A 53,283-nucleotide genomic window follows, 5' to 3' on the forward strand; every position below is an offset into this window, starting at 1 on the left:
TAGGGATGGCGGGCCTACGGTCTGCACCACACCGAACCAGGGAGTTGGCGTGGCAGAAGTCGTTCTGACGGGGCTGGGCAAGGCCTACGGTGACGGCACCCGTGCGGTCACCGACCTCAACCTGGAGATCCGCGACGGCGAGTTCCTGGTGCTCGTGGGCCCGTCGGGCTGCGGCAAGACGACGGCGCTGCGGATGATCGCCGGGCTCGAACAGATCACCGAGGGCACGATCCACATCGGTGAGAACGTCGTCAACGACGTGCCGTCACGTGACCGCGACGTGGCGATGGTGTTCCAGTCGTACGCGCTCTACCCGCACCTGAACGTCTACGACAACATCGCGTTCGGCCTCACGCTGCGCAAGCTCCCGAAGAAGGAGATCGACCACCGGGTCCGCGAGGTCGCCGAGGTCCTCGAACTGACCGAGCACCTCGACCGCAAGCCCCGCAACCTCTCCGGCGGGCAACGCCAGCGCGTCGCGATGGGCCGGGCGATCGTGCGGGCACCGCAGGCGTTCCTGATGGACGAGCCGCTGTCCAATCTGGACGCCAAGCTGCGCGTGCAGATGCGGGCGCAGATCGCGCGGATCCAGCGCGAGATCGGCGTGACGACCGTGTACGTCACGCACGACCAGACCGAGGCCATGACGCTGGGCGACCGCGTGGCCGTGATGCGCCGCGGCGTGCTGCAGCAGGTCGGACCGCCGCAGGAGCTCTACGACCGGCCGGTCAACCTGTTCGTCGCCGGGTTCATCGGCTCGCCGGGCATGAACCTCGTGTCCGCGAAGCTCGACGAGGACCCCGACGGCCGCTTCTGGGTCTCGCTGGGCTCCGACGCGCTGCTGCTGCCGGAGTCCGTCCTGCAGCAAAGGCCCGCGCTCAAGCAGTACGTCGGCCACGACGTCGTGGTCGGCATCCGCCCGGAGGACATGGAGGACACGGCTCTGGCCGACGCCCGCGAAGGCGAGATCCTGCACTCCGTCGCAGACCTGGTCGAGGCCATGGGCTCGGACGTCCTCGTGCACTTCCCGGTCGACGTCCCGCCGGTCGTCACCGACGACACCAGGGAGCTGGCGAAGGACGCCGGCACCGACGACCTGCCCAGGGCGAGCAAGGGGACCGTCCTCGTCGGACGGTTCAGCCCGCGCACGCGCATCTACGAAGGACAACCCGTCGCCGCCTGGGTGGACACCTCCCGGCTGCACTTCTTCGACCCGGCCACCGGGTCCTCGATCTGGAAGTAGGAGCTTCAATGAGGAAGCAATGGATCGCGTTGCTCGCGCTCACCGCCGCCGCGTGCTCCGGCGGTGCGGCGGGAACCGGGACCACCGAGGACCTCAAGGGCCAGACCGTCGAGGTCGTCGGCCCCTGGACCGGCGACGAGCAGAAGAGCTTCGAGCAGGTGCTGAAGGTCTTCACCGACAAGACGGGTGCCGAGGTCAAGTACACACCCGCCGGTGACGAGCTGCCGACGGTGGTGCAGACCAGAATCTCGGGCGGCACACCACCGAACGTCGCCCTGATCGCCCAGCCGGGCCTCGTCGCGCAGTTCGCCGAGGCGGGCGCGCTGAAGCCGGTGAACGCCGACGTCGAGAAGGCCGTCACCGACCACAACGCGGCGGTGTGGAAGAAGCTCGGCAGCGTCGACGGCAAGCTCTACGGCTTCACCTTCAAGACCGCCAACAAGTCCGCGTTCTGGTACAGCGAGAAGGCCTTCCAACAGGTCGGTGCCACGCCGCCGGCGACGTGGGACGACCTGATCAAGACCAGCAAGGCGATCTCCGAGACCGGGCTCGCCGCGGTGTCGGTCGGCGGTGCGGACGGCTGGACGCTCACCGACTGGTTCGAGAACGTCTACCTGCGCACCGCGGGCCCGGACAACTACGACAAGCTCGCGAAGCACGAGATCCCGTGGACCGACCCGACCGTGCGCAAGGCGTTGGAGGAACTGGCGAAGCTCTGGGGCGACCCGACGCTGATCGCGGGCGGCGCGCTGCAGACCGAGTTCCCGAAGTCCGTGACCAACGTCTTCGGCGAGCCCTCCACGGCCGCGATGGTGTTCGAGGCGGACTTCGTCGCCAGCATCATCACCACGAACACCAAGGCGAAGGTCGGCGAGGACGCGAAGTTCTTCCCGTTTCCGTCGGTCGCGGGCAGCAAGGACGCCGTGGTCGCCGGTGGTGACATGGCCGTGCAGTTCAAGGACGACAAGGCGACCACCGAGCTGATGAAGTTCCTGGCCTCGCCCGAGTCCGGCAAGGTCTGGGCCGAGCTGGGCGGGTTCCTGTCGCCCAACAAGGACATCCCGGAGTCCGCGTACCCCGACGCCGTGACCCAGGAGCTCGCCAAGCGGATCGTCGACGCGGGCGACAACGTCCGGTTCGACATGTCCGACCTCGCGCCGGCCGCGTTCGGTGGCACGAAGGGCGCGGGGGAGTGGAAGGACCTGCAGGACTTCCTGGCCGACCCGAAGAACGTCGACGGGATCATGCAACGGCTGGAAGCCAACGCGGCGAAGGCCTACGGCAATTGACTTGCTCTCCCTCATCAACGAGGGGGAGTCCCACGGCTCGCGTCGCAGGGTTTCTGCTTCATCACCGACAGCCCGCCCGGAGTGTTCCGTTGAGGTCTTACGTCAGCTCCACAGACTGTCGCCGCCAGCCCAGCGGCCAGAATGTTGCGTGCTGCGTTCACGTCCCGGTCATGGGTCGTCCCGCAGCCACAGGTCCAGGTACGCATGTGCAGAGGCATCTTCGCCGCCTGTGCACCGCAAACCGAGCACAGCTTGGAAGACGGGAACCAACGATTCACGGTGATCACTTCTCGTCCGTACCAACCTGCTTTGTACTCCAGCAGTTGCCGGAACTGCCGCCAGCCCGCGTCACTGATGGTGCGGGCGAGGCGGTGGTGTTTGAGCATGTTCGACACTGCCAGATCCTCAATCACGAGCGTTTGGTTCTCACGCACGAGCCGAGTGCTGATCTTGTGCAGGTGGTCCATGCGCCGGTCGGCGATCCTTGCATGCACGCGGGCGACCTTGATGCGGGCCTTGTCTCGGTTGCTGCTGCCTTTTTGTTTGCGGTACAAAGCCCGCTGTGCCTTGGTGAGCACGGTTCGGTCGCGGCGTTCGTGCCGTGGATTGCTGATCTTCTCGCCGGTCGAGAGAACCAGCAAGTGATCAAGACCGAGATCGATGCCCACGACCGCATTGGTGGCGGGCAAGGATGTCACGCCAGCGTCCTCGCACAGCAGGCACACGAACCAGCGCCCGGCTGGGTCTCGCGACACCGTCACCGTCGAGGGCGCCGCTCCTTTGGGCAAGGGCCGCGACCATCGTATGTCCAACGGCTCAGCCATCTTCGCCAGCGTGAGCATTCCATCACGCCATCGGAACGCCGAGCGTGTGTACTCCGCGCTGGCACGCGACTTCTTCAGAGACTTGAACCGCGGATGTCCGGCACGCTTGGCGAAGAAGTTGGTGAACGCGGCCTGCAGATGGCGCAGCGTCTGTTGCAGCGGTACCGCCGACACCTCGCGCAGAAACGCCAGTTCTTCGGTGCGTTTCCATGCGGTCAGAAAGGCCGAAGTCGCGTCGTAGCCGATCCGTTCGCCACGTTGCGTCCACGCCTCAGCACGGGCCTGCAGTGCAAGGTTGTAGACCTTGCGGACACAACCGAACGTTCGCGACAGCTCTGCGGCCTGCGCTTCGGTGGGATAGAAGCGATACCGGAAGGCCCGCTTCACCTGCTCGTCCATTGCGCCCAAACTACCAAGTCCTGGTTTTGCCTCGTTGGGCCGGATTGCGCGAGCCATGCCGTGTCGGCGGTTGTGACAGGGCCCGCGCCGCGCCGGGCAGGAGCTCGATTCCTTTCCGGCTCGAAGGCCGGGATCATTCCGGAGGACTGCAGATGGTGAGGCTTCGGGTGAACGTGGACGCCGCGCCGGGGCGCTCGCCCCGGCAGGCGATCCCGTTCCTGCTCCCCGCGCTGGTGCTGCTCGCGGCGCTGGTGCTCTACCCGCTGGTGTTCTCGCTGATCCGCAGCTTCTTCGACGCGAGCGGGGACGAGTTCGTCGGCCTGCGCAACTACGTCGACACCTTCACCGACACGCGGACGCTGACCGCGTTCCGCAACAACGTGATCTGGGTGGTGGTCGCCCCGGCGGCCGTCACCGGCATCGGCCTGGTCCTCGCGGTGCTGACCGAGCGCATCAGGTGGGCGACCGCGTTCCGGCTGGTGCTGTTCATGCCGATGGCGATCTCGTTGTTCGCCTCGGGCATCATCTTCCGGCTCGTGTACGACGAGGCGCCGAACCAGGGCGTCGTGAACGCGGTCGTCGTCGGTGTGCACGACATGTTCAGCCCTGCGTCGCAGTATCCCGGCGCGCGGCCGCGTGACGGTTATGCCGCAACGGAAGCGGGTTTCGCCTCGATCCGGCCGGCAAAGGCGGGTGACACGATCTCGTTGCCGCTCATCGGGTACTCGCGGCAGGACGTGCCCCCGCAGGCGCTTCCGGCCTCGCCGCCGACCGCGGGCACCGGTGAGCTGCGCGGTGTGCTGTGGCTCGACGTGTCGGTCGGCGGCAGGGCCGGCGCGGTCGACCCGACCGAGCGCGGCCTGCCCGGCGTCGCGGTGGAGGCCGTGCGGGACGGCCAGGTCGTCGCCCGCACGACGACCGGGGACGACGGCAGGTTCACGTTCCCCGACCTCGGTGCGGGCGACGTGACCGTGCGGCTGCCCGCGGAGAACTTCACGCTGCCGTTCCGCGGCCTCACCTGGCTCGGGGCGTCGCTGATCACCCCGGTGATCATCTCGTCCTGGATCTGGATCATGACCGGGTTCGCGATCACGTTCATCGCGGCGGGCCTCTCGGCGATCCCGCGGGACGCGCTGGAGGCCGCGCGGGTCGACGGCGCGACCGAGTGGCAGGTGTTCAAGCGCGTCACCATCCCGCTGCTCTCGCCGGTGCTGCTGGTGGTGTTCGTGACGCTCGTGATCAACGTGCTGAAGATCTTCGAGCTGGTGTTCGTCATCGCGCCGGGCTCGGTGCAGTCCGAGGCCAACGTGCTGGCCCTGCAGATGTGGCAGGTGTCCTTCGGCACGGGCGGCGACCAGGGGGCGGGCAGCGCGCTCGCGGTGATCCTGTTCCTGCTGGTGGCCCCGGCGATGCTGTTCAACATCCGCCGATTCCGACGGGAGCGGTCATGACCCTGGTGGCCGAAGAGGTCCGCATCGACGTGCCGGTGTCCGGCGCGCCGAAGCGGAGTGTGCTGACGCGGCTCGTCGCCCGGCTCGGCAACGGTTTCGTGCAGGTCGTGCTCGCCCTGGTGGCGGTGTTCTGGCTGGTGCCGGTGTTCGGCCTGCTGATCGCGTCGTTGCGCGACGAGTCGGCCAACACCGCGAACGGCTGGTGGACGGTGTTCACCAAGCCCGCCGAGCTGACGCTGGCCAACTACGCCGATCTCGTCGCGAACCAGGCGGTGTGGCAGTCGTTCCTGAACACCTTCTACATCGCCGTCCCCGCCACGGTGCTGGTCGTCGTGATGGCGTCGCTGGCCTCGTACGCCCTGGCGTGGATCGAGTTCCCCGGCCGCGAGACGCTGACCGTGGTCGTCGTCGGGTTGCTGGTCATGCCGATCCAGGTCGCGCTGATCCCGGTGGCGAAGCTGTTCGGCGCGCTGGGGCTGTTCGGCACGATCACCGGCGTGGTGCTGTTCCACGTCGCGTTCGGGCTGCCGTTCGCCATCTTCCTGCTGCGCAACTTCTTCACCGGCATCCCGCGCGACCTCATCGAGGCCGCGCGGATGGACGGCGCGACGGAGTGGGTGATCTTCAAGCGGGTGATCCTGCCGGTGGCCAAGCCGGCGATCGCCTCCCTGACGATCTTCCAGTTCCTCTGGGTGTGGAACGACCTCCTGGTGGCCCTGGTGTTCGCGGACCAGGACTCGGCGCCGATCACGGTGGCGCTACGGGCCCAGCTGCGCCAGTTCGGCACGAACATCGACATGCTCTCGACGGGCGCGTTCCTGTCGATGGTCGTGCCGCTCGGCGTGTTCCTGGTGTTCCAGAAGTACTTCGTGCAGGGCGTGCTGGCCGGATCGACGAAATAGCCGCTAGCGCGTCCAGAAGCGGGTGCCGCCGGGGCCGTAGAGCGCGAGGCCGGAGTCGTTCTGCACGAGCAGGCGGTCGGCCGCCGTGTTCCAGGTGTGGGTGCTCCACTTCGGCACGTTGTTCGGGGCGTACAGGACGAGGTTGCCGTCGTGCTGCAACGTGACGCGGGTGGCGCCTGAGCCGTGGGTGTGGGTGGCCCACAACGCCTGGTTGGTCGCCGCGACGTAGAGCACCAGGTTGCCGTCGGCCTGCATGAGCAGCCGGTACTTGCCGTCCGGCGAGGTCCTGGACTGGTACGCGGTGAGGCTCTCGCCGCGTACCAGCCGGTCGGGACCGGGCTCGTTCACGCTGGAGATGTCGGTGACCGAGACGTAGTAGGCCTGCAGCGCGTAGGCCTCGAAGCCGTTCGGCGTGATGGCCACGGATCGCGGGTACCAGCCGCCCGGCCTGGTCTGGATGATCGTGTTGGTGTTCACGCTCAACGTCATGAGGGTGTGCGCCTGGTGCCCGGTGAGGTAGATCTGGCCGCCGTTCGGTGCGGCGGCCACGCCCAGAGGGCCTCCTGGCACGTCCACGGTGGCGCCGATCTGGTTGTCCGCGGTGGTGATCAGGTAGACCTTGTTGCTCGAGTAGCTGGTGACGTACGCGCGCGTGCCGTTCGGCGTGATGGCGATGTGGTTGGGCGCGGTGGGCAGCGGCACGGTGGCGATCACGCTCTCGGTCGCGGTGCTCACCACCACGACGCGACTGTTGTAGAAGTCCGCGACGTAGAGGCGGGAACCGTCCGGGGTGATCTGCACGTCCGTCGCGTTGCCGCCGACGTAGACCGGGTGGGAGACACCGGTGGCCGTGTTGATCACCGCCAGGTGGTTGGACCCGACGGCGTACGCCTTGCTGCCGTCCGGCGCCACGGCGATGGCCTTCGGAGCCTTCAGCGGATCGACCGACACGGTCCTGGTGACCGTGCTGGTCGCGGTGTCGATCACCGAGACCGAGCCCCAGTCGGTGTTGTGGTCGCCGGCGTTCGTGACGTAGGCGGTGCGGCTGTCCGGGCTGAAGGCGATGCCCTCCGGCTGTGTGCCGACGTTGACGGTGGCGGTGACCGTCCGGCTCGCGGTGCTGATGACCGACACCGTGCGATCGGCCGCGTTGCTGACGTACGCGCGGGTTCCGTCGGGGCTGATCTCGATCGCGATCGGGTTGTCCCCGACGCTGATGCCGGTGGGCTGGGCGGCCGCCGAGGTGGAGGCCGACGCGATCAGGCCCGCCGTCAGCAGGAGGCCGATCGCGGCTCTTCGTGTTCGTGCGTGCATGGCGGGAGTCCCCCTGGTCGTTCGGCGCTGCTCGCCGCGGCGCTGAGTCGCGGATTGTGCCAGACGGATGCGCTGGTCAGTGCCGGATTCACCGATCTCGCGACGGCGGGGACGCGCGTCGACCGGCCGCCTTCGACGGTGCCGATCGACAAGGAAGTCCTCAATGGACAGTGCTGAGACCGATTGAGACGCGATCTGGCGGGAGAGCGCTTTCATGCTAGGTTCGGGTGAGAGTGAATCACTCGAAACGGAGCAGCCTATGCCGGCTCTTTGGGGTGTCTCGTTCGATGCCACGGCCATGTCCGGCGTGGTGGTCGAGTTTCTCAAGTCCGCCAGATCCTTCGCTGACCAGGGCTATCGCGTTCATCTCGACCTCGGTTACGACATCAAGGCCGACAAAGGCCGTTTTTTCCAGGATTACCGGCACGAACGCGTGCCGGACTGGGTGGAACTCGACCGCGTCGACGGCATTGCGCACATCGCCGGATACGACAGCGAATTCGTGGCGGCGACGTTGGAATCCGTGCGCCGCGACGAGGTGCCGGACACGGATCGCGTCACCGAGGCTCTCGCCGATGCGATCGTGCGCACCTGGGAAGACCGCGAGGTCGCGCTCGTCATGGTCGAGAACGGCACACTGCCGGAGAACGTCGCCTACACGAAAGCGCTCTACCGGGCGATCGCCCGATATGGCGCCGCGCACGACCTCGGCCGCTACGTGCTGTGGCGCGACCACGACCTGATGTGGCAGAGCGAGCCGGCCAAGTACGGCAGCTTCCCCTATCCCGCAACGCCTCCGATGGTCAACTCGCCGCACATCCACTACTTCGCGCTGCACGACGAGGCGAGACGGCGCACGCTGGAGTGGATGCCGCAGCTGCGCAACCTCGACCTGCTGCCGAACACCTTCACCGAGCCGGACCGCCCCGGCAGGCCCGACTTCCTCCAGCACCACGGCATCGCACCGGGCACGAAGATCATCGCCAGGTTCACGAGGATCATCCCGCAGAAGCGCATCGACCGCGACCTGCACCTGGTGGCCCGGCTGCCGGGCACCTGCCTGTTCGTCGCCGGCGACACCGAGGAGGACCCGGCCGAGACCAGGAAGCTCCGTGAGCTTGCGGAAGAGCTTCGGGTGCCGGTCGTCTTCGGCGGCGTCCTGGAACCGTGCGAGTCGGCGGGTCCGGGGTTCTCGGTGCGCGACCTGCTTGCGCACGCCGATGTCGTGTCGTTCCTGACGTCGTACGACTACGAGAGCTTCGGCAACCCCGTCGGCGAGGCGATCGCGGCCGGTGTGCCGTACATCGCGAGCCGCTACGCCCTGTACGACACGGTGTACGCGGGCTACGAGGCGCCGGTGCTCGACATCCTGGAGCACGACCTGCCGACCCCGGAGTTCGCCCGGCAGGTCCACGAACTCATGACGAACGCGGAGAGGCGGGCGGAAGTGGTGGCGCACAACAGCAAGCTCGGCACGCACACCCGCGAGGCCGCGACCGATCTGGTGAGCACGTTGTTCCCGCCCGCGATGGGGCCGCAGGTCCGGCTCAGCGTGGTGCTGCCGGTGTTCGACGAAGCCGCGAACATCGAGACCGTGCTGCGGTCTCTGCGCGACCAGGAGGACATCGACCCCGCCACCTACGAGATCGTGCTGGTGGACAACAACTCCACGGACGACACGGTCGAGATCGCCCGCCGGTTCGCCGGGACCTCGCCGGTCGAGATCCACGTGATCAGCGAACGCGAGCAGGGCGTGGCCTGTGCGCGCAGTGCCGGCATGGAGTTCGCGGCGCGCCGCAGTCGCAACCGCAAGGACCCCGGCGTGCGCTTCTACCTCGTGTCGGCCGACGCGGACTGCCGGGTCGACCGCCGCTGGCTCGTCGAACTGCTCGCGGTGATGGACAAGGACAAGGCCGCGATCGGGGTGTGCGACTACTACTACAACGCCGAGCACTTCGTCGGCAGGCCACGGCTCTGGGACGCCATCCAGCGCACGTTGCGGTGCCGCGCGGTGACGTTCTCGTTGTTCGGCGGGTTTCCCGACGGCAAGGGCTTCGCGGTCGAGCGCGAGGCCTACGAGGACGTCGGCGGCATCGAGATCTTCTACCAGCTGCAGCACGGGAAGTTCGTCAACCACCTGTCCGACGACTGGGACTTCGGCATCAAGGTCGCGGGCTCCGGTCACGACATCGCCTACGCCCCGAAGTCTCGGGTCGAGATCAACCCGCGGCGCGTCGACCACGCCATCGACGAGGTCATCTCCGGCCGCGCGTACGGCAGCGACGGCATCATCGTCATGCGGGACATCCGGCCGGAGGCGCCGCCGAAGACCACCGACCTCACCGAAGCCGAGGCCTTGCAGGCCTGGGAGTTCTCGATCAAGGACTTCACCCCGAAGAACACCGTCCTGCCCGTCCTGCTGACGCCGTCCTTCCTGGACGAGGACGCCGTGATCGCGTTCTTCGGCGAGGAACTGGCCGCCAGGCTCGCCACGCGCATCGCGGAGATCAAGGCCGAGACGAGCGTCGTCGACTTCCTCCCCATCCACTCGTACAAGACGCCGTCCTACCGGCTCTACCTCGAGTTCCGGGACGAGATCTTCGCCCGGCTGCGCGCTGCGGCCGGCGAGGACATCGGCTACCCGCCGCCGCTGCCGGAGTGCTTCGACGCGGTGCCGGAGGACCGGTTCGCGGAGTTCGTGAAGTACTACTGCGAGGACCGCGAGTCGGGGGAGGCGCACAACTACTTCGGCAATGGAGGCGTGTTCTGATGAACCGTGTTCTGACCGGCTCCGAGCCCAGGGTGTGGGCGGCGCTGCAGGACCCCGCCAACGCGCACCTGCTCGACTACGTCACCGAAGACCCGTTCGGCGCACACGTGTTCCCCGGCAACGTTCCCGGCTACGGCGTCGACGACTTCCTCGCCGACCTGAGCGACCAGCTCACCGGCACGGCACCGATCCACCTCTGGTCCTACATCCCCACGTGCGCCTACAAGTGCCGCTTCTGCCAGTACCCGGTCGTGCTCGTCAAAGGCGGCCGCAACGAGGAGAAGCTGTCGCAGTGGGTGGACTGGAACATCAGGGAGGCCGAGATCTGGCTGCAACGGGTGCCGGAGCTCGCGAACGCGCCCGTCGGCGAGTTCAACGTCTTCGGCGGCACCCCGTCGTTGTTGCCGGAGAAGGACATCCGCCGGCTCCTCGGCTTCTACCGCGAGAACTTCGGGCTCACCGAGGAGACGACGATCCGCTTCGAGGGCGACCCGAGCACGTTCACCCCGGCGAAGCTCGAGACCCTGCGGGAGCTGGGCTGCACCAAGCTCTCCAGCGGAGTCCAGTCGTTCGACGACGACGTGCTGCGCGAGTGCGGCCGTGAGCACAGCGCGCAGATGTGCGTCAACTTCGTGCGCAACGCCCAGGCCGCCGGCTTCGAGTGGGTCAGCATCGACCTGATGTACGGCCTGCTGGACCAGACCGTCGACAGCGTCAAACGAGACCTCGACGTGGTGCTGGAGAACGAGGTCACCGCCGTGGTGTGCACCAAGCTGCACCTGAAGTCCTACGCCGAGACCAGGACGGGAGTGGCGGGGGAGCAGCCCGCGCCGTGGCAGCTGCCGCAGTACCGCGAGAAGCTGGTGCGCGACGGGCACTTCTGGCCTGCGTTGCAGGAGCAGTACCGGATGCGCGAGGTGCTGACGGACGGCCTGCGCGCCGCCGGCTACACCGAGCACCCCACGATGTACTTCGCCCGCGACGGCCTCGGCCCGGAGAAGTGGAAGTCCATCATGGTGGACCAGGACAAGCAGGAGGCCGAGGTCGCGATCGGCCTGGGCGGCAGTTCCAGCTGCCGCGCCTCCGAGGCGATCACCGACGTGAACTGGAAGAACTACGCCCAGGCCGTCGAGGCGGGCCGCGTACCGCTCGGCTCCGCCACCGGGTTCGACGCGGGAGCGCAGGAGGCGAGGGCGGTCAAGATGGCGCTGTCGACCCTGCGACCGGTGCGCTCGGACCTGCACCGCGCCCGGTACTGCAGGTCGCTGCACGACAGCCCGTGGCGGGAGAAGTTCGGCTCCCTGGCCGAGCGCGGCCTCGTCTCCGTCGACGCCGGGGGAGTCTCGCTGACCGAGGACGGAGAGGTGCTCGTGGAGGCCATCATCAACACGGAGCTCTGACCACCCGGTCCTCCGAGGGGCAGATCAGGTGGGGATCAGGGGAAACCCTGATGGCAGGACGTCCGGTCGCGGGCAGGCTGGAGTCGTCAGGAAGATCCGCGGTTCTAGGAGAGTCATGAGCGAATCCACGTCCGAGTCCGCCCGCAACGCCGTCGACTCGATGGTCGACGCCGTGCGTGGCCTGGTCAGCGAGGGCATCAACCGTCGCGTTGTCGTGCGTGACAGCAAGGACGACGTGGTGCTCGAGGTGCCGGTCGCTCTCGGGCTGGTCGCGGCGTTCGCCGCTCCGGTGGCCACGACGATCGGCGCCGGTCTCGCGCTGGTCGGCAAGTGCGGGATCAAGCTGGAGAACCGCCAGGCGCCCGCCGGTCAGCCCGCGGCGACGACCGAGGCCGAGCAGGCGTAGTGAGCGGGGGCGGGTGCCGTCATCAGTGGTGGTGACGGCACCGCGCTCACGAGGCGTCTTCCAGAAGCGTCAGGAACTCCGCGCGCGTGCTGTCGATGCGTGCGCTCAGTTCCACCATCGGCTTGCTCGTGCCCGACGACAGCTCCGCGCGGGCGACGGTGCGCGCCTCCTCGAACTGGGTGCGCAGCAACGCCGTCAACTGCTGGTCGAACGCGGTGCCCTCGGCGTACCCGACGGCAGCGAGTTCGGCGGCCGTGATCATGCCGGGCATGTCGTGCCCGTCGTGCTGGTCGCTCTCCTGCCTGCCGGTCTGGGCGAGCAGCTCCCGCACCTGCGCCAGTTCGGCCCGGTAGAGGGCCTGCAGCTGAGCGGCCACCGGGCGCAGCGCGGAGCCGGGCCGGCTCGCCGTGAGATCGAGTGCGGCGAGCGTCGACTCGTTCTGGGGGATCACCAGATCCATGAACGCCAGGTCCGTGGCGCTGAGACCGGCCGGCGGAGCACCGGCCGGCGGGGAGTCGCCGGCCGGTGCTCCGCATCCCGTCGCCACCAGGACGGCCGCGATGAGGACGAGGGCTCGCCAGGGTCTGTATCGCAGTCTGGTTCGATGAGAGTCGCGCTTGAGGTGGTTTCTGGTGGTGCGGCCGGACGGCCCGCATACCGGTGTTGTATGTGGGTCGTCCGGCCGTGCCGCCAGGGGCCGTCTCGGGCCCGGCTGTCGCGGACCAGACTGCGATACAGACCCTATGGGCGGCCGTCCGGTCCGCACTTGACGATCCGGTTGATGCAGTCGCGCACGCGCTGCGCCATCTCGGCTTCGGGCCAGACGTTGAAGAAGTCGCCGTGCATCGTGAACCCGGGACCGGACGACAGCTTGAAGCGCGCCGGGTCGCCGCTCGCGGGGTAGCGCAGCACCTGGCGCAGCTTCGGCACGGGCACGGGGTGCGTCGCCGGGCAGTCGCCCGCGACCGGGTAGGACATGTGGCTCTTGTGGTCCGCGGAGTCGAGGTCCTTGCCGTTCCAGCACTGCGGGAAGTCCAGGTAGGACTCGATCATCGTGCCCGCCGGGCAGTTCACGAAGTCCTTGGACGCTCCGACATGCCCGGCGTGCAGGCACGACCAGCGCGACATCGTGGTGTTGTCCGGAGCGGTGGCCTTGGCGTTGCCCGCGACGATGCGCAGTCCGTACGGCAGCGGCTGGATCCGCGCGGTCACGTCGTCGCGCACCCCCTCGCCGAGGTAGTAGAACGTCGTGCCGGTCGGCTCGACGGGCTGGCCGTCGACCAGCAGCGTCGGCACCCAGTACGACGACAGGTCGACCTTCGGGCTGCACGTGCTGGTCGCCTTGCTCAGACTCGTGACGTCCGAACGGGCGTTGGTGGAGGCGTTGCCGAAGAAGCTGTGCATGTGCGAGGCGCCGGGGAGGTTCGGCATGACGATCGGGTCGTCCGGGAGCCGGTGCGTGAACGGGCACTCGGCGACGAACTCCGCGACGCGCACCGCGTTCGGCGGGATCGGCTCCTGAGGCTTGGGCGGAGCGACCACGGCGGCCTTCGTCGTCTCGGCCGCCTGCGTGGTCGTGCCGGCCGGCGGTGGCGTCGTGGTGTCCGCGATCACCGGCGCCGCGGCCGCGGGCGAGGACGTCTGGCTCGCCCGGGGCGGCGCGGGCGGGTGGAAGAACATCGCGTTCGCGGTCACCGCGGACGCCGCGACGCCCGCCACGGCGAGGGCGGCGATCCACACGCGCCGCCGCAACCGTGAACTGAGGACGTGAGGCATGGAGGTCCTTTCGGGCAGAACTGGCACAGGGAGCGGAGGACTCCGGACCGCGTTCACTTCACCGGCCGGTCCAGGGGGCCTCTGACCAGGAGATGCCCGGGGCGTCCGGCGATAACGGAAACTCCGCCGGACTTTTCCCGATGCGCGGAACAGACTCCGCGGCTGGCCGGACGACCAGCGAGAACGCCGCCGGTAGGCTGCGCCCGCATGAGCAGAAAACTGTTGGTCGGACTCGGCGTCGTGCTGCTCCTGCTCGGTGGGGTGTGGACGGCGCAGGGCCTCGGCTACCTCAAGGGCAGCTTCATGACGGGGCAGCAGCTGTGGACGACCATCGGGCTGCTGTGCGCCGGAGCGGGCGTCATGCTGCTGATCCCCTGGCCGAAGAGGCGATGACACGGCCCAGACCGCTCATCCCAGTGCGGCCACCAGTTTCGCCGCCGTGACGCGCACCGCCGGTGTGTCGTAGCGGTCGCACTCCGCCAGCGCCCGCACCCGGTACTCGCGGGCATGCGCCGCATCCCCGGCGGCGTCGGCGAGTTCGGCCAGCCGGGCCATGATCTCGACCCGGTGATCGGACAGCCGCGCTTCGTCGAGGGCCGCCAGCAGTTGCTCCTGTGCCTCGCCGAACCGGCCAGCGTCCATCAGCACCAGCCCGCGGTTGTGCTGCACACGGGCGGTTCCGGCGATGTTGGAGTGTGTGCGGAACAGCGACTCCGCCTCGTCGAGCAGGTCCATCGCGGCGATCACCTGACCCGCGGCCGCGAGCGTCGTCGCCAGCCGGATCAGCAGCATCGACAGCAGTTCGTCGTCGCCACCGGCCTCGCGGTGCTGATCGACGCTGCGTTGCTGCACCTCGACGGCCTCGGCGAGGTCACCGGCTGTGTGCAGCACGACGCCCAGCAGGGAGAGCGCGAGGTTCTCGCCGATCCGGTAGCCCGCCTGCTCGAACAGGCCGACGGAACGGCGGCCCAGCCGCACCGCCTTGTCCGGCTCGCCGATCCGCCGCCGGATCGCCGAGCCGTAGTAGCAGGTCCAAGCCTCGGTGACGGTGTCGTCGACCGGTACCGCCGCGGCCTCCTCGTGCACGGACAGTGCTTCGTGCGGCTGGCCGCACAACGCGTACAGCGCCCACGACAGGTAGTTCAGCTGCTCCGCCGCGTCCTTGGCGTTGCCCAGCCGACGTGCCGAATGAGCCCCTGCGGAGAAGACCTCACGCCACAGCTCGCCGACACCGTGCATGTCCGAGTACCAGTGCATCGCCCGTGCCAGTGCCAGAACGCGTTCGTGCTCGCCGGCGTCCACGCCTGCCTTCACCGCGGTGCGCCAGCTGTCGAGTTCGAGTTCGAGCCACCGGGACGCGGATTCCTTGTCCTGCACCGGACCCGACCGCTCGGCCGGCACGTCGTGGTCGAAGAACAGCGCGGCCCTGGTCGCGGTGTCCAGGAGCCAGTGGCGCAAACGTGTGCGTGCTGCGAGCACGGCGGCCGGGTCGTCGTCCAGTTCCAGTCGTTCGGCGGCGAAGACGTGCAGCAGGTCGTGGCGGGTGTAGCGGCCGGGCGTGTCGCTGATGCCGAGCAGGCTCGCGTCCGCCAGTTCGTCCAGCGCCTCCTCGGCGTCGTCGACGAGGACACCGGCCAGCGCCACGCTCGTGTCCGGGCTCGGCAGGAGAGCCAGCCTGCGGAACAGGGTGGCGGCGCCCGCGCTGAGCTGGTCGTAGGAGATCTCGAACGCCGCCCGCACCTGCAGGTCGCCCGCCCGCAGCACGGACAGGCGGCGCCCCTCGTCCTCCAGCTGCTCGGCGAGGTGGCCGATCGTCCACTGCGGTCTGCTCGTGAGGCGGTTGCCCGCGATCAGCAACGCCAGCGGCGTGCCACCGCACAGCTCGGCGACCCGCTCGGCCGCCTCGGGTTCGGCGTCGAGCCGTTCGGGGCCCGTCACGGCCCGCAGCAGTGCGACGGAACGGTCCAGCGGCAGCAACGCGAGGGCGAGGCGGTGCCGGACGTCGAGGCCGCTCAGGGTGCGGCGGCTGGTCAGCAGCACGAGCGTGCCGGGACTGGACGCCAGCAACGGACGCACCTGCGCCTCGTTCGCCGCGTTGTCGAGCACCAGCAGCACCGTGCGGTCGCGCAGCTGCGACCGGTACAGCGACAGCTTGTCGTCCGGGTCGGCGGGGATCTGCCGTTCGTCCACGCCGAACGAACGCAGCAGCCGGTGCGCGGCCTTCTCCGGTGTCAGCGGTTCGGCGTCGGTGCCGCGCAGGTCGAGGAACACGCAGCCGTCGGCGAACCGCGCGCCCAGCCGATGGCCCGCGTCCACGGCCAGTGCGGTCTTGCCCGAACCAGGTGAGCCGTGGACCACCGCGATCTGCAGCCGGGACGACGACGCGGCGTCCGCGGCGAACCCGTCCAGGAGCTCCTTCTCGGCCTCCCGGCCGGTGAGCTCGATGAGCACCGGCGGCAGCGAGGAGGACGCCACGACGAACGGCGCGTCCGGCCGTTCCCGCACCGCGACGACCCGGCTGGCGCGGGCGAGCGCGGTGAACTCCGCCGCCTCCTCGTCGCGCAGCCCGAGTCCCCCGACGAGCAGCTGCACGGTGCGGAACTGCGGGCTGAGCGTGCGGCCGCGTTCCATGTCGCTGATCGCCCGCGTGCTCAAGCCCGTCCGTTCCGCGAGTTCTTCCTGCGTCAGCGGAACACGCGATCGGTAAAAGCGGAGAAAGTCCCCGAACGCTGTTGTGCTCACTGCGCACCCCCTTCGCTCTTGCGCATCATGCTTCCTTATGGACGTCCAGGTGCGCTCGTCGTTGCTGGCAAGAGCACTTCTGCTGGTGGTTCTGCCGGTTGTTCAGCAAGGTGAACAACATCGGCCGTCGCTAATTTCGAATAGGTGTCAACAGCTTCCCTGACGCGGAAAACCGATCTGGTTCCGCGAAGATTTCTTTCTCGACTGGCCGCTGTCCTCTGGCTCGCCGCTTTGGCGTGGCTGCTGGTGACGTGGTCCGGTCATTACCCGATCGACCTGGACGTGTACCGGCTCGGCGGCCTCGCCTGGTTCGAGGGCCGGCCCCTGTACGTCGGGTTCACCGGCCCGCCGCTCGACCCCCGGTTGCCGTTCACCTACCCGCCGATCGCGGCGATGCTGTTCAGCGGCCTGAGCTTCGTACCGGGCACGTTGCTGAACCCGCTGATGGTCGTCTCCGGCTTCGTCGCGCTCACCGCGGTGTGCGTCGCCGTGGCCGGCGAGGTCCGTCCCGATCTCCGGTGGACGGCCGGGCTGCTCGCGGCGATCGGCGCGCTGGCGCTGGACCCGGTGTGGACGACGTACGGCTACGGCCAGATCAACCTGTACCTGCTGGCGCTGGTCGTGATCGACGTGGTGCTGGTGACGGACAAGCGCTGGCGCGGCGTGCTGATCGGTGTCGCCGCGGCGATCAAGCTGACGCCCGCGATCTTCGTGCTCTACTTCATCGCCCGGCGCGACTGGCGGGCGGCGATCACGACGACGGCCACGTTCGCGGGCCTGGCGGTCGCGGGATTCCTGTTCGCACCAAGGGATTCGCTGCAGTACTGGCTGCACTCGCTGCTGAACCCGGACCGCATCGGCGACATGTCGCTGTCGACCAACCAGTCGATCCGGGGCTTCCTGCGCGGTTTCGGCCTCGCACCCGGCGCCGAAACGCTGCTGTGGGCGGGGCTCGCCGCGGTCGTCGTGGCTGTCGCGGTGCTCGTGGCCCGGCGGACCCGCGACGACCTCGGCGCACTGTTCGTCATCGCGGGTGCCGGGCTGCTGGCCTCACCGGTCTCCTGGCTGCACCACTGGGTGTGGTGCGTGCCGGTGCTGGTGTTCCTCGCCCTGCGCGGCAACGCCTGGCCGGCCTTCGCCGCCGTGTTCCTGGTGTTCGTGACCCGTCTGCACGAGTTCGACACGTACGTCTGGCTGGCGGTCGTCGCGTTGGGAGCGCTGGCGTTCAGGTCGGTTGACCGCGGACAGCACGGTCACGAGGTGCGCGTCAGAGCTCCATCTCCTCGTGCCAGTCGGTGAACGGGTCCGCGAAGTCGAGCTCGCTGACCAGCGCGAGTTCCTCGTCGGTGACCAGCGCCGACCGCAGCGCCGCGGTGATCTCGGCGGCGTCGGCGAACCTGGTGATCACGACGAGCTCCTGGTCGCGTTCGCCCTCCCACGGTCCCAGGTTGCCCACGCGCAACCCGCCGCCCGCGGACTCCAGCCACAGCGCCTCGTCGGGCTGGCTCGCCACCCACACCCGGCCGCGCACACGCACCACGCCGTCGAGCAGCACGTCGATGCAGTCGTGCAGCCGCATGGGGTGGAACGGGCGCCGGTCGGTGAAGTGGACGACGGACACGCCGTGTGCCGGTTCCAGCGACGGCCGCCCGAACAGCAGCGAGCCGAACCCGTCATCGATCTCGCCACGGCGCGCGCCGGCGGGAATCGCCGCCAGCAGGTCGACGACGTCGAGCGAGTCCAGCTGCCGGCGTGGCGCGCCGGGCGTGAGCCGGTCCAGCACGGCGGTGAGCACCGGGTCGGCCGGCCCGGTCAGCACCAGCGCGTCCGCGAACTCCGCCTGCCCCACCACGACCTGCGCGACGGTCCGCTCGTCGCCCTCGGCCGCGCGCATCCCGCGGTCGGCGAGCGAGTCGGCGCCGGTCGCGTCGTCGAGCCAGGTGGCGGTGTCGATCACCGTCACCACGGCCTCGATCTCCACCTCCGTCTCGCTCAGCGCGAAGCAGACGGCCTCCGGCTCGAGCATCGGGTCGAGCTGCACGATCACCCGTCCGTCCAGCCCTTCGAGCAGTGGGACGAGATCGAGTCGCAACGTGCACGAGACGCACCCGTGCGCGAGCTCCAGCACCGTGAGCCGGCCGTCGGCCCAGCGCCGCACCACCCCTTCGGCCAGGCTGCTCAGATCATGCCTGACCAGTGACGATTCCGGTGATGCCCGCCAGAGTTCGTCGGCCACGTCGTGGTGGGTGAACCCGGCTACCAATACGACCCGTGCTGCCATGCCCCGCACCCTACATGACAACGATTATCGTTTCTGAACGGACGGGGTGGCGCGGGCGTGACATGATCGAACGATGCAGGTCGAGTTCTGGGCTGACGTCATCTGTCCGTGGTGCTACATCGGCAAGGCGCGCTTCGAGAAGGCGCTGGCCGGGTTCGAGCACCGCGCCGAGGTCACCGTGGTGCACCGCGCGTTCGAGCTGGATCCGCGCAAGGAGGGCGTCGAGTCCGTGCAGGCCATGCTCGCCACCAAGTTCGGCCCGCGCGCCGCCGAGATGGAGGACTCCGTCGCCCAGCTCGCGCGCGACGAGGGACTTGAATACCGCCTGGACCGCGAGGTCGGCAACACCTTCGACGTGCACCGGCTGCTGCACCTGGCGGGGGAGCGCGGCGTCCAGGCCGAGGTCCTCAACGCCGTGCTGCACGCCAACTTCGGGCAGGCGCGGTCGCTGTTCACGCCCGAGTCGCTGACCGAGATCGCGACCGAGGCCGGCCTCGACGCCGCCGACGTGAAGACCGTTCTCGAAGACCCCGCGGTGTACGCCGACGAGGTGCGCGCCGACGAGCAGCGCGCTCGTGAGATCGGTGTCTCCGGCGTCCCGTTCGTGGTCGTCGCCGGACGTCTCGCGGTGGCCGGTGCGCAGCCGGCCGAACTGTTCGGGCGAGCGTTGACTCAGGCTTGGGAGGCGTGAGGTGGAAGAGACGCCGTTGAAGGTCGAGTCCGAGAACCTCTCCGGCGCGGTCGTGTTGCGCGCTGAGGGCGAGGTCGACTCCTACTCCGCGGAACTGTTGCGCGACAAGCTTTCCGAGGCGTTCGGCGCGGGGCTCCCCGTCGTGCTGGACCTCAGCGCGGTCGAGTTCTTCGCGTCCGCAGGCCTCTCGGTGCTCGTGGAGTACCACCTGCTCGGCGAGGACCGCGGCGTCCCGTTGCGCCTGGTGTCGCCCAGGGGCAGCGTGCTGCGCGCACTGCGGGCCACCACGCTGAACGAGACCCTCGACCTGTACCTCGACGTGGACGCGGCGCTGCGTGCCGGCTGACCTGCCGTCCCGCCCGATGCCGGACGGCTTCGTGCTGGACCGCACCAAGGTCGTGGTGGCGCTCGCGGCGGGCCTCGTCTGCGGCCTCGCCGTCACCCTGACCGGGCACGGCGAGTTCGGCCTGCTGGTCGGCTGGGACGTCGCGACCCTGGTGTACCTCGTGCGGGCGTGGCTGGTCGTCTGGCCCATGGACGCCGAGGAGACCGCCCAGCACGCCGTCCGCAACGACCCCGCCCGGCGGGTGACCGAAGTCCTGCTGATCGTGGCGGCGTTGGCGAGCCTTGTGTCCGTGGGCTTCGTACTGGCTCGCGCATCACACACGACCGGTGCGTCCGAACTGCTGCACGTCGGTCTCGGCGTGCTGTCCGTGGTGCTGTCGTGGACCGTCGTGCACACGATCTTCACCCTGCGCTATGCCCGCCTCTACTACTACGGCGCCGACGGCGGCATCGACTTCAACCAGCCCGAACCGCCGGACTACGGCGACTTCGCGTACGTGGCGTTCAGCATCGGCATGACGTTCCAGGTGTCCGACACGAGCCTGTCCGGCCGCGAGATGCGCCGCACGGCACTGAAGCACGCCCTGCTGTCGTACCTGTTCGGCACCGGCGTGCTGGCCACGACGATCAACCTGGTCGCGAGCATCAGCAGCCAGTGATCACGCCGGGTGCTCCGCGATGAGCACCAGCGCGTCGAGCACCCGCCACCAGTCGTGCTCGCCCGCCTCGTGCCCGAGCGCCTCCGTGAGCAGGACGCACGCGCTGATCAGCCGCGCGGCCACGTCCTGGGGATCCTGCCCCGACTTCTCGGCGAGAGCGGCGGCGGTCGCCCGGAAACGCTTGCTCCTGCTCAACTTCACCACGCTCTGAGGCGTGGGCCCGGTCGTCGCCGGCGGGTCTGACGAGAACCCGATCGACAGCTCGGTGCCGAGCGCGGAAGCGAGCCTGCCCAACGCGTTCGCCGTCGGGTTCCCCCGGCCGTTCTCCAGGTTCGCGATGTAGGGCACGGACAGCCCGGCGTCGGCGGCGACCGAGGCGACGGTGCGGCCCGACGCCTGCCGCAGCGCGCGCAGTCTCGGCCCGATGGGCTCGTTCGGCACGACCGCTCCTATCTTGACAGAACACTTCGATCGACGCTCTTATTCTGTCAGACTACTACCTGGGGGTGGGCGGTGCTCGAAGCGCTGAAGGTGCGCGATTTCCGGCTGCTGTGGACCGGACGAACGGTGAGCCTGCTCGGCTCGTGGCTGCTGGTGATCGCGATCCCGGCCCACGTGTACGCGCTCACCGGCTCCCTGCTCGCGACCGGTCTCACGCTGGTCGCCGAGTACCTGCCGCCGCTGCTGCTCGGCCCGATCGCGGGCGTGGTGGCCGACCGCTGGGACCGCAGGCGGGTGATGATCACCGCGGACCTGTTCCGCGCCGCCGCGGTCGCGCTGATGCTGTGCGCGACGGCCGGACACTCGCTCTGGCTGGTCTACGCCGCACTGATCGCGGAGAGCACCGGCGCCGTGCTGTTCCGCCCGGCCGCGCAGGCCCACATCCCGGCCATCGTCGGCACCGGCAGCGGCTTGAGCAGCGCGAACTCGCTGAACGCCGCCGTCGACGGCACGGTCCGCCTCGTCGCGCCACCACTGGGCGCGGTGATCCTGACCTTCGCCGGCTTCCCGGCGCTCATCTGGATCGACGTCGCGAGCTACCTCGTCTCGGCGGCCGTGATCGCGGCCACGCGCACCACGGCGCAGGCGGTGGACAAGCGGGTGCCGGCCGACCTCGCCGGTGGCTGGAAAGTGTTGCGGGGCTTGCCCATCGCGATGGCACTGCTGCCGTTGACGGCGGTGTTCCTCGCGGCGAACGCCTCGCTCAGCGCGTTGCTCGTGCCGTTCGGCATCCGGCAACTCGGTGGCAGCGAACAGATCGGGCTCGTGGTGTCCGCGCTCGGCATCGGGTTCCTGCTCGGCGCGGTGGCGATCCGCGGACTGGTCGACCGGGTGCGGCCGAGGTTCCTGCTCGCGGCGAGCCAGCTGGCCACCGCCGTGGCGTTCCTCGTGCTCTTCGGCTCGACCTCGTTGGTCGTCGCGTTGCCCGCCGGTGTCGCGATCGGCGTGTTCGGCTCGATGACGCTCGTGACACCGCAAACGGCGTTGCAGCGGGCAGTGCCGAACGAGGCGCTCGGCCGGATCAGCGCCGTGTTCCTGACCGCGGAGGCGTTGGCGACGTTGGTCGGCGCACTGGCGGGACCGCTGCTCGCGCAGACGGTGTCGCTGTCCGCCGCCGTGGTGGTCGCCTGCGTGGTCACCGCGGGCGGCGCGCTGGCCGGACTCGCGCTGATGCCCCGCGCGGCTCAGGCAGAATGCGTGGTGTGAGCCTGGAGAAGCTGACCGTCGACCTGCACCCGATCTTCCGCAGCGACCAGGACATCGCCCAGGCCGTCCGCAACGCGCTGTTCCGCGCGGCCGGGCAGAAGGTGCCGCTGGTCGAGATCATCACGGGCAAGGGGTCCGGCAAGCTCAAGAGCCGCGTGCTCGCGATGCTCAAGCAGCCGCACGTGAAGAAGCTCTACCGGCGGGTGGAGGTCGCGCCCGGCAACGACGGAATGGTGCTGGTGCACCTCAGGTGAGGTTCAGCCCTGGCTGGTGCGCCGCATGACGCGGTCGAGCAGCTCGGCCTCTTCGCGGCTCTCCTCGTCGGACGCCGTGAGGGCGAGCAGGAAGATGATGATCACGCTGACGCCGGCCCCGCCGATGATCAGCGACGTGATCAGCTCCTGCGAGTTGCCGACGACGACCGACGCGCTGTGGTCGTGCGCCATGCTCATGGCGTACATGCCGGTGTAGTGCATGCCGGTGACGGCGACGCCCATCACCAGGGCGGCGCCGATGACGGCGAACAGGCCACTGACCTTCCGCGTGAACCACAGCGCGACGGTCGAGGCGACGACGGCGATCACGATGGACAGCGCCACGAGGCCGGGGTTGTAGCTGACGTCGGCGTTGATCACGATCGCGGACATGCCGGTGTAGTGCATCGCGGCGACGCCGAGCCCGGTGACGAGCCCGCCCGCGGCGAGTGGCCAGAAGCGCGTGTCGCCGTTGATGCCGTAGCGGCGCACCAGGAACAGGCCGGCGGCGACCACCACGATGGCGACGATCATGCTCAGCAACGTGATGGGGATGTCGTAGGCGACGTTCGCGCCCATCCAGGTGCCGAGCATCGCGGTGAAGTGCATGCCCCAGATGCCGAGCCCGCCGATCGACACCGCGGCGACGCCGATCCACCAGTTGCGCGTCGTCCTGGTCGCGTGTCGTGCTCGTTCCGCGGACAGGAGACCTAGGACGGAGCCGAGGAACGCCACGGCGTAGGCGGCGAGCGGCGTGAAGGTCCCCATGTCCATGGGCGAGATGAAAACATTTCAAATCTATTGGACACAAGGCTGTTGTGGACAATGAAATCCACTAACACGAAGGGCGATCGGCCGAGCACGCGCAGTGCACCAAAACCGTCCACAAAGGACTACTGTGCGTCTACGCGGACAGTGGACTGGCCTGCTGGGTGAGCATTCGCCGCGCGCGCGGGAAGTCGCGCAGCTGTGTGGCGAACAGTTCCAGCGCGGGTTCCAGCACCTGCGCCGGCACCCCGCGGGCGTCGAGCACGGCGCCGGTCCACTTGAGGAAGTTGTGGAACAACGAGTCGTCGTCGACGTACAGCGCGGTCGCGAGGTAGTCCACGATGTGCGCCAGGTCCTCGGCCGTGTGCTGCCGCTGTTCGTCGGTGTAGGACCGCATGGCGGGCACGCGTTCCTCGAGTCCGCGGTACACCGACCGCACGAGGTCGCGCGCGCTGCGGGACACCAGCGTGTACTCCTGGTCGGCCAGGTGCGGCAGGTCGTCGACGGGCTGGTGGGGTGTGCCCGGCGCCGTCAGCGTCCGGGACAGCAGCATGTCCGCCGCGGACCGGGCGTCGGCCGCCCAGGCGTTCGCGCCGAACCGCCGCGCGTACGCACCGTCCGTGCCGAACGCCGCGCCGCCCACCATCACCGGTACGCCGGTCGCCTGGCACGCCGTCATCGTGGAGTGCGCCACCGGCAGCCTGGTGGCGATCGAGCTGGACAGCGCCACCACGTCCGGACCCGTGCGGTGCAGGTAGGTGATGAGGTGCGGCGTGGGCACCTGCGCACCCAGGTAGTCGATGGCGAAACCGCGCAACGACAACACTTCCGCGAGCAACCGTGCGGGCAGCGCGTGCCACTCGCCGTCCACGCAGGCCACCAGCACGCGGCCGTGTTCCGGCTGCTGCCGTGGCCGGGTGATCGACAGCGCGGTGACCGCGCGGTCGTTGATGGCGGTGATCGCGTGCTCCTGCGCCACGCTGATCCGGTTCGCGGCCCACTCCCGGCCGACCCGGTGCTGCACCCCGGCGATCACCTCGAGCAGCACGGTCTCGTGGCCGAGTTCGCCGGCGGCGTCGAGCACCACGTCCGTCGCGCGGTGCTCGTCGCCGGCGAACGCGGCCTCCCACAGGGAGTCGACCGTGGTCGCCACAGTGCTCACTGAGTCCTCCTGCGCGGCGCGGTGATCGAGAGAACCGCCATGTCGTCGTGCTCGCCCTGGCCGACCCACTGCGCGGCGAGCATGTGCACGTGCTCGACCAGCGCCTCGGCCGGCATTCCACCGCAGGCCGTCAGGGCACGGCGCAGGCGGTCCTCGCCGAACTCCTCGTCGCCCAGCGGGCCGCCGTGGGCCTCGGTGATGCCGTCGGTGTAGAGCAGGCACGAGTCACCGGGCGCCAGCACCACCTCGTCGGTCGACGTCATGATCCGCGGCAGGATGCCGACGAGCGTGCCCTTGGTCTTCGCCGCCTCGATCTCGCCGTTCGCCCGCACGATCAGCGGCGGCAGATGCCCGCCCGAGGTCAGCGTCAAGCGCAGACCGTCGTCCACCGGACGCACGGTGCCGACGACGGTGGTGATGAAGCGGGACCTGTCCGTCGTGAGCAGTGCCTGGTTGAGGGCGTGCAACATCTTGTCGTGGTCGGTGACGACCTGCAGGAGCGCGTGCACGGCCGTGCGGACCTTGCCGGTCTGCGCCGCCGCGTCCAGTCCCTTGCCGCACACGTCACCGAGGACGACGAACAGCTCGTCGTCCGGCAGTTCGTGCACGTCGTAGAAGTCGCCTCCGACGCGTTCGGTGTCGGCCGCGGCGCGGTAGCGGCCGGCCAGTTCGACGTGCTCGTAACGGCGCAACGCGGGTGGCAGCAGGTCGCGGGTCAGCCGGTCGGTGATCACGGCCTGCTGGGTGAACAGGCTCGCCGCCGAGATCGCCACGCCCGCCCGCGAGGCGAACAGCCGCGCGAACGCCTCCTCGTCCTCGGTGAAGTGCCCGCTGCGGCGCATGAGGATCAACGCGCCCGCCGGCACCCCGTGCCCGGGCAGGGGCGTCACGACGATCGACGCCACGTCGTTCGCCAGCCACTCCGGTGCGGCGGCCGGGTCGATCCACCGCGACGGCACCGGCGGGAACCCGCGCAGCGCCTCGCTGAGCCCGATCACGGTCTCGACGTCGACGTGCCGCAGTTCGTACGTCGGCGTCTCAGCCCGGCGGCAGCGCGTGACGGGGTGCCCGTCGCCCGACCGCGGCGCGATCACCAGGACCTCGTCCGCGAGGTGCTCGGCGGCCATCTCGGCCACGACGGTCATGCACCGCTCGGGGTTGAGCGACGTCATCAGTGCGCTGGACACCCGTGTGAGCAACGCGGCCCGTTCCCGTTCCAGCAGCAGGTCGGTCTCGTCGAGCAGCCACCAGGTGACCGAATCGTCCTCATTGTCCACTCGGTGCGTGGTGTAGGTGCGCTCCGCGATGTGCACGGACTCGCCATGCCGCCATTGCGACGGCAGGACCTGTTCGGGGAGGAGTGACCTGGCGGCGTCGTTCATGCCGTGCACCGCACCGACGGCGTCGACGACAAGCGCGGGGCACGGCGCACGCAACCAGCTGGAAACCGTGACCACACTCGAATTGTCTCATCGAAAGCTGATCAAGAACAACGTTTGAAACCCGCCGGAGAGGGTACAAGTCCTCAAAGGACGATCACAGAACCACCCGGCCGGTGATGCCGAGCACGGAGTTCCCGCCCACCCAGATCTCGCCACCGTCCTGCGAGAGGTGCACCCGGCCCCGGCGGCCGAGCGCAGTGCCCTGGGCCGCGACGTAGCGCTGCTGGGCGATCCCCGCCGGGATGAGCCACTGCGCGATCGAGGCGTTGAGGCTGCCCGTCACCGGGTCCTCCTCGAACCGGCCGCCCTCGTTGATGAACGCCCGCACCTCGAACGCCGCCTCACCGCCGTCGGGGTGCGGCCCGACCACCCCGATGCCCGTGAACTCACCGAACCGCTGGTAGTCGGGCCGCAGTGCCAGCACGGCCGCGGCGGAGTGCAGCAGCACGGCGACCCAGCCCGGCCCGTTGTCGGCCCACTGCGCGCCGGCGATCTCCTCCGGCGTGATCGCCAGCGCCGCGGCGAGGGCCGCGTGGTCCTCGACCGGGCCGCCGCGCAGCAGCGGCGGGGCGGCGAACGCCAGTCGCGAGCCGTCTCGGCGCACCTCCACCAGCCCGGCACCGCACTCCTGCACGAGCCGGTCCGGGTCCCGCGGCGTGTTCCCGGCGGCCAGCCACGCGTGGGCCGATCCGAGCGTCGGATGGCCCGCGAAAGGCAGCTCGCGGCTCACCGTGAAAATTCGTAGCCGATAGTCGGCGGCCGGGTTCTCCGGAGGGAGGAGGAATGTCGTCTCCGCGAGGTTCGTCCAGTTCGCGAACGCCGCCATCTGCTCGGTGGTCAGGCCTTCCGCGTCATGCACCACCGCGAGCGCGTTGCCCTTGGTGAACTCGTCGGTGAACACGTCGACCTGGCTGAACGTCCGCATGACGCCAAAGCTAGTCAATGGGGTCGTTCGACGTCTGGTGAGCGCGCGAGGTGGTGACCTCACACGTGGTGCCGTCCAGTTACCGGCTCTTAACCTCGATCACATGTCCTGCCTGCAATGACGGAGGCGAACACATGCGATTGAGGAACGCGCTCGTGGCACTGGCGGCGGCCACCGGCCTGGCCGCGGCATCCCTGTCGATCTCGCTCGCGGCGGTCCCGCCACCGCAGCCCGGCACGCTCACCAAGTACGACATCACCGGCACGTACGTCAGCGGCGTGTCGTCCGGCGGCTACCTCGCCAACCAGCTCCACGTCGCGTATTCGAGCGTCTTCCAGGGCGCGGGCATCTTCTCCGCCGGCGCCTACGACTGCGCGCAGAACAACGTGAACACCGCGCTGCTCGCGTGCATGGACACCTTCCAAGCCCGCAAGACGCCCGCCGAGCTGGAGCAGCTGACCAGGAACCGGGCGGCGACGGGCAGCGTCGATCCGCCGCAGAACCTCTCGGGCGACCCGGTCTGGCTGTTCCACGGCAGCGCGGACGACACCGTCGCCCGCGTGGTGAACGACGACCTCGCCACCTACTACCGCGATTTCGGTGCACGGGTCGCTTACAACAACACCACCGCGGCCGGGCACGCCTGGGTCAGCCCGATCGGCCCGAACGCCTGCGGTGCCACGGCTTCGCCGTACGTCAACAAGTGCGGGACCGACGTGGTCAGGGAGATGCTGGCACACCTGACCGGTCCGGTGAACGCAGCTGCCTCGACCTTGTCCGGCAAGCTCGTCCAGTTCGACCAGAACGCCTACGCGCCCGGTGGCAACGCGGCGTCGATCAGCATGGGACGCGAGGGTTTCGCTTACGTGCCACGGTCGTGCGAGACGGGTCCGTGCAAGCTGATGGTGACGCTTCACGGTTGCTACCAGTACTTCGGGCTGATCGGCAACGCGTTGATGGACAAGGCGTATCTCAACGAGTACGCCGACGCCAACAACGTGATCGTGCTCTACCCGCAGGCCACCACGATGACCGGAAACCCGCGCGGCTGCTGGGACTGGTGGGGTTACCAGTCGGCCCAGTACGCGCTGAAGACCGGCCCGCAGATGACGGCCGTCGTGAACATGGTCAAGGCGTTGAGCGCCGCAGGACCACCGCCCACCACAACAACCACAACCACGACCACCACGCCGCCGACCTCTGAGTGCGTCACCGCGAGCAACTACGCCCACACCGTTGCCGGCCGCGCCTACGCCACGCTGGGACAGACCTACGCGCTGGGCTCCCACCAGCCGCTCGGGCTGTGGAACACGTTCACCACCAGCGCCATCCGGCAGACCTCGCCGAACTACTGGGTGAAGTGCTGATCGGCTGAGCTCCGGGGTGGCGGCGCGCACCGCCACCCCGGTCCCGTCAGCAGTGGTCGAACGCGTACCCGGACTGGCCGGGCCCGACGAGGTAGCGGTCGCGCAACGTCGTGGTGGCAGGGGTGTCCGGGTCGTTGCACACGTCCTCGAACGTGCCGCGAAGGTCATCGGTGTACTCGATGTCCATCACGTGTTCGAGGTACACGTCCGAATAGGACGAACACTCCTCCCACCGGTGGCACTCCTCGGAGACCGCGAAGTCGAACCCGACTTCGGAGCGTCCGCGGGCCGCCTGTTCGGCGGAGTTCTTCTGACCGATCGCGAGGCCCTTGGCGTGCGAGCGGTCGGCGAGCAGCTTCGCGTAGGCGAGGTTGTTGTTCACGCTCAGCCTGCCGCGCGAACGCAGGTAGGAGTCGAGGTTGTCCACCTCGACGGCCTTGAAGCCCTTGGCGGCGCACTGGTCGATGGTGCGGCCGATGATCGAGGCGAGCTCGGTGCGCTTCGCGGAGGTCGACGTGTCGAGCAGGAACTCGTCCGGCCAGTTCGGGTCGATGATCGGCCTGCCGGACGAGTCCTTGAGCACCAGGTGACCGCGCTGGTTCAGCCAGACGTCGCGATCCGCGGGCTGGGACTGGAACCCGTTGACGTAGCAGATGGTGTAGACGCCGGCGGCGGGCGAGGCGGTGCTGTCGCGGGTCACCAGGTTCACGCCCTGTGGCGGCGTGTACGCGGCACCGAGCTGGTAGTCGAGCACCGCGCCCACAGGGGGCAGTTCGACGGCCGCGGCCGAGATGCCGTCTGCCTGACTGGACGAGGCCAGTGGCCCGGCGACGCAGGCCGCGAGGGCGAGCGCGGCGAGGGCGGTCCCGGTGAGGGCGCGCGCAGGGGAGGTCATAAGCGCCTGACTCCTTGATCGCTCACGAGCGGTGATTGGGTATGAGCGACTGTAGCGAGAAGACGCCCTCCGGGCCAGAAAGCAATCTCAATCGGTCACAACTCTTGCTTGTTTGAGCGATTTCCGCTTAGGGTCCCCGACCACAGAGCCGCCCCCCACCCCTGAGGAGTCGACATGGCACACGGCAGAGGGCTGAGTCGCCGGACGGTGCTGACGATGGGTGCCGCACTCGTCATGACGGCGGCCTGCGGAACGGGCTCCGGCGGCGACGGCAAGGTGAAGGTGTGGCACGGCTACACCGACAAGGAGGCCGCGGCGTTCGACAAGCTCGCCGCGCGCTGGAACACCACGCACCCCGATCAGCAGGTCGAGCTGGTGTTCAACGGTGGCAACGACAACGCGCTGCAGAAGACGCTGGCGTCGTTCGCGTCGGGCAACCCGCCGGAGGTCGCCTACCAGTACGGCTCCTCGATCACCGGGCTCACCGGCCGCCCGCAGACGCAGGACCTCACCGACCTGCTGCGCGGCGACGCGGCGTTCGACTGGGACGACCTCTTCCCGGCGGGCCGCGAGGCCGCCACGGTGAACGGGAAGATCTACGGCGTTCCCGCGCTCGTCGACAACCTCTCGCTCGTCTACAACAAGAAGCTGTTCGACGAGGCCGGGATCGCCCACCCGGCCGAGTCGTGGACCTGGGAGGACTTCCGGTCGGCCGCGCGGAAGCTCAGCGGTGACGGCCGGTTCGGCTGGGCGTACGTCAACGACGGCACCGAGGACACGGTGTGGCGGTTCCTCGCGCTGCTCTGGCAGGCGGGTGGCGACCTGCTGTCCGCGGACGGGAAGAAGGCCGCGTTCGCCTCGGACGCCGGCGCGCAAGCAATGCAGCTGTTGCGCGACATGGCCGTCACGGACAAGTCGGTGTACCTCGACGCGGGCGACCAGCAGTACCTCAACCTCTTCAACTCGGGCCGGATCGGGATGCTGTGGACCGGGCCGTGGGACCTCGGTTCGATCAACGAGGACGTGTCGTACGGCGTGCAGATCCTGCCGGGCAAGGTCACCCACGCGACCATCGCGGGCCCGGACACGTTCGTCGTGTTCGGCGAGAACGGCCGCACGAACGCCCTGCCGTTCCTGAAGTGGCTGCTCTCCGCGGAGATCCACCTCGAGTTCGCGATGGAGACCGGCCACCTGCCGATCCGGCAGTCCGAAGTGGACCTCTCCGGCTACGCCGAGTTCGAGGCCAAATACCCCGGTACCAAGGTGTTCGTCGACAACCTCGCGAAGAACGTCACGAAGTCCCGGCCGAACATCCCGCAGTACCCGAAGATCTCGCAGGTGCTGGGCACCGCCGTGCAGTCGGTCCTGCTCGGCCAGGCCGAACCGCGTGCCGCGCTCGACCAGGCTCGCGGTGAGGTCGACCAGGCACTGGCGGGCTCATGACGCTCGACCGGCGCAGGCTCGCCGACCACGCGGCCGGGTGGGGGTTCGCCGCCCCCGCCGTGGTGCTCATCGGGGTGTTCGGGCTCGTCCCCGTGGTGTGGTCGTTCGTGCTGTCCTTCCAGCACACCGATCTCACCTCGCCCGGGACGTTCGCGGGCGGCGACAACTACGCGAAGCTCGTCGCCGACCCGCTGTTCTGGGACGCCGCCCGCCGCACGCTCGTCTACGTGGCGCTGTTCGTGCCGGTCACCCTCGCACTCGCGTTGCCGATCGCGGTGATGCTGAACCAGAGGATCCGCGGCGTCGTGCTGTACCGGCTCGCCGTGTCCGTGCCGCTGGTGACCTCGACGGTCGCGACCGGCATCATGTTCAGCTGGCTGGCGAACCCGCAGTTCGGGCTGGTCAACGCGGCGCTGGACGCCGTGGGCCTGCCGAAGCAGGGCTTCTTCGCCGATCCCGGTCAGGCCCTGTTCGCCGTGGTGGCGATGACGGTGTGGGGCTGGCTCGGGTTCGCGGTCATCATCTACCTGGCGGCGCTGCAGAACGTGCCGAAGGACCTGATCGAGGCGTCCTCCCTGGACGGCTGCGGCCGCGTCCGGTCGTTCTGGCACGTCGAGCTGCCGCTGGTGTCACCCGCCACCGGTTTCCTCCTGGTGTGGCTCACGATCAACGGCCTGCAGCTCTTCGACGCCGTGTACGTGACGACCAAGGGCGGGCCGCTGCGCGCGACCACCGTGCTCGTCTACCACCTCTACAACGAGGCCTTCGTGAGCTTCGACGGCGGTTACGCGGCGGCGATCGGCTGCGCGGTCTTCGTGCTGATCGCCGCGTCCACCCTCCTGCAGCTGCGGTTCAACCGCCGGTCCCACTACGAGGTTCGATGAGAAGGCCCAGCGCACTGCACCTGGTCCTGCTGCCGCTCTCCGCCGTGATGGTCACGCCCCTGGTCTGGATGCTGCTGGTGTCGGTGTCCACCCAGCAGGAGTCGCGGCGGTTCCCTCCCGGTCTGCCGAGCGGCATCGAGTGGGAGAACTACCTCGCGGCGATGCGGGACGCGCCACTGGGATCCTGGCTGGTCAACAGCTTCGTCGTCTCCACCGTGTGCGTGGCCGGCAACCTGCTGCTCTGCTCGCTGGCGGGGTACGCCTTCGCGCGCATCCGGTTCCTCGGCGGCAGGGTCGCGTTCTTCCTGATGCTGGCGACGCTGATGGTGCCGTTCCAGATCGTCATGCTGCCGTTGCTGATCATGATGCGGTCGCTGGGACTGGTCGACACGCTCGGCGCGCTGATCGCCCCCAACCTGGCCACCGCGTTCGGCGTGTTCCTGATGCGGCAGTTCTTCACCACGCTGCCCCGCGAGCTGGAGGAGGCCGCGCGAATCGACGGGGCGAGCAGGCTGCGGACGCTGCTGCAGGTGCTGCTGCCGTTGATGCGGCCCACGCTCGCGACCCTCGCGGTGCTCACCTTCCTGCAGACCTGGAACGACTTCCTGTGGCCGTTCATCGTCGTGCAGAGCCCGGACACCATGACCGTCCAGCTGGGACTGCAGAGCTTCCAGGGCGCGCACACGACGAACTGGCCGAAGCTCATGGCCGCCACGGTGCTCAGCCAGCTGCCCGTCCTGCTCGTGTTCTTCTTCGCCCAGCGGTTCTTCGTGCGGTCGGTGGCCGCAGCGGGCATCAAGTGACTGAACAACCAAAGGAATCCGCCATGCACAGCACCTCCGCCGCGCAGCTGCACACCACGGCCGAGATCGCGTCCCAGCCGGCCTGCTGGCGCCGGGCGGTCGCGCTCGCCACCGAACCCGGGGTCGTAGCCGCTCTTCCCGCACACGGCGAACGCGTCGCGGTCGTCGGCTGCGGCACGTCGTGGTTCATGGCCCAGGCCTACGCCCGGCTGCGCGAGGACGCGGGGCTGGGGGAGACCGACGCGTTCGCCGCGTCCGAGTTCCCGTTCGGCCGCGGCTACGACCGGGTCGTGGCGCTGACCCGGTCGGGCACCACCACCGAGGTCATCGACGTGCTGCGGCGGCTGGAGGTGCCGACGACGGCCCTGGTCGGCACCCCCGGCACACCGGTCACCGAGCTGGCCGACCACGTGGTCGCGCTGGAGTTCGCCGACGAGCGCTCGGTCGTGCAGACGCGGTTCGCCACGACCGCGCTGGTGCTGCTGCGCGCTCATCTGGGCGAACGGCTCGACCGCGCGATCCGCGACGCGGAGCAGGCCCTGACCGAACCGCTGGGCGCGGACCTGGTGGAACGCAACCAGTTCACGTTCCTCGGCGGCGCGCCCTGGACGACCGGTCTCGCCGCCGAAGCGGCGCTCAAGATGCGCGAGGCGTCGCTGAGCTGGGCCGAGTCGTACCCGGCCGCCGAGTACCGGCACGGGCCGATCGCCATCACCGACGAGGGCTCGCTGGTCTGGGTGTTCGGCACCCCTCCCAAGGGCCTCGGCCTCGACGTCGCCGGGGCGGGCGGCCGCTGGATCGCCCGGGACCGCGACCCCCTCGCCGAACTCGTCGCGGTGCACCGGCTCGCCGTGGAGGTGGCACTGCTGCGCGGACTCACCCCCGACACCCCGCGCAACCTCACCCGGTCGGTGATCCTGAACGGCACGCCGTGAGGGCGTTGACCGTCACGCTCAACGCGGCGCTCGACGTCACCTACCGCGTCGGCGCGCTCGTGCCGGGCGACACCCACCGCGTCTCCGACGTGGCCGTGCGCGCGGGTGGCAAGGGCGTCAACGTGGCGCGGATGCTGCTGGCACTCGGCGTGCCGGTGCTCGCGACCGGGCTCTCGGGCGGGTCGGCGGGTGCGGTGCTGCGCGAGAACCTGAGTCGATCCGGTGTGCCGCAGGCGATGTTCCCGATCGAGGGGGAGACCCGCCGCACGGTCACCGTCGTGACCGGCTCCGGTCAGGCGACGCTCTTCGCCGAACCGGGACCGGTCGTCACGCCCGAGGAGTGGTCCGGATTTCTGGGCCACTACTCGGAACTCGCCGCGGACGCCGACGTCGTGGTGCTGTCCGGTTCACTGCCGCAAGGGCTTCCGGACGACGCCTACGCGACGCTCGTGCGCGTCGCTCCCGTGCCGGTGGTGCTGGACGCGGACGGACCGGCGCTGGCCCTCGGAGCCGCCGCCGGACCCGCCGTCATCACCCCGAACCGGAACGAGCTCGCGGCGGCGTCCGAAGTGGACGATCCACTCGCTCTGGGCGCCACGGCGGCACTCGTGTCCGACGGCGCGCGCGGCATGACCGCCCACACCGCCGACGGCGTCTGGTCGGCGGCTCCGCCCGAGGTGATCACAGGGAACCCGACCGGTGCCGGTGACGCCGCCGTCGCCGCGCTGGTCGCCGCGTGGCACCTGCCGTGGCCGGAACGTCTTGCCGAGGCGGTGGCGTTGTCGGCGGCGGCGGTGCGCGCCCCGCTCGCCGGCGACTTCGACCGCGCCTTCTACGACCAGCACCGGGCGGACGTCACGCCCAGACCAGTTCCAGAGGACTAGAACATGCCGTTGGGAAAGCTTCGCGAGATGATCGGCGGGCCCGCGCCGGTGCCCGCGTTCAACGTGATCCAGGTCGAGCACGCCGAGGCGATCGCCGCCGCGGCCGAGGAGACCGGAGCACCCGTGGTCCTGCAGATCAGCCAGAACGCGGTGCGCTACCACGGTTCTCTGCGCCCGATAGGCGCCGCCGCGCTGTCCGTCGCCGCCGCCGCGGCCACCCCGATCGCGGTGCACCTCGACCACGCCACCTCGGAGGAGCTCGTGCGGGAGGCCGTCGAGCTCGGGTTCGGGTCGGTCATGTTCGACGCCTCCGCGTTGCCGCACGACGAGAACGTGGCCCGCACGGCGGAGGTCGTGCGCTGGTGTCACGAGGCCGGCGTCGGCGTCGAGGCGGAGCTCGGTGAGATCGGCGGAAAGGACGGCGTGCACGCACCGGGCGCGCGTACCGACCCGGACGACGCCGCCGCGTACGTGGAAGCGACAGCGGTGGACTTCCTCGCCGTAGCCGTGGGCTCCTCGCACGCGATGCTGAGCCGCGACGCCCAGCTGGACTTCGAGCTGATCGCGTTGCTGCACAAGGCGGTGCCGGTACCACTGGTGCTGCACGGGTCGTCCGGTGTCGCCGACGAGAACCTCGCGGCGGCCGTGCGCGCGGGGATGTGGAAGATCAACATCGCCACGCAGCTCAACAAGCACTTCACCGCCAGCGTGCGGACCGCGCTCGACGACGACCCCGCTCTCGTCGACCCCCGGCGCTATCTCGGCGCCGGGCGTGAGGCCGTGTCCGCCGAGGTCGCTCGGCTCATCCGCGTACTGAAAGGCTGATCCATGGTCACCATCGCCTTCGTGGGCGCGGGTTCCGTCGAGTTCACCCGGCAGCTCCTGCGCGACGTGCTGTCGTTCCCGGAACTGGCCGACGTCACCATCTCGCTGCACGACGTCGACGCCGAACGGCTGGAGGTCGCGGCGGCACTGGCCCGTCTGGCGGGCGGAGCGCACGTCCGCGCCTCGCTGTCGCGCCGGGAAGCGTTGGAGGGAGCGGACGTCGTGGTCAACATGGTCGCGATCGGCGGCCACGCGGCGACGTTGACGGACTTCGACGTGCCGGAGTCGTTCGGCCTGCGCCAGACCATCGGCGACACCCTGGGGATCGGCGGGATCTTCCGCGGGCTGCGCACGTTCCCGTTCCTGGACGTGCTCGCGGCGGACGTGCTCGCCGTCTGCCCGGACGCCTGGCTGCTGAACTACACCAACCCGATGGCCATGAACATCCAGTACCTCGCGACCGTCGCGCCGCGGCTCAAGGTGGCAGGGCTGTGCCATTCCGTGCACTGGACCATCCACGACCTCAGCGCGCTGGTCGGGGTGCCGCACGACGAGGTGGACTTCCTCTCCGCCGGCGTGAACCACCAGGCGTGGATCCTGCGGTGGCAGCACGAGGGACGTGACCTGTACCCGGCGCTCGACGCCGCGATCGCGGCCGATCCGGAGCTGGCGCGGCGGGTGCGCGTCGACCTGTACCGCCGGTTCGGCTTCTACCCGACGGAGACGAGCGAGCACTCGTCCGAGTACGTGCCGTGGTACCTGCGGCATCAGTCCGAAGTGGAGCGACTGCGTCTCCCGGTCCGCGACTACGCGACGATCAGCGCGGAGAACGTGGCCACCTACGAGAAGACCCGTGCCGCGCTGGCCGCCGGCGACCCACCGCCGCCGCTGTCCGACGACGCCGTCGAGTACGCGCCGCAGGTGATCCACAGCCTGGTCACCGGTCAGCAGCGGACGATCCAGGTCAACGTCGCGAACCACGGCCTCATCTCCAACCTGCCCGACGGAGCCGCCGTGGAGGTGCCCGCGACGCTGGACCGGCTCGGCGTGCACCCGCATCGCGTCGGCGCCCTGCCCCGGCAGCTCGCGGCCCTGAACCGGAGCTTCCTCGACGTGGTCGACCTGACCGTGGCGGCGGCGGTCGAGGGCGACCCCGGGCACGTCCGGCACGCGGCCCTGTGCGACCCGGCGACGGCCGCCGCGCTGACCGTCACCCAGATCGACGACCTCGTCGCCGCGATGACGGCCGCGCACGGCGACCTGCTCCCCGCCGCGCTGCGAGGCGCCTGATGGACCTCCTCGTGATCGGTGACGCGAACCCGGACGTGCTCGTCTTCGGCGCCCCCGGCATTCCTCCGTACGGGCAGGCGGAGACGTTGGTGGACCAAGGAGTTCTCGCGCTCGGCGGGTCTGCGGCGATCGTCGCGCACGGTGCCGCGCGCCTGGGTCTGGGGGTCGCTCTCGCCGCGATGGTCGGCCGGGACGCGGCGGGCGACTTCGTGCTGGACGCCCTGAAGTCCGCGGGCGTGGACATCAGCGCGTGCGTCCGGCACGAGTCGTTGCCGACGGCGTTGACCGTGTGCCTCAACCAGGCCGGGGGAGACCGGGCGATCCTGACCGCGCCCGGATGTCTGGCCGCCTTCGGTCCCGAGCACGTTCCGGAGATCGCGGCCCGGCACGTGCACGCGGCGTCGTACTTCCTGCAGCCCCGCCTCGCCGCCGGTCTGTCCGAGGTGTTCCGGACGGCGCGCGTTCGTGGCGCCACGACCTCGCTCGACACGAACGACGACCCGTCCGGGGAGTGGAAGCTGACTGAAGACTTGTTGGCGCAGTGCACTTTCGTGCTGCCGAACCAGGCCGAGGCGGCGGCGCTCACCGGCGCGGCGGACCCGCTGCCTGTGCTCGCCGCCACCGGCGCGATCCCGGTCGTCAAGGCTGGCAAGGATGGTTGCGTCGCGTTGTCCGGCGGAGAACGCATCACCGCGCGCCCGCCCGTCGTGGAGCCGGTGGACACGGTCGGCGCGGGAGACTCGTTCGACGCGGGTTTCCTGGCCGGATGGCTGCGGGACGGGAACCTGCGCGCGGCGCTGGCGTTCGGTGCGGTGGCGGGGGCGCTGTCGACGCGCGGCGCCGGGGGAGTCGCGACGCAGCCGACCTGGGCCGAGGCGACGGCTCTGGCGCGGAGCGTCGAGATAACGAGCACGCAAACTGCGTGATTTGGGCTCAAGCAGTGCCCAAACGAGCATGATTCGTGCGTTATGCTGATCGGATGCGTCAAGAGCAGCGCCTTGCGGCGATCCTGGGGAAGCTCGCGGACGCGGGCTCGGTGACGGTGACCGGGCTCGCGGAGGACCTGGGCACGTCGGTCGCGTCCATCCGCCGGGACCTCCAGTCGCTCGAAGAGCAGAAGCTGCTCAAGCGGACCCACGGCGGTGCGGTGGCGGCGGAGGTCATCTACGAGCTGCCGCTGCGCTACCGGGTGGGCCGCCGCGAGGAGAAGCGCCAGATCGCCGAGGCCGCCGCGAAGTTCGTCACCGAGTCCGTCCACTCGGTAGGGCTCAACGGTGGCACGACGACGACCGAGCTCGCCCGCCTCCTCGCCGGGACCAGGCAGTTGAAGGTCGTGACGAACGCCCTCAACATCGCCTCGGACCTGTGCCCCCGCCCCACGATCGACCTGGTCGTCACCGGCGGCGGCGTGCGGCCGGAGAGCTACGAGCTGGTCGGCCCGATCGCGGACCGGGCCCTCGCCGGCATCAGCCTGGACCTGGTCTTCCTCGGGGTCGACGGCATCGACGCGCGCGGTGGCATCACGACGCACGACGAGGTCGAGGCGCACACCGACCACTGCCTGCTGCGCACGGCGGACCGCGTGGTGGTGCTCGCGGACGGTTCCAAGGTGGGCAAGCGCGCGTTCTCGCGCATCGCCGGGATCACGGACGTCCACGTCGTGATCACCGACTCGTCGGCACCCCCTGAGGAACTGGACCGGTTGCGCGCGGCGGGCGTCGAGGTGGTCGTCGCCTAGATGCGCGCGCGGCAGCGGTTCTCCCGTGACTGGTGGCTTCTGCTGGTGGCACAGGCGATCAGCACAACCGGCACGCAGATCACGGTGGTGCTGCTGCCCGCGGTCGCGATCCTGGCCTTCGGTTCCGGCATCGGCCCGGCGACCCTGCTGCTGGTGGCGGAGTTCCTGCCGGCCGCGTTGCTCGGCCCGTTCGGCGGCGTGCTGATCGACCGGGCCCGGCTGCGTTCCGTGCTGGTGTCCATGGACTTCGTCCGGGCCTGCGCGCTGCTCGCCGCGGCCGCCGCCATCGCGTCGGGCGTCCGGTCGGTCTGGATCCTGTACCTCCTCGCGGCCGTGCTCGGCATCGCGTCGGCGGTGTTCGACTCCGCCGCCGAAACCGCGATTCCCCATCTGACGCAGGACCTCGACCGTGCGAACGCCACCCGCTCCGGCCTGCTCAACCTGGTCCGCATCGCCGGACCGGGCCTGGGCGGCCTGATCATCGCGGCGGCGTCGGCACAGCTGGCCCTCCTGCTCAACGCCGTCACGTTCCTCGCCTCGGCCGTCGTCATCGCCGCCGCGACCGCACCCGCGTTGCGCGCCAAAGCACAGACGAACAGCACACGGCCCGTACATCGGCAGTTGAGCGACGCGATCGGCTACCTGCGCAAGGACCTGGTGCTCCGACGCAGCCTTCTCGGTACCGCGACTCTGAACTTCGCGGGCAGCGGGATCGGCGCGCTTTTCTTCGTCTACGCCTACCAGCAACTCCTGCTTCGGCCCGGTCAGGTCGGCCTGACGATGTCCGCGTTCAGCCTCGGTGCCGTACTGGGTGCGGCGGGCTCGGCCTGGGCGTCCCGGCGCCTCGGCACCGGGCTCGCCTGCGCGATGTGCGCCTCCGTGGCGGCCGCGTCCCTGTTCCTCATCCCCGCGGCGTCGCTGGGCAGACCGTTCGAAGTCCTGCTTGTGTACCAGTTCCTCTTCGGCGCCGCCGCCACCGCGTGGGCGACGATCCTGCTGTCCCTGCGGCAGCGCCGGACCGAGCCCGCGATGCTCGGCCGGGTGAGTGCGCTGATCAACGCCGTCACCGTCGCCACCGTGCCGTTCGGTGCCGTCGCCGGCACGGTCCTCGCCGAGATCGCGGGCCTGACTCCGGCGATGCTGGTGCTCGCCGTCGTCGCCGCTGCCACGCCGACGTTCTACTGGACGAAGGGCTTCCGCACCGTCGAGCCCATAAAGTGATCGCATGACGGGCACGGACTGGCTTGCCTCACTGACCGCCGACGGCGTCGAGCTCGGCCGGGTCAGCACAGCGGAGCGTGTCGCCGACTTCGTCCGGACCCGTGTCATGGAAGGCGATCTCCCGCCGGGCACCCGCCTGTCCGAGGAAGCACTGCGCACCGCACTGGGCGTCGCGCGCAACACGCTGCGGGAAGCGTTCAGACTTCTTACACGCGAACGTTTGCTGGTGCACGAGCACAGCCGAGGCGTCTTCGTGCGCACGCCGGACGTGGCGGACATCGTGGACCTCTACGCCGCCCGCCGGGTGATCGAGGGCGGTGCGCTCACCGCGTGGTCCACGGCGCCGGAGGAGAAGCGCCAGGCCGTGCGCGACGCCGTGCGGTTCCAGCAGGAATCCGCACGGGCGGAACGCTGGAGCGACGTCGCGACCGGCAACGTGCGGTTCCACCTCGCGATCACCGGCCTGGTCGGCAGCGCCCGCCTCGACGAGGAGGTGCGGCGGCTGCTCGCGGAGATGCGCCTGGTGTTCCACCACATGGGCGACCAGCGCGAGTTCTACGAGAACTACGTGCAGCTCAACCGCGACATCCTCGAACTCGCCGACGGTGGTGCCGCCGGTGCGGCGGAAGAGGCGCTGCGGAAGTACTTCGACATCGCCGAACAGCACCTGCTCAGGCGAATGCGCTCCCACGGCTAGCTGCCTCGCCCAGCTCCTCACCACGCGCTGACCAGCGATCTTCGTCAGCGGCCGAAGCAACCTGAACGGTTTCGGCGCGCGTTGGCAAAGACGGGGTGTAAGGCGAAGCGAACCCGAGGAGCTTCATGTCGTCAGACGCGGAACTGATCGGCAGATCGCTGAGCGGAGACACCGATGCCTTCGTCGAAGTGGTCAGCCGGCACGAGACCGCGATCGGGAACTACCTCGCGCGCCGAGTGGGACGTCAGACCGCCGAGGACGTGCTCGGTGAGGTGTGGGTGGCGGCCTTCGAGTCCCGGGCGAGCTACGACCGCTCGTACCCCGAGGCCCGGCCCTGGCTGTACGGCGTCGCGCTGAACAGGCTGCGGCGGCATTGGCGGTCCGAACCGGCGGAAGAGCCGGCCTCGGACATCACCCGCTTGGCGAACGAGTGGGACCCCTGGCCCGAAGTGGACGCCCGCGTGGACACGCAGGCACTGCTGCGGCAGGCACTGGCACGGCTCAAGCCGGACGAGCGCGAGGTGCTGGGCCTGGTCGCCTGGGAGGACCTGACGGTCGCCGAAGCAGGACGGGTGCTCGACATCCCGGCGGGCACGGCCCGTCGTCTGCTGCACCAGGCGCGCAAGGCACTGCGTGACGCCCCCGAGGTCGTCGCGCTGCTGCAAGTCCCGACAACGTGAAAAGACACCCCATGGATGAGATGGATCTGATGAAGAAGATGCGTGACGTGCCGTCTCCACGCCCTGAGGCGTACGACCGTGCCCGCACGGCGCTGAGCACCGCGATGGCCGAGCCCACCGCCACGGTCGTGCGGCCGAAGCGCTGGTTCTCCTGGCCCAAGGCCGGTGTCGCCGCGGTCGGCGCGGCAGCCGTGGCGACGGCAGTGGTGATGGGCACGGCGGGCGGCACCGCCCCGCCCGCCTCCCCGGTCGCGGCCCCGCAGGTGGTCGACTCCCCGCTGGTGAAGCTGGCCTCCGAGGTCAAGGCGGGTGCGCAGCCCGGTGACGCGTCGCTGATCATCCGCTCGACGATCGCGCCGGACAACTCGCCGTACGTCGTCTACACCGTCTACACGGACAAGGGGCAGACCTTCCACGGCGACTCGGCGAAGACCCTGTCGGCCTCGGTCGCCAAGGGCGAGAACCAGGCGACCCAGTACGACGCGACCGTGATGGCGGCGGCCCGTCTCGCCGCGAACGGCGACCTGGAGCAGGCCAAGAACGCGATGGTCAACGTCTCGATCGGCTGGGCGCTCGGCCAGAGTCCCGCCGAGCAGGAGAAGGCGTGGGCGCAGCGCCAGGAGGCGACCGCCGAGGTGTACCGCCTGAAGGGCCTGCCGGTGCCCCCGCCCAAGCCGCGCCCGACCGGCAAGGAGCTGGAGGACGGCGTCAACAACGCCCTGTGGAGCAACACCACGTACGCGCTGTTCATCGGCGCGGCCAACGCCGAGGTCCGCGCGGGCGTGCTGAAGCTGGTCGCCACGATCAAGGACGTCACCATCGGCAAGACCGACGCCGAGGGCCAGCCCGCGCTGACCCTCACCGCGGGCCCCGCCCTGCAGGGCGGAACCGGTACGCACGTGCTGACCGTCAACGCCGGCAACGGCCTGCCGATCCGTTCCGAGGTCATCCCGGCACCGGGATCGGACAGCAAGCCCTCGGTGGCGAACTACAAGTCGTCGCGCGTGAACCTCGCCGACGTGGCGGCGGGCAAGATCTGAACCATCAGTCCTAAGAGGACCGGGGAACGTCTCGGTCCTCTTAGGGCTTTCGGGTCGTGAACTCCTCCGCTCCCAGCACGTCCAGCAGCGCCAACGCCTCCGCGTCACGCGAGCCCGGCGGCGCGCTGTAGAGCACGAGGTGCTGGTCCCGGTCCGTGAGCGCGAGCGAGTCGCAGTCAACGGTGATCTCGCCGACGCCTGGGTGCCGGAAGGTCTTCGTGAGCACCACCGCTGACTGCACGTCGTGCCGCTCCCAGAGCCGGGCGAACTCAGGACTGCCTTCGCGCAGCTCGTCGACCAGCTCCGACACCGCGGGATCGGCCGGGTACCGCGCGAGCGTGCTGCGCAGCTGCATGACGACGTGGTGCCGGAACTCCGTGGCATCCGAAACCCCGTACAGCGGCCGCTGTTGCAGGAACGCCAGGCGCGCGAGGTTGCGCTCCCGTGGTTCGAGTTCGCGGAAGTCCTCCATCAACGCGGCCGTGAGATCGTTGCACGCCAGCACTTCGAACATCGCCGAGGTGACGAACCCGGCCGTCCGCGGCAGCCGGTCGAGCAGCGCGAGGATGCTCGGCCGGACATCGCGCCGAACCCTGCCGTTGCGACTGGGCGCCGTTCCGGCGAGCACGTGGAGGTGGTCGGACTCGGCGTCCGTGAGCCGCAACGCCGCGGAGATCCCGGCGAGCACCTCGGCGGACGGCCGCGGTGCCCGCCCTTGTTCGAGCCGGACATAGTACTCGGTGGAGATGTGCGCGAGCACGGCCACCTCCTCCCGCCGCAACCCGGACGTCCGCCGCCGCGGTCCCGCGGTCAACCCGACGTCCTCCGGCCGAAGCCGCTCACGACGGCTGCGCAGGAACGCTCCGAGCTGCTGCTTGTCCATACCCCGAGTATGGGCCGCGGGTGGCGGCCCAGCCTGGTACAGCCTGTGCCTGCCTCCGCCGCCGGGCACGGCCGACGCTGGTGCCATGACGAACACCAGTGGACTTCTCACCGGCAAGATCGTGCTCATCACCGGCGCCAGCCGGGGCATCGGCGAGGCCGCCGCCCGGCTCTTCGCCCAAGAGGGCGCCTCCGTGGTGCTGGCCGCTCGCAGCACCGACACCCTGACCCGCATCGTGGCCGAGATCCGGGCCAAGGGCGGCACCGCCGACGCCGTCACGCTGGACCTCGCCGACCGAGCCGGCATCCGCACCGCGATCGACCAGGTCGAGGAACTGCACGGACGCCTCGACGGAGCGTTCAACAACGCCGCGGTCGTCCAGCAGCCCGGCCCGCTCGACATGACCACCGACGACGAGATCGACGAGCAGTTCGAAGTGAACTTCCGCGCCCACTGGACCGCCATGACCGCCGAGGCCGCTCTCATGCGGCGGCACGGGGGAGGCGCGATCGTGAACACGTCGAGCATCGGCAGCCGCCGCGCCAACCCCGTCCTGCCGGCGTACGGCGCCATGAAGCGCGCACTCAACAGCCTCACCGAGAGCGCGGCCGTGACGTGGGCCAAGGACGGCATCCGGGTCAACGGCATCACCCCTGGCGGCACCGCGACGGCGATGATCGACCAGTGGGAGGCCGCGACTCCCGGCATCAAGGCGCACATCACCGCCACGAGCCCGGCGGGACGCATGGCCGAGCCGCACGAGGTCGCCGAGGTGGCGGCGTGGCTGCTGAGCGACCGGGCGTCGATGGTGAGCGGCGCGCTCGTGCCGGTGGACGGCGGCGCGGGCGCCTGACGGGACTCCGCCGGTTCAGGACTCCGGCGTGCGCGGAGCTTCGGTCCACGCCCGTTCGTGACGGTCGGCGGTGATCTCGACGAACGCACGGGTCGCCGCCGCCGGGCCTCATCGCCGTCCTCCACGGCCCACCAGCGGTACCGGCGCGCGCTCGGCCTCGCATCAGGTGCGCACCCCGGCGTCCCTGCGTCCTCCGCGGGCCGGTGCCGCTCCGCCGGTCGCTGCGCTGTCGGTCGCGACGCGCTGGTACACGGCCATCGCCTCCTTCGCGAGCCGGCTTCGCGAGTAGCGGCCGAGCACGCGGTCGCGGGCGGCGATGCCGAACTGCTCCCGTCGCGTCTCGTCGGCCAGCAACGCTTTCAGCGACTGCGCCAGCCGCCGGCCGTCCCGCGGCGGGATCAGCAGGCCGGTCACGTCCGGCAGCACGACGTCGCTCAGCGCCCCGACCGCCGTGGCCACCACGGGGACACCGCAGGCCATCGCCTCGAGTGCCGCGCTGCCGTACCTCTCGACGGCCGGCGCACACACCGCGACGTCGGCTGATCTCAACAATGCCGGCCGATCAGTGCGCGGAACCGCATTCGCGTCGACGAGCGCGACATGGTCCATTGCGGACACAACGGCGTCGACTGCCGGAGAGCTGTTTCCCTGAGCCAGTTCTCCGGTCACCGCGACGCGCATTCGTCCATCGTGGACCGCGATCGGACCGTCCGGGTTGAAGAAATCGGAGTTCACGCCACTGGGAACCACGGACAGCTGGGAGCGCCGCACCCCCAGTTGCGACAGCTGTGCCGCTTCCGCCGAACTCGTCGCGGTGATCCACGCCGCTCGGCGCGCAATGAGAGATTCGGCGTCGGAGCGCTGATCCGACCGGGTCTCGCCGAAGCCGTGATAGGAGTGCACCACCGGAACCCGAATGCGATGCGCGGCGATCACCGATACCAGCCCGGACGTCCAGTGGTGCGAGTGCACCACGTCCGGAGGTTGCTCTCGCCACCGATCTGCGAGGAACTCGGTGAAATCACCGAGATTTTCCACGAGCTCGTTCTCCGCGAGTGCGCGGGCCGGTCCGGCGGGGACCTGCACGATGTCGTAGCCGTCGTCTGCGCGGAGAGTCGCAGGCGACGTGGAATCGCCGCGCCGGGTGTAGACGACCGGCTCGTGCCCGGAAGCGCTCAACCCAGCGCACAGCTCCGCCACGTGCGCGCCCTGTCCAGCGTTTTCAGGGAGTGGACCTGCCTGTACCGACACCATCGCGATTCGCATTTGCCCGGCCGCATCCTCGATGTCCAGCGCGACTTCGAGCTGCCGGCTCAACTCGACCAGTTCCGGTGGTGAATAGAGCGACCGTATTGCTTGCAGGCGGCGTCGACAAGGGTGCACAACCGGCGTTGTTCACCTCCGAAGCCGGCAAGCGCTGGCGTGCCGCCGCAGCGGAAGTTCGGTCCGTTCCGGCTGAAAGCGCTGGTCAGGAGGCTTCAGTGGGCGAGGTGCGCCGTCGCGGGCCAACTCTCGGGCGCTGACGCGGCAGGTATTCACCCCATAGCGGGATGCGGACGTGGAATTCGCGTGTTCTGCCCTGCTCATCGGCTCGTGACGCTCTAAACATCGATAATTGAGCATTACCCGATGGTGTGACGAGGGGCTGTTGTGTTCACACCTTCGCGTGATTGCCCATTTGGTCTCCCGTCGATTGTTTGGATACGGTCCTGTCGGACTTGCGGCGGGCTCGTTGCCGACGCAAACCTTTCTTGACAGGTCAAACAAGGAGATTTCTGTGCTGAAGAAGGCAGGGGCGGCCGTCGCAATCGCGGGCGCTTTCCTCGGTATTGGTTCCACTGCGCTGGCCGATGCCCCTGAGCTGGACATCACGGACCAGGTCGGCGTCGCCGACCTGAACGACTCCGAGGTCGCCAGCGATCTGAACGCCTGCTTCATCGACGTCAACGTCATCGCGGTGCCGGTGCTGTCCGACAACGACAGCGGCCTGTGCGCCAACCCTGACGACAAGTGACGTGAGACGGCGCCCGCTGCGGCGGCGCGCTGTTCTTTCGTAAGAGGAGCGGAACGGGCAGGGATGCCGGTTCCGTTCCTCTCCTTGTTGCACGTGCAGATCAACGACTGGCTCGTAGGAGAAAATCGTCATGCTGAAGAAGGCTATTGCCGCGGCTGCCGTGGGCGCGGGTTTCCTGATGATGGGCACGCCCGCTTTCGCGACGCAGGGCGGCGCGATGGATGACATGATGGATCTCGCTTCGAAGTACGACCACGACCACCAGGTCGGCCTCGTGAACATGGAAGACTCCGAGCTGCTCAGCGACATCAACGTCTGCCACGTCGACGTGAACGTCATCGCGGTGCCGCTCTTCTCCAACAACGACGGCGGACCGTGCACGAACCCCGACATCGAGGACGTGCACGTACACCACCACCACGAGGACGACTCGGACCGCTGACTCGCGGCACATCACGTGAGGTCGTCGACGCACTGGCTCCTACCGGTTGATCACTTCGGGGGCCGGTACGCCTGACGCGGCGCGCGTGGTGGCGATGTGTTCTCCCGTGAAGCGCCCGGCTGCGACAAGCAGCCGGGCGCTTCACGGCATATCCGGTTGTTGTTGCGCCACAAGGGTTGGCAAGCGCGCTCACATCACCTCTTCTAGCGGTTTAGGTGCGTTGTCACGTGATCTGTCATCTCTGCTGTTCACCATGGTCCGCATGACCAGGACACCGATCTTCGACGAGCTTTACGCCAAGTACGTGGGCACGCCCGCGAGAGACGCGATGGCGCCCCAGTGGCCAGGTGAAACCGACGAAGTACGACCCGTGGTCGGCAACGCCGCAGCCGGTTCGCCCGAACCGGCCGGTCCGCCGAGCCATCGACGTCCGATGTAGAGGGCCGAGGTGAAGCTCAAGCGGATCAGCCTGGTGTGCACGGCGCTCGCGGTGACAGCCGCCTCCACGACGCCGGTGGCCGCCGCGGACGGCCTGCCGTTGGCCGAGCGCCTGCGTGAGGCGATCGTGGCGCAGAACTTCAAGGACGTCGTCGACCTGACCCCGCCCGGCACGCAACCGGTGGCGCAGCAGGACAAGTACGACCCTTCGCCCGGCGAGCTGATGAACCGGGCCCGCACGCGCGCGGATGGCAAGCCTCTGCACCAGACGCCGAACCTGGACGTGGCGATCATCAAGCTCGACCCGGCCGGCAGGCCGCAGGCCGTGGCGAACGTGCTGCTCAGCCCGCAGCACCCGAACGGCGTGGTCGTGCCGGTCCAACCCCAAGGGCTGTCCACCGACCAGGTCCGTTACCGCTGGTGGGACGACACCGAGTGGGACACCAACGGCGGCGTGGGCACTCGGGACGTGGTGCCGGGCAGGGAGAACGCGCCGATCGACTTCTCCTCGCCGTACCCGGCGTCCGTGCTCAAGCTGCTGGTGGGCTTCGGCGTGCTGCGGCTGGTGGACCTGGGCAAGATCGACCTCGACGCCGACTACGCCTTCGACCCGAACCCGGCGCGGGCGGTGTGCGGCGGGCCGACGGTCAAGAAGGTCCGGCAGCACTTCGACGAGATGATCACGAAGTCGCAGAACGAGTCCACCTGCGCGCTGGTGAAGCTGCTCCACGACCTCAACGCGTGGGACCAGGTCAACCGGACGTTCGCGGACCTGGGAATGCCGACGCTGATGGTCACCGGGACGAATCCCGGCAACGGGGGCGCCTGGGGAGGCGCCAACATGAGCGGCCTCGACACCGCCAAGCTCCTGCTGCTGATCAACGGCGGCCCGGACGTGCTGTGGACGACGAACGACCGCAAACCGGTCACCGCCAACGAACTCTCACCGTCGTCGCGGAAGTTCTTCCTGGAAACCCTGGCGGCCCAAGGCCACAACGAGATGCTGTCCACATCGAACTGGTGCGGGCGCGACTACCCGGTGCAGGGCATCCCGCAGCAGGTGCCGTCACGCTGGATCAAGCCGGACGGCACCGTGACCGTCGGCGTCGCGGTCTACGACCGCGACGTGCGACCGTGCAACGAGGCCGCCGAGGTGACGTTCGCGCACAAGACCGGCTGGACCAGCACAGCGGGTTCCGACGCGGGCATCGTGAAGTCGTTGCCCGGGAAGAACAAGCGCGACTACGTCGTCGTCGTGTTCGGCAACCTGGGCATGGACTACGCCGACACCGTCCGCCCGGCCGACCCGCCCGGCGTCTTCCCCGTCCTGTACACGCAGAAGTACGCGCAGCTGGGCAGGCAGATCGATGTCATCCTGCAGAGTTCGTGATCTGAGCATGAAACTGCACAGTGAGGCGATGGAGGATTGAGGTTCGGCTGCGTGGGCACCCAGAGACAGATGTCGCACCTGAGAGTCAGGTGTCGGGGAAGGACGACATGGGCACCGACGACAAGTTCGACGCCAAGGCCGACCAGCTCAAGGGCAAGGTCAAGGAAGGCGTCGGCGACGCGACCGACGACCCGGGCCTGCAGGCCGAGGGCCAGACCGACCAGTCCAAGGGCCACCTCAAGGAGGCGGCCGAGAAGGTCAAGGACGTCTTCAAGAAGTGACCTGAGAACTCGGAAGGGTGCGTGCATCAGGCGATGCACGCACCCTTCTTCGTTTCGCATCCTCCGATCGGAGGATGGACGGGTCTACCGCGTCCGCGGTGATCACCGCCCGCGTGGTCGATCCGGAGCGGCGCCGCGGGCAGCAGGCTTCTGCGCATGGCCCTCATCGAGGTGCAGCGCCCGGCGCGCATCTCCTACATCGACAACCTCCGCGTCTTCCTGACCCTCCTGGTGCTCGCGCACCACTCCGCGGCCCCCTACAGCAATCTCGACGCCTGGCCGAAGTGGCAACAACCTGCCTCGTCGTCCGCGGCGGAGCCGTTGGACCTGCTGCTCCTGGTCAACCAGACGTTCTTCATGGGGTTCTTCTTCCTGCTGTCCGGGTATTTCGCACCCGGTGCGGTCGACAGAAGAGGGCCGCGCAAGTTCGCGGTCGAGCGTCTGAAGCGGCTCGGGATCCCGTTCCTCGGGTTCATCGTGCTGCTGCGCCCGTTCTTCGTCCTGCCGGACTACCTCGACCTCCCGGCCGCGAGCCGGCCGTCCTTCGCGGTCTACTACCTCACCACCTGGGAGGTCGGGCCCGCCTGGTTCCTCGAACTGCTGCTGATCTTCTCGCTCGCGTACGCGCTGTTGCGGCACCTGCGCGCGACCGCGGAGCCGGTGCGCTCACGGCCGTTGCGGCGGCGGGACCTGCTCGCCTTCGTGCTCGTTCTCAGCGTGGTCACCTACGCTTGGCGGATCCTCGTCCCGCACGGCACCAAAGAGCCGCTGCTCGGACTGCCCAGCCCCGCCTACATGCCGCAATACGTGCTGCTCTTCGCCGTAGGCGTCGCGGCGTACCGCCACCGCCGGCTCGCGACGCTTCCGCGGAGATCGGGCTGGTTCGGCGTGCTCCTGGCGGTGGCGTCGCTCGTGCCGCTGGCGCTGGGCGGCCACCGGGGCTTCGGGGCGTCCGGTGCCCTGGCCGGTCACGACCTCGCCCACCTGGCCCTGGCCCTGTCGGAGTCGCTGTTCGCGGTCGGCGTCGTCCTGGCCCTGCTCCGCGCGTTCGAACGCTTCGCCGCGGGTACGTCGCGGTTCAGCCGCTACCTCGCCGACAACGCCTTCGCCGTCTACCTCGTGCACGCGCCGGTCATCGTCGGAGCCGAAGCGGCACTGCAACCACTCGACGCGGGACCCGTGCCGAAGTTCCTGCTGACCCTGGTGATCGCCGCGGTGGCGAGCTGGGCGATATCGGGCGCTCTGCGCCGTGTGCCCGCCGTACGGGCAACGGTGTAGCCGGCCGCGGGCGTGCGATCATGCAGGTCGTGGGTGTCGAGGCCGAGTTGCGCGAGGAGTTCGACCGCTGGGAGCGCAAGGAGACCGCGGTCCTGAAGGTGCTCCCGTACCCGTTGCTGGCGGTCAGCATCGTGTTCGCCCTGCTGCAGCCGCTCTGGGACGCGCCGGTGCACCTCCCGGCGCTGCTCGGGCTCTCGGCCCTGCTCACCGCGTGGGTCATGTGGTTCCACACGTTCCGCCCGGAGTTGCACGGCAACGGCCCGCTGATGGGCCTGTACTACACGGGGCTCGTGGCGTTGACCGGTTGCCTGGTGCTGCTCACGCCGTGGTTCGGCTTCTTCGCGTTCATCGGCTACGTGCACGCCTTCCAGTACCTGAAGGGCCGGTGGCGCTACGTCGGCGTGGCCGTCACGTCCGCGGTCTCGGCGGTCTCCTACGTGGGCGGGTCGGACAACATCACGGCCGACGAGTGGTGGAAGTGGCCCGCCGTCAGCGCGCTCACCACGGTCATGGCCACCGCGGGCTTCCACGCCGACGTGATGTCCGACCGGCGCAACCACCGGCAGAAGCGGGCGCTGGCCGAGCTGCACAGGGCCAACGCCGAGCTGGAGACCGCGCTGGCGGAGAACGCGGGCCTGCACGCTCAACTGCTGGTGCGGGCCCGTGAGGCCGGCGTGCTCGACGAGCGGCAGCGGATGGCGAGGGAAATCCACGACACCCTCGCCCAGGGCCTGGCCGGCATCCTCACCCAGCTCCAGGCCGCCGAGCAGGCGTCGGACGAACCGGCGGTGTCGCGCCGGCACGTGGCGAACGCGATGGACCTGGCCCGCGAGAGCCTCGTCGAGGCCCGCCGGACGGTGCACGCGGTGGGACCGTCCGCGCTGGCGGAGTCCCGCCTCCCGGACGCGATCGGCGACGTGGCCAGGCGCTGGTCGGAGGTGAACCGCGTCGAGGCGGTGCTGACCACGACCGGCGACGCCCGGCCGATGCACACCGACGTCGAGGTGGCACTGCTGCGCACCGCGCAGGAGGCTCTCGCCAACGTCGCCAAGCACGCACGAGCCGGTCGGGTCGCCCTGACCCTGTCGTACATGGAGGACTTGGTGACGCTCGACGTGCTGGACGACGGAGTGGGCTTCCTGCCCGACGCCAAGCCCGCCGGCGGCACCGCGGACGGGGGCTTCGGCCTCGCCGGCATGCGGCAGCGCGTGCAGCGCCTCGCGGGCCGGCTGGACGTCGAGTCCGAGCCCGGCGGAGGCACCGCGATCACGGTGACCGTACCGGCGATCCCCGTCGGGAGCGCGAGTTGATCTCACTGCTGATCGTCGACGACCACCCGGTGGTGCGGGACGGGCTGCGGGGCATGTTCGGCACCGATCCGCGCTTCGAGGTGGTCGGCGAAGCCGGTGACGGCGCGGAAGCCGTCGCGGCCGCGGAGCACCTCCGCCCCGACGTGATCCTCATGGACCTGCGGATGCCCGGCACCGACGGCGTCGCCGCCATCAGGGAGCTGGCGAAGCGCGGAGTGCCGTCACGGGTGCTGGTGCTCACCACGTACGACACGGACAGCCACGTGCTGCCGGCCATCGAAGCCGGTGCCACCGGCTACCTCCTCAAAGAGGCACCGAGGGAGGAGCTCGTCCGCGCGGTGGAGGCCGCGGCACGAGGGCAGGCGGTGCTCTCGCCCACCGTCGCGACCCGGCTCCTGGGACAGGTGCGCAAACCAGCCCCGGCACCGCTGTCCCAGCGCGAACGGGAAGTGCTGGAGCTGATCGCCCAGGGCTCGACGAACCGCGAGGCGGCCAAGCGGCTCCACATCAGCGAGACGACGGTCAAGACGCACCTGCTGCACGTGTACGCGAAGCTGGGCGTCAACGACCGGGCAGCCGCCGTGGCCGCCGCGTTCTCCCGCGGCTACCTGACGCCGCGGGACTGATTCGGCTCGTCCCGACCAACCGATGCACCGCTTCCGGCTGGAGGTTCCGGCGGACGGACGCACTCGCCGCGATGCCGGTCTGCGAGACCGACGTCGGCGAGCACGCCTCTCGTCGAGGCGCGCATCAGGCCGTGCCGGCCGCCGCGAGGAGCCGGGCGAGCTCAGCGGGCTTGGTGCGCATCGGCCAATGACCGGAGTCGAGGTCGACGAAGTCGAGGTGCTGGACCTGGGCGAGTTCCGGCACGTCGCCCGCGTCGATCCACTCCTCGGCCTGGGCAGGGGTGAACTCGGGGCAGATGACCACGACGGGAACCTTGAAGCGTCGCTCGTCGGTGAGCCGCACGATGCCCGTGGCCACACCTTCGGGAACGGGGATCGCGTTGGCGGCGAACGTGCGTCTGGCCTCCTCGTCGAGGTCGGCCGAGTCCGGTCCTTCGAACGGCGCCCAGCCGGGGAACGGCATGACGCCGTCCCGCAGTTCGAAGAAGTCGGCGTAGGACTTCCCGTCGGCGACCGGGAAGCCGCCGATGAGAACGACTGCGGAGATCTTGTCCGGCCGCGCGTCCGCGGCCAGCCAGGCCAGGGTGCAGGCGGCCGAGTGTGGACAGCAGCCTTGCGGGTGATGTCGACGCGGTCGGGCTCGGCGAAGACGGCCGAATCGTGGTCGGCGGCGCCGATGTCGAGCAGCACGAGGTCGCCGGCGCTGATCCTGACGCCGTCGCTCTCCAAGTCGGTGCGGGCATAGCGGGGCATCCCGCCACCGCCTTTGCCAGGCGCACGAAGGATTTCTTCGACGGCGTTCGGGATGAGGCCGGGCTTGTCGTGCAGGGCGTTCCACTGACCAGGGTTGGCCAACAGGAGCAGCGCGCCCATGCCGATCTGGACCACGGTCGTCTCGTGGCCGCCGAACAACAGCGCCATGGAGAGCATGGCGGCCTCCTCGGTGGAGACGCCGTCGGTTGCGCGCAGGCGTGACATCACGTCGTCGCTCGGCCCTTGCCGCTTGGTCTCGACGAGGCGCATGCCGTAGCCGAACAGGTTGCGGGGCCCTTGTTCGGAGACGGTGCGGTCGTTGATGTCCGCAGCGGCCTCGGTCCACGCGCGGAACTGGTCGCGGTCGTCGTACGGCACGCCGAGCAGCTCGCAGATCACGAGGATCGGCAGTGGGACCGCGACGGCGGCGTGCAGGTCGGCTGGAGTCTCCGAGGTGGCCAGTTGATCGAGCAGTTGCGCGGTCAGTGCGTCGATGCGGGGACGCAGTGCGCGCATGTGTTTGGGGGAGAAGTGCGGTTGCAGCAGTGCGCGCATGCGGGCGTGGTCGGCCCGCTCGGTGACGAAGTCTCCCAGCGGGCCGCCGAACAGGGCGGATTCGCCGGTGCGTGCCGCGTTCTGCGGGGCAGGGTGCGATCTGCCGAGCCGGTCGTCACCGAGTAACTCGCGCATGTGGGCGTAGTCGGTGACCAGTCACGCGTCGTGGCCGACCGGTGCGGATCCGGTGGACCGCGCCCTGGGACTGAAGTACGCGCAGCTGCGGAGGGACCTGCAGCGGCTGGAGCTGCTCGAACGGCAGCTGAGCGGAAGAAACCATGACGTGGGCCGCTTGTTCGGGTCAGCTTGTATAAGTTGACTTAAACAAAGCTGCTTGTTTAGTCTGATCTAAACGAGTGGAGGTGCAGTGGTGGCGGGTCCTCAGAACGTGCGGCGCATGCCGCGTGCTCAGCGGCGCGAGCAGATCTTGGACGCCGCGACCCGCGCGTTCGCCCGTACCGGGTATGTGGCGACCGGACTCGACGGTGTGGCGGCTGAAGCCGAGGTCACCCTTGTGTTGCTGTACCGGCACTTCGACTCGAAGGCTGACCTGTACCGGGCTGTGCTCGATCGGGCGTGTGCCCGGTTGGAAGCAACGGTCGGCTCCGGTGACTACGACGAGGGCAGCATCTCTGCGCTGCTGCGTGCCGCTGCCGAAGATCCGGATGGGTTCCGCTTGCTGTTCCGGCATGCGGTGCGTGAACCGGACTTCCGTGACGTGGTGAACGGAATGCAGGCGATGTCGGCGGAGGTCACGCGGCGCGAGCTGGCCGCGGTGATTCCGGAAGGCCCATGGCTGGACTGGGCGGTGCAGTACGCGCCGACAGTCACCCTCGAGGCCGTGATCGCCTGGCTCGACGCGGACCAGCCCGACCCGGACCAGGCCGCTGATCGCATCGCCTTGGTGGTGCACAGCGTCATCCGGGCGGCAAACGGTGTTGACTGACCCGGTCGGTCATTTATGCTGGGCGGGTGCCACGCACTCGTTCAGCGGACATGTTTCCCAAG

The 53,283-nt window shown here is 69.4% G+C and carries 54 protein-coding genes and 1 pseudogene; 39 read left to right on the plus strand and 16 right to left on the minus strand.

Going from position 1 to position 53,283, the window contains the following annotated elements; translation table 11 throughout:
* Nucleotides 1-49: 49 nt before the first annotated feature.
* Both SK571_RS43330 and SK571_RS43335 read left to right on the plus strand, forming a co-directional pair.
* Entirely contained in the window at nt 50-1,243 is a 1,194-nt protein-coding gene (locus SK571_RS43330) for an ABC transporter ATP-binding protein (RefSeq protein WP_319989931.1), read from the plus strand.
* Nucleotides 1,244-1,251: 8 nt separating this feature from the next.
* The gene (locus SK571_RS43335) at nt 1,252-2,532 is read left to right on the plus strand and encodes an ABC transporter substrate-binding protein (protein ID WP_319989932.1); all 1,281 of its coding nucleotides are present in this window, start codon (nt 1,252-1,254) and stop codon (nt 2,530-2,532) included.
* Between the two features lie 14 nt (nt 2,533-2,546).
* On the opposite strand, the gene SK571_RS43340 is transcribed toward SK571_RS43335, so the two are convergent.
* Entirely contained in the window at nt 2,547-3,755 is a 1,209-nt protein-coding gene (locus SK571_RS43340; protein ID WP_319989933.1) for an RNA-guided endonuclease InsQ/TnpB family protein, read from the minus strand.
* Between the two features lie 152 nt (nt 3,756-3,907).
* Between SK571_RS43340 and SK571_RS43345 the strand changes: the two genes are divergently transcribed.
* Entirely contained in the window at nt 3,908-5,206 is a 1,299-nt protein-coding gene (locus SK571_RS43345; RefSeq protein ID WP_319989934.1) for an ABC transporter permease subunit, read from the plus strand.
* Nucleotides 5,203-6,108 (plus strand): carbohydrate ABC transporter permease, encoded by a 906-nt coding sequence (locus SK571_RS43350; protein ID WP_319989935.1) that lies wholly within the window; start codon nt 5,203-5,205, stop codon nt 6,106-6,108. The genes SK571_RS43345 and SK571_RS43350 overlap by 4 nt, the downstream gene beginning before the upstream one ends.
* A 3-nt stretch (nt 6,109-6,111) precedes the next feature.
* On the opposite strand, the gene SK571_RS43355 is transcribed toward SK571_RS43350, so the two are convergent.
* Nucleotides 6,112-7,422: a hypothetical protein gene (locus SK571_RS43355; protein WP_319989936.1), complete on the minus strand. Its 1,311-nt coding sequence runs from the start codon at nt 7,420-7,422 to the stop codon at nt 6,112-6,114.
* Between the two features lie 259 nt (nt 7,423-7,681).
* Here SK571_RS43355 and SK571_RS43360 point away from each other — a divergent pair, with 259 nt between their 5' ends.
* The 3 genes from SK571_RS43360 to SK571_RS43370 all read left to right on the plus strand — a co-directional run bounded on the left by SK571_RS43360 (nt 7,682) and on the right by SK571_RS43370 (nt 11,998).
* A complete protein-coding gene (locus SK571_RS43360) occupies nt 7,682-10,192 on the plus strand; it encodes a glycosyltransferase (protein ID WP_319989937.1) in 2,511 nt (836 codons plus the stop codon).
* Entirely contained in the window at nt 10,192-11,592 is a 1,401-nt protein-coding gene (locus SK571_RS43365; protein ID WP_319989938.1) for a radical SAM protein, read from the plus strand. Before SK571_RS43360 ends, SK571_RS43365 begins: the two co-directional genes overlap by 1 nt.
* A gap of 115 nt (nt 11,593-11,707) precedes the next feature.
* Complete coding sequence (locus tag SK571_RS43370; RefSeq protein WP_319989940.1) at nt 11,708-11,998, plus strand: DUF4342 domain-containing protein; 291 nt, start codon at nt 11,708-11,710, stop codon at nt 11,996-11,998.
* 46 nt (nt 11,999-12,044) lie between these two features.
* Here the strand turns inward: SK571_RS43370 and SK571_RS43375 are convergent, their stop codons facing one another.
* Nucleotides 12,045-12,458, minus strand: a complete 414-nt coding sequence (locus SK571_RS43375) for a DUF305 domain-containing protein (RefSeq protein WP_319989941.1) — start codon at nt 12,456-12,458, stop codon at nt 12,045-12,047.
* A 281-nt stretch (nt 12,459-12,739) separates the two neighbouring features.
* Nucleotides 12,740-13,774, minus strand: a complete 1,035-nt coding sequence (locus tag SK571_RS43380) for a DUF1996 domain-containing protein (protein ID WP_319989942.1) — start codon at nt 13,772-13,774, stop codon at nt 12,740-12,742.
* 207 nt (nt 13,775-13,981) lie between these two features.
* On the opposite strand from SK571_RS43380, the gene SK571_RS43385 reads away from it, so the two are divergent.
* A complete protein-coding gene (locus tag SK571_RS43385) occupies nt 13,982-14,167 on the plus strand; it encodes a hypothetical protein (RefSeq protein WP_090005767.1) in 186 nt (61 codons plus the stop codon).
* A 15-nt stretch (nt 14,168-14,182) separates the two neighbouring features.
* On the opposite strand, the gene SK571_RS43390 is transcribed toward SK571_RS43385, so the two are convergent.
* Nucleotides 14,183-16,516 (minus strand): ATP-binding protein, encoded by a 2,334-nt coding sequence (locus SK571_RS43390; RefSeq protein ID WP_319989943.1) that lies wholly within the window; start codon nt 16,514-16,516, stop codon nt 14,183-14,185.
* A gap of 144 nt (nt 16,517-16,660) precedes the next feature.
* Between SK571_RS43390 and SK571_RS43395 the strand changes: the two genes are divergently transcribed.
* Complete coding sequence (locus SK571_RS43395; RefSeq protein WP_319989944.1) at nt 16,661-17,815, plus strand: glycosyltransferase 87 family protein; 1,155 nt, start codon at nt 16,661-16,663, stop codon at nt 17,813-17,815.
* On the opposite strand, the gene SK571_RS43400 is transcribed toward SK571_RS43395, so the two are convergent.
* On the minus strand, nt 17,784-18,797 hold the full coding sequence (locus SK571_RS43400; RefSeq protein ID WP_319989946.1) for a GTP-binding protein: 1,014 nt from the start codon (nt 18,795-18,797) through the stop codon (nt 17,784-17,786). The two genes, SK571_RS43395 and SK571_RS43400, sit on opposite strands and share 32 nt — an antisense overlap.
* Before the next feature lie 73 nt (nt 18,798-18,870).
* Between SK571_RS43400 and SK571_RS43405 the strand changes: the two genes are divergently transcribed.
* From SK571_RS43405 to SK571_RS43415, 3 genes are read left to right on the plus strand one after another with little or no spacing between them, the layout of a single operon-like run.
* Complete coding sequence (locus tag SK571_RS43405; RefSeq protein ID WP_319989947.1) at nt 18,871-19,488, plus strand: DsbA family oxidoreductase; 618 nt, start codon at nt 18,871-18,873, stop codon at nt 19,486-19,488.
* A gap of 1 nt (nt 19,489) precedes the next feature.
* Nucleotides 19,490-19,834, plus strand: coding sequence for an STAS domain-containing protein (locus SK571_RS43410; protein ID WP_319989948.1), 345 nt, complete (start codon nt 19,490-19,492; stop codon nt 19,832-19,834).
* Nucleotides 19,824-20,492 (plus strand): DUF1345 domain-containing protein, encoded by a 669-nt coding sequence (locus SK571_RS43415; protein WP_319989949.1) that lies wholly within the window; start codon nt 19,824-19,826, stop codon nt 20,490-20,492. Before SK571_RS43410 ends, SK571_RS43415 begins: the two co-directional genes overlap by 11 nt.
* On the opposite strand, the gene SK571_RS43420 is transcribed toward SK571_RS43415, so the two are convergent.
* Nucleotides 20,493-20,933 (minus strand): helix-turn-helix domain-containing protein, encoded by a 441-nt coding sequence (locus SK571_RS43420; protein ID WP_319989950.1) that lies wholly within the window; start codon nt 20,931-20,933, stop codon nt 20,493-20,495.
* Nucleotides 20,934-21,005: 72 nt separating this feature from the next.
* Between SK571_RS43420 and SK571_RS43425 the strand changes: the two genes are divergently transcribed.
* Both SK571_RS43425 and SK571_RS43430 read left to right on the plus strand, forming a co-directional pair.
* Nucleotides 21,006-22,199, plus strand: coding sequence for an MFS transporter (locus tag SK571_RS43425; RefSeq protein WP_319989951.1), 1,194 nt, complete (start codon nt 21,006-21,008; stop codon nt 22,197-22,199).
* Nucleotides 22,196-22,453, plus strand: a complete 258-nt coding sequence (locus tag SK571_RS43430) for a Smr/MutS family protein (protein WP_319989952.1) — start codon at nt 22,196-22,198, stop codon at nt 22,451-22,453. Before SK571_RS43425 ends, SK571_RS43430 begins: the two co-directional genes overlap by 4 nt.
* 3 nt (nt 22,454-22,456) lie before the next feature.
* Here SK571_RS43430 and SK571_RS43435 read toward each other — a convergent pair whose 3' ends face one another.
* The 4 genes from SK571_RS43435 to SK571_RS43450 all read right to left on the minus strand — a co-directional run bounded on the left by SK571_RS43435 (nt 22,457) and on the right by SK571_RS43450 (nt 26,750).
* On the minus strand, nt 22,457-23,227 hold the full coding sequence (locus SK571_RS43435; protein WP_319989953.1) for an MHYT domain-containing protein: 771 nt from the start codon (nt 23,225-23,227) through the stop codon (nt 22,457-22,459).
* Nucleotides 23,228-23,357: 130 nt separating this feature from the next.
* Nucleotides 23,358-24,383, minus strand: a complete 1,026-nt coding sequence (locus tag SK571_RS43440) for a cobalamin B12-binding domain-containing protein (RefSeq protein ID WP_319989954.1) — start codon at nt 24,381-24,383, stop codon at nt 23,358-23,360.
* On the minus strand, nt 24,380-25,840 hold the full coding sequence (locus SK571_RS43445) for a PP2C family protein-serine/threonine phosphatase (RefSeq protein ID WP_319989955.1): 1,461 nt from the start codon (nt 25,838-25,840) through the stop codon (nt 24,380-24,382). Before SK571_RS43445 ends, SK571_RS43440 begins: the two co-directional genes overlap by 4 nt.
* 79 nt (nt 25,841-25,919) lie before the next feature.
* Nucleotides 25,920-26,750, minus strand: coding sequence for a PhzF family phenazine biosynthesis protein (locus SK571_RS43450; RefSeq protein WP_319989956.1), 831 nt, complete (start codon nt 26,748-26,750; stop codon nt 25,920-25,922).
* Nucleotides 26,751-26,884: 134 nt separating this feature from the next.
* Between SK571_RS43450 and SK571_RS43455 the strand changes: the two genes are divergently transcribed.
* Entirely contained in the window at nt 26,885-28,117 is a 1,233-nt protein-coding gene (locus SK571_RS43455) for an extracellular catalytic domain type 2 short-chain-length polyhydroxyalkanoate depolymerase (RefSeq protein WP_319989957.1), read from the plus strand.
* Between the two features lie 46 nt (nt 28,118-28,163).
* On the opposite strand, the gene SK571_RS43460 is transcribed toward SK571_RS43455, so the two are convergent.
* Nucleotides 28,164-29,012, minus strand: a complete 849-nt coding sequence (locus SK571_RS43460) for an endo alpha-1,4 polygalactosaminidase (RefSeq protein ID WP_319989958.1) — start codon at nt 29,010-29,012, stop codon at nt 28,164-28,166.
* Nucleotides 29,013-29,186: 174 nt separating this feature from the next.
* Between SK571_RS43460 and SK571_RS43465 the strand changes: the two genes are divergently transcribed.
* From SK571_RS43465 to SK571_RS43525, 13 genes are all read left to right on the plus strand, one after another.
* A complete protein-coding gene (locus SK571_RS43465; protein ID WP_319989959.1) occupies nt 29,187-30,455 on the plus strand; it encodes an ABC transporter substrate-binding protein in 1,269 nt (422 codons plus the stop codon).
* The gene (locus SK571_RS43470; RefSeq protein WP_319989960.1) at nt 30,452-31,339 is read left to right on the plus strand and encodes a carbohydrate ABC transporter permease; all 888 of its coding nucleotides are present in this window, start codon (nt 30,452-30,454) and stop codon (nt 31,337-31,339) included. The genes SK571_RS43465 and SK571_RS43470 overlap by 4 nt, the downstream gene beginning before the upstream one ends.
* A complete protein-coding gene (locus SK571_RS43475) occupies nt 31,336-32,142 on the plus strand; it encodes a carbohydrate ABC transporter permease (RefSeq protein WP_319989961.1) in 807 nt (268 codons plus the stop codon). The genes SK571_RS43470 and SK571_RS43475 overlap by 4 nt, the downstream gene beginning before the upstream one ends.
* Nucleotides 32,143-32,165: 23 nt before the next feature.
* Nucleotides 32,166-33,077 (plus strand): SIS domain-containing protein, encoded by a 912-nt coding sequence (locus SK571_RS43480; protein WP_319989962.1) that lies wholly within the window; start codon nt 32,166-32,168, stop codon nt 33,075-33,077.
* Nucleotides 33,074-33,961, plus strand: a complete 888-nt coding sequence (locus tag SK571_RS43485) for a 1-phosphofructokinase family hexose kinase (RefSeq protein ID WP_319989963.1) — start codon at nt 33,074-33,076, stop codon at nt 33,959-33,961. The genes SK571_RS43480 and SK571_RS43485 overlap by 4 nt, the downstream gene beginning before the upstream one ends.
* A 3-nt stretch (nt 33,962-33,964) precedes the next feature.
* Nucleotides 33,965-34,786, plus strand: a complete 822-nt coding sequence (locus tag SK571_RS43490) for a class II fructose-bisphosphate aldolase (protein ID WP_319989964.1) — start codon at nt 33,965-33,967, stop codon at nt 34,784-34,786.
* Between the two features lie 3 nt (nt 34,787-34,789).
* Nucleotides 34,790-36,076: an alpha-galactosidase gene (gene melA / locus SK571_RS43495; protein WP_319989965.1), complete on the plus strand. Its 1,287-nt coding sequence runs from the start codon at nt 34,790-34,792 to the stop codon at nt 36,074-36,076.
* Complete coding sequence (locus SK571_RS43500; RefSeq protein WP_319989966.1) at nt 36,076-37,002, plus strand: carbohydrate kinase family protein; 927 nt, start codon at nt 36,076-36,078, stop codon at nt 37,000-37,002. Before melA ends, SK571_RS43500 begins: the two co-directional genes overlap by 1 nt.
* Nucleotides 37,003-37,055: 53 nt before the next feature.
* The gene (locus SK571_RS43505; protein ID WP_266035322.1) at nt 37,056-37,814 is read left to right on the plus strand and encodes a DeoR/GlpR family DNA-binding transcription regulator; all 759 of its coding nucleotides are present in this window, start codon (nt 37,056-37,058) and stop codon (nt 37,812-37,814) included.
* Nucleotides 37,815-39,035 (plus strand): MFS transporter, encoded by a 1,221-nt coding sequence (locus SK571_RS43510; RefSeq protein WP_319989967.1) that lies wholly within the window; start codon nt 37,815-37,817, stop codon nt 39,033-39,035.
* A 4-nt stretch (nt 39,036-39,039) separates the two neighbouring features.
* On the plus strand, nt 39,040-39,732 hold the full coding sequence (locus tag SK571_RS43515) for a GntR family transcriptional regulator (RefSeq protein WP_319989968.1): 693 nt from the start codon (nt 39,040-39,042) through the stop codon (nt 39,730-39,732).
* Nucleotides 39,733-39,857: 125 nt separating this feature from the next.
* A complete protein-coding gene (locus SK571_RS43520) occupies nt 39,858-40,412 on the plus strand; it encodes an RNA polymerase sigma factor (RefSeq protein ID WP_319989969.1) in 555 nt (184 codons plus the stop codon).
* 11 nt (nt 40,413-40,423) lie between these two features.
* A complete protein-coding gene (locus SK571_RS43525; RefSeq protein ID WP_319989970.1) occupies nt 40,424-41,452 on the plus strand; it encodes a hypothetical protein in 1,029 nt (342 codons plus the stop codon).
* A 40-nt stretch (nt 41,453-41,492) separates the two neighbouring features.
* On the opposite strand, the gene SK571_RS43530 is transcribed toward SK571_RS43525, so the two are convergent.
* Nucleotides 41,493-42,335: a helix-turn-helix transcriptional regulator gene (locus SK571_RS43530; RefSeq protein ID WP_319989971.1), complete on the minus strand. Its 843-nt coding sequence runs from the start codon at nt 42,333-42,335 to the stop codon at nt 41,493-41,495.
* Nucleotides 42,336-42,420: 85 nt separating this feature from the next.
* On the opposite strand from SK571_RS43530, the gene SK571_RS43535 reads away from it, so the two are divergent.
* Nucleotides 42,421-43,188: an SDR family NAD(P)-dependent oxidoreductase gene (locus SK571_RS43535; RefSeq protein WP_319989972.1), complete on the plus strand. Its 768-nt coding sequence runs from the start codon at nt 42,421-42,423 to the stop codon at nt 43,186-43,188.
* A gap of 162 nt (nt 43,189-43,350) precedes the next feature.
* Here SK571_RS43535 and SK571_RS43540 read toward each other — a convergent pair whose 3' ends face one another.
* A complete protein-coding gene (locus SK571_RS43540) occupies nt 43,351-44,505 on the minus strand; it encodes a glycosyltransferase (protein WP_319989973.1) in 1,155 nt (384 codons plus the stop codon).
* 460 nt (nt 44,506-44,965) lie between these two features.
* Here SK571_RS43540 and SK571_RS43545 point away from each other — a divergent pair, with 460 nt between their 5' ends.
* The 8 genes from SK571_RS43545 (at nt 44,966) to SK571_RS43580 (ending at nt 50,967) form a co-directional block, all read left to right on the plus strand.
* Nucleotides 44,966-45,202, plus strand: coding sequence for a hypothetical protein (locus SK571_RS43545; RefSeq protein WP_089917997.1), 237 nt, complete (start codon nt 44,966-44,968; stop codon nt 45,200-45,202).
* Between the two features lie 130 nt (nt 45,203-45,332).
* Complete coding sequence (locus tag SK571_RS43550) at nt 45,333-45,644, plus strand: hypothetical protein (protein ID WP_319989974.1); 312 nt, start codon at nt 45,333-45,335, stop codon at nt 45,642-45,644.
* 262 nt (nt 45,645-45,906) lie between these two features.
* Nucleotides 45,907-46,083: a hypothetical protein gene (locus tag SK571_RS43555; protein ID WP_319989975.1), complete on the plus strand. Its 177-nt coding sequence runs from the start codon at nt 45,907-45,909 to the stop codon at nt 46,081-46,083.
* A 9-nt stretch (nt 46,084-46,092) separates the two neighbouring features.
* Nucleotides 46,093-47,472 carry a serine hydrolase gene (locus tag SK571_RS43560; RefSeq protein WP_319989976.1) on the plus strand — a complete coding sequence of 460 codons (1,380 nt, stop codon included), beginning with the start codon at nt 46,093-46,095 and terminating at the stop codon, nt 47,470-47,472.
* Between the two features lie 107 nt (nt 47,473-47,579).
* Nucleotides 47,580-47,753, plus strand: coding sequence for a CsbD family protein (locus tag SK571_RS43565; RefSeq protein ID WP_258952818.1), 174 nt, complete (start codon nt 47,580-47,582; stop codon nt 47,751-47,753).
* A gap of 156 nt (nt 47,754-47,909) precedes the next feature.
* Complete coding sequence (locus tag SK571_RS43570; protein WP_319989977.1) at nt 47,910-49,031, plus strand: acyltransferase family protein; 1,122 nt, start codon at nt 47,910-47,912, stop codon at nt 49,029-49,031.
* A 29-nt stretch (nt 49,032-49,060) separates the two neighbouring features.
* Complete coding sequence (locus tag SK571_RS43575) at nt 49,061-50,341, plus strand: sensor histidine kinase (RefSeq protein WP_406602112.1); 1,281 nt, start codon at nt 49,061-49,063, stop codon at nt 50,339-50,341.
* Nucleotides 50,338-50,967 (plus strand): response regulator transcription factor, encoded by a 630-nt coding sequence (locus SK571_RS43580; RefSeq protein WP_319989979.1) that lies wholly within the window; start codon nt 50,338-50,340, stop codon nt 50,965-50,967. The genes SK571_RS43575 and SK571_RS43580 overlap by 4 nt, the downstream gene beginning before the upstream one ends.
* Before the next feature lie 124 nt (nt 50,968-51,091).
* Here SK571_RS43580 and SK571_RS43585 read toward each other — a convergent pair whose 3' ends face one another.
* Together SK571_RS43585 and SK571_RS46530 are read right to left on the minus strand one after the other, a co-directional pair.
* Nucleotides 51,092-51,430 carry a hypothetical protein gene (locus SK571_RS43585; RefSeq protein WP_319989980.1) on the minus strand — a complete coding sequence of 113 codons (339 nt, stop codon included), beginning with the start codon at nt 51,428-51,430 and terminating at the stop codon, nt 51,092-51,094.
* A 212-nt stretch (nt 51,431-51,642) separates the two neighbouring features.
* Nucleotides 51,643-51,990 (minus strand): annotated as a pseudogene (locus SK571_RS46530) (cytochrome P450); the annotation flags it as partial.
* On the opposite strand from SK571_RS46530, the gene SK571_RS43595 reads away from it, so the two are divergent.
* Entirely contained in the window at nt 51,964-52,401 is a 438-nt protein-coding gene (locus SK571_RS43595; protein ID WP_319989982.1) for a hypothetical protein, read from the plus strand. The pseudogene SK571_RS46530 and the gene SK571_RS43595 overlap by 27 nt on opposite strands.
* Nucleotides 52,402-52,672: 271 nt before the next feature.
* Nucleotides 52,673-53,221, plus strand: coding sequence for a TetR/AcrR family transcriptional regulator (locus tag SK571_RS43600; protein ID WP_319989983.1), 549 nt, complete (start codon nt 52,673-52,675; stop codon nt 53,219-53,221).
* The last annotated feature ends 62 nt before the right edge of the window (nt 53,222-53,283 follow it).

The organism is Lentzea kristufekii, from assembly GCF_033949925.1.
Classification (GTDB): Bacteria; Actinomycetota; Actinomycetes; order Mycobacteriales; family Pseudonocardiaceae; genus Lentzea; species Lentzea kristufekii.

What these genes read in the sequence shown, in the direction of transcription:
- SK571_RS43335 (WP_319989932.1), top strand. Translation starts at nt 1,252, where the DNA reads ATGAGGAAGCAATGGATCGCGTTGCTCGCGCTCACCGCCGCCGCGTGC.
- SK571_RS43340 (WP_319989933.1), bottom strand. Translation starts at nt 3,755, where the DNA reads ATGGACGAGCAGGTGAAGCGGGCCTTCCGGTATCGCTTCTATCCCACC.
- SK571_RS43345 (WP_319989934.1), top strand. Translation starts at nt 3,908, where the DNA reads ATGGTGAGGCTTCGGGTGAACGTGGACGCCGCGCCGGGGCGCTCGCCC.
- SK571_RS43350 (WP_319989935.1), top strand. Translation starts at nt 5,203, where the DNA reads ATGACCCTGGTGGCCGAAGAGGTCCGCATCGACGTGCCGGTGTCCGGC.
- SK571_RS43355 (WP_319989936.1), bottom strand. Translation starts at nt 7,422, where the DNA reads ATGCACGCACGAACACGAAGAGCCGCGATCGGCCTCCTGCTGACGGCG.
- SK571_RS43360 (WP_319989937.1), top strand. Translation starts at nt 7,682, where the DNA reads ATGCCGGCTCTTTGGGGTGTCTCGTTCGATGCCACGGCCATGTCCGGC.
- SK571_RS43365 (WP_319989938.1), top strand. Translation starts at nt 10,192, where the DNA reads ATGAACCGTGTTCTGACCGGCTCCGAGCCCAGGGTGTGGGCGGCGCTG.
- SK571_RS43370 (WP_319989940.1), top strand. Translation starts at nt 11,708, where the DNA reads ATGAGCGAATCCACGTCCGAGTCCGCCCGCAACGCCGTCGACTCGATG.
- SK571_RS43375 (WP_319989941.1), bottom strand. Translation starts at nt 12,458, where the DNA reads ATGGATCTGGTGATCCCCCAGAACGAGTCGACGCTCGCCGCACTCGAT.
- SK571_RS43380 (WP_319989942.1), bottom strand. Translation starts at nt 13,774, where the DNA reads ATGCCTCACGTCCTCAGTTCACGGTTGCGGCGGCGCGTGTGGATCGCC.
- SK571_RS43385 (WP_090005767.1), top strand. Translation starts at nt 13,982, where the DNA reads ATGAGCAGAAAACTGTTGGTCGGACTCGGCGTCGTGCTGCTCCTGCTC.
- SK571_RS43400 (WP_319989946.1), bottom strand. Translation starts at nt 18,797, where the DNA reads ATGGCAGCACGGGTCGTATTGGTAGCCGGGTTCACCCACCACGACGTG.
- SK571_RS43405 (WP_319989947.1), top strand. Translation starts at nt 18,871, where the DNA reads ATGCAGGTCGAGTTCTGGGCTGACGTCATCTGTCCGTGGTGCTACATC.
- SK571_RS43435 (WP_319989953.1), bottom strand. Translation starts at nt 23,227, where the DNA reads ATGGACATGGGGACCTTCACGCCGCTCGCCGCCTACGCCGTGGCGTTC.
- SK571_RS43450 (WP_319989956.1), bottom strand. Translation starts at nt 26,750, where the DNA reads ATGCGGACGTTCAGCCAGGTCGACGTGTTCACCGACGAGTTCACCAAG.
- SK571_RS43455 (WP_319989957.1), top strand. Translation starts at nt 26,885, where the DNA reads ATGCGATTGAGGAACGCGCTCGTGGCACTGGCGGCGGCCACCGGCCTG.
- SK571_RS43460 (WP_319989958.1), bottom strand. Translation starts at nt 29,012, where the DNA reads ATGACCTCCCCTGCGCGCGCCCTCACCGGGACCGCCCTCGCCGCGCTC.
- SK571_RS43465 (WP_319989959.1), top strand. Translation starts at nt 29,187, where the DNA reads ATGGCACACGGCAGAGGGCTGAGTCGCCGGACGGTGCTGACGATGGGT.
- SK571_RS43470 (WP_319989960.1), top strand. Translation starts at nt 30,452, where the DNA reads ATGACGCTCGACCGGCGCAGGCTCGCCGACCACGCGGCCGGGTGGGGG.
- SK571_RS43475 (WP_319989961.1), top strand. Translation starts at nt 31,336, where the DNA reads ATGAGAAGGCCCAGCGCACTGCACCTGGTCCTGCTGCCGCTCTCCGCC.
- SK571_RS43480 (WP_319989962.1), top strand. Translation starts at nt 32,166, where the DNA reads ATGCACAGCACCTCCGCCGCGCAGCTGCACACCACGGCCGAGATCGCG.
- SK571_RS43490 (WP_319989964.1), top strand. Translation starts at nt 33,965, where the DNA reads ATGCCGTTGGGAAAGCTTCGCGAGATGATCGGCGGGCCCGCGCCGGTG.
- melA (WP_319989965.1), top strand. Translation starts at nt 34,790, where the DNA reads ATGGTCACCATCGCCTTCGTGGGCGCGGGTTCCGTCGAGTTCACCCGG.
- SK571_RS43500 (WP_319989966.1), top strand. Translation starts at nt 36,076, where the DNA reads ATGGACCTCCTCGTGATCGGTGACGCGAACCCGGACGTGCTCGTCTTC.
- SK571_RS43505 (WP_266035322.1), top strand. Translation starts at nt 37,056, where the DNA reads ATGCGTCAAGAGCAGCGCCTTGCGGCGATCCTGGGGAAGCTCGCGGAC.
- SK571_RS43510 (WP_319989967.1), top strand. Translation starts at nt 37,815, where the DNA reads ATGCGCGCGCGGCAGCGGTTCTCCCGTGACTGGTGGCTTCTGCTGGTG.
- SK571_RS43515 (WP_319989968.1), top strand. Translation starts at nt 39,040, where the DNA reads ATGACGGGCACGGACTGGCTTGCCTCACTGACCGCCGACGGCGTCGAG.
- SK571_RS43520 (WP_319989969.1), top strand. Translation starts at nt 39,858, where the DNA reads ATGTCGTCAGACGCGGAACTGATCGGCAGATCGCTGAGCGGAGACACC.
- SK571_RS43525 (WP_319989970.1), top strand. Translation starts at nt 40,424, where the DNA reads ATGGATGAGATGGATCTGATGAAGAAGATGCGTGACGTGCCGTCTCCA.
- SK571_RS43530 (WP_319989971.1), bottom strand. Translation starts at nt 42,335, where the DNA reads ATGGACAAGCAGCAGCTCGGAGCGTTCCTGCGCAGCCGTCGTGAGCGG.
- SK571_RS43535 (WP_319989972.1), top strand. Translation starts at nt 42,421, where the DNA reads ATGACGAACACCAGTGGACTTCTCACCGGCAAGATCGTGCTCATCACC.
- SK571_RS43550 (WP_319989974.1), top strand. Translation starts at nt 45,333, where the DNA reads ATGCTGAAGAAGGCTATTGCCGCGGCTGCCGTGGGCGCGGGTTTCCTG.
- SK571_RS43555 (WP_319989975.1), top strand. Translation starts at nt 45,907, where the DNA reads ATGACCAGGACACCGATCTTCGACGAGCTTTACGCCAAGTACGTGGGC.
- SK571_RS43565 (WP_258952818.1), top strand. Translation starts at nt 47,580, where the DNA reads ATGGGCACCGACGACAAGTTCGACGCCAAGGCCGACCAGCTCAAGGGC.
- SK571_RS43570 (WP_319989977.1), top strand. Translation starts at nt 47,910, where the DNA reads ATGGCCCTCATCGAGGTGCAGCGCCCGGCGCGCATCTCCTACATCGAC.
- SK571_RS43585 (WP_319989980.1), bottom strand. Translation starts at nt 51,430, where the DNA reads ATGCCGTTCCCCGGCTGGGCGCCGTTCGAAGGACCGGACTCGGCCGAC.
- SK571_RS43600 (WP_319989983.1), top strand. Translation starts at nt 52,673, where the DNA reads ATGCCGCGTGCTCAGCGGCGCGAGCAGATCTTGGACGCCGCGACCCGC.